The sequence below is a fragment of the Bradyrhizobium sp. PUT101 genome, from assembly GCF_052043945.1.
Lineage (GTDB): Bacteria > Pseudomonadota > Alphaproteobacteria > Rhizobiales > Xanthobacteraceae > Bradyrhizobium.
This window is the reverse complement of sequence record NZ_CP197207.1, coordinates 5,265,837-5,322,358: the sequence shown is the minus strand read 5'-3', so window position 1 is coordinate 5,322,358 and position 56,522 is coordinate 5,265,837. Positions and strand designations below refer to the sequence as shown.

General features: G+C 62.9%; 53 protein-coding genes and 1 tRNA gene (2 of these 54 cut by a window edge). 21 read left to right on the top strand and 33 right to left on the bottom strand.

Annotation, left to right across the window (positions count from 1 at the left end; genetic code table 11):
• Window positions 1-106 carry the end of a transcription elongation factor GreA gene (greA, locus tag ACSHT2_RS25695; protein ID WP_027563740.1) on the top strand. 368 nt of this gene lie to the left of the window's left edge, so only the last 106 of its 474 coding nucleotides appear in the window; the start codon falls outside the window, past its left edge; its stop codon occupies window positions 104-106.
• 277 nt (window positions 107-383) lie between these two features.
• Here the strand turns inward: greA and ACSHT2_RS25690 are convergent, their stop codons facing one another.
• The gene (locus ACSHT2_RS25690) at window positions 384-863 is read right to left on the bottom strand and encodes an Lrp/AsnC family transcriptional regulator (protein ID WP_319339360.1); all 480 of its coding nucleotides are present in this window, start codon (window positions 861-863) and stop codon (window positions 384-386) included.
• 266 nt (window positions 864-1,129) lie between these two features.
• On the opposite strand from ACSHT2_RS25690, the gene trxB reads away from it, so the two are divergent.
• From trxB to ACSHT2_RS25665, 5 genes are all read left to right on the top strand, one after another.
• Entirely contained in the window at window positions 1,130-2,095 is a 966-nt protein-coding gene (gene trxB, locus ACSHT2_RS25685) for a thioredoxin-disulfide reductase (protein WP_440637301.1), read from the top strand.
• Between the two features lie 4 nt (window positions 2,096-2,099).
• On the top strand, window positions 2,100-3,023 hold the full coding sequence (locus ACSHT2_RS25680; RefSeq protein ID WP_028178742.1) for a LysR family transcriptional regulator: 924 nt from the start codon (window positions 2,100-2,102) through the stop codon (window positions 3,021-3,023).
• Between the two features lie 443 nt (window positions 3,024-3,466).
• On the top strand, window positions 3,467-4,375 hold the full coding sequence (locus ACSHT2_RS25675; protein ID WP_440637300.1) for a 4-hydroxy-tetrahydrodipicolinate synthase family protein: 909 nt from the start codon (window positions 3,467-3,469) through the stop codon (window positions 4,373-4,375).
• Window positions 4,376-4,783: 408 nt separating this feature from the next.
• Entirely contained in the window at window positions 4,784-4,933 is a 150-nt protein-coding gene (locus ACSHT2_RS25670; protein ID WP_319339368.1) for a hypothetical protein, read from the top strand.
• Window positions 4,934-5,063: 130 nt separating this feature from the next.
• A complete protein-coding gene (locus ACSHT2_RS25665; RefSeq protein ID WP_440637298.1) occupies window positions 5,064-5,210 on the top strand; it encodes a hypothetical protein in 147 nt (48 codons plus the stop codon).
• A 77-nt stretch (window positions 5,211-5,287) separates the two neighbouring features.
• Here ACSHT2_RS25665 and ACSHT2_RS25660 read toward each other — a convergent pair whose 3' ends face one another.
• Window positions 5,288-5,965, bottom strand: a complete 678-nt coding sequence (locus ACSHT2_RS25660) for a ParA family protein (protein WP_319339415.1) — start codon at window positions 5,963-5,965, stop codon at window positions 5,288-5,290.
• A gap of 376 nt (window positions 5,966-6,341) precedes the next feature.
• The gene (locus ACSHT2_RS25655) at window positions 6,342-6,689 is read right to left on the bottom strand and encodes a hypothetical protein (RefSeq protein WP_440637297.1); all 348 of its coding nucleotides are present in this window, start codon (window positions 6,687-6,689) and stop codon (window positions 6,342-6,344) included.
• A gap of 690 nt (window positions 6,690-7,379) precedes the next feature.
• On the opposite strand from ACSHT2_RS25655, the gene ACSHT2_RS25650 reads away from it, so the two are divergent.
• The 4 genes from ACSHT2_RS25650 (at window position 7,380) to ACSHT2_RS25635 (ending at window position 11,169) form a co-directional block, all read left to right on the top strand.
• Complete coding sequence (locus ACSHT2_RS25650) at window positions 7,380-8,546, top strand: CaiB/BaiF CoA transferase family protein (RefSeq protein ID WP_440637295.1); 1,167 nt, start codon at window positions 7,380-7,382, stop codon at window positions 8,544-8,546.
• 2 nt (window positions 8,547-8,548) lie between these two features.
• The gene (locus tag ACSHT2_RS25645) at window positions 8,549-9,472 is read left to right on the top strand and encodes an HpcH/HpaI aldolase/citrate lyase family protein (protein ID WP_440637293.1); all 924 of its coding nucleotides are present in this window, start codon (window positions 8,549-8,551) and stop codon (window positions 9,470-9,472) included.
• A gap of 6 nt (window positions 9,473-9,478) precedes the next feature.
• The gene (locus ACSHT2_RS25640; RefSeq protein WP_440637292.1) at window positions 9,479-10,417 is read left to right on the top strand and encodes an AEC family transporter; all 939 of its coding nucleotides are present in this window, start codon (window positions 9,479-9,481) and stop codon (window positions 10,415-10,417) included.
• A 347-nt stretch (window positions 10,418-10,764) separates the two neighbouring features.
• Window positions 10,765-11,169, top strand: coding sequence for a nuclear transport factor 2 family protein (locus ACSHT2_RS25635; protein ID WP_440637291.1), 405 nt, complete (start codon window positions 10,765-10,767; stop codon window positions 11,167-11,169).
• A gap of 37 nt (window positions 11,170-11,206) precedes the next feature.
• Here ACSHT2_RS25635 and tenA read toward each other — a convergent pair whose 3' ends face one another.
• Window positions 11,207-11,905: a thiaminase II gene (gene tenA, locus ACSHT2_RS25630; protein ID WP_440637289.1), complete on the bottom strand. Its 699-nt coding sequence runs from the start codon at window positions 11,903-11,905 to the stop codon at window positions 11,207-11,209.
• A 208-nt stretch (window positions 11,906-12,113) separates the two neighbouring features.
• Here tenA and ACSHT2_RS25625 point away from each other — a divergent pair, with 208 nt between their 5' ends.
• The 4 genes from ACSHT2_RS25625 (at window position 12,114) to ACSHT2_RS25610 (ending at window position 14,766) form a co-directional block, all read left to right on the top strand.
• A complete protein-coding gene (locus tag ACSHT2_RS25625) occupies window positions 12,114-12,542 on the top strand; it encodes a transposase (RefSeq protein ID WP_440637287.1) in 429 nt (142 codons plus the stop codon).
• Window positions 12,543-12,617: 75 nt separating this feature from the next.
• Entirely contained in the window at window positions 12,618-12,854 is a 237-nt protein-coding gene (locus ACSHT2_RS25620) for a hypothetical protein (RefSeq protein ID WP_239621355.1), read from the top strand.
• A 126-nt stretch (window positions 12,855-12,980) separates the two neighbouring features.
• A tRNA-His gene (locus ACSHT2_RS25615) sits at window positions 12,981-13,057 on the top strand.
• 83 nt (window positions 13,058-13,140) lie between these two features.
• Window positions 13,141-14,766, top strand: coding sequence for a hypothetical protein (locus ACSHT2_RS25610; protein ID WP_440637285.1), 1,626 nt, complete (start codon window positions 13,141-13,143; stop codon window positions 14,764-14,766).
• Between the two features lie 212 nt (window positions 14,767-14,978).
• Here the strand turns inward: ACSHT2_RS25610 and ACSHT2_RS25605 are convergent, their stop codons facing one another.
• Entirely contained in the window at window positions 14,979-15,629 is a 651-nt protein-coding gene (locus ACSHT2_RS25605; RefSeq protein ID WP_440637284.1) for a hypothetical protein, read from the bottom strand.
• A gap of 202 nt (window positions 15,630-15,831) precedes the next feature.
• Window positions 15,832-17,643 (bottom strand): DEAD/DEAH box helicase family protein, encoded by a 1,812-nt coding sequence (locus ACSHT2_RS25600; protein WP_440637282.1) that lies wholly within the window; start codon window positions 17,641-17,643, stop codon window positions 15,832-15,834.
• Between the two features lie 719 nt (window positions 17,644-18,362).
• Between ACSHT2_RS25600 and ACSHT2_RS25595 the strand changes: the two genes are divergently transcribed.
• Entirely contained in the window at window positions 18,363-19,070 is a 708-nt protein-coding gene (locus ACSHT2_RS25595) for a transposase (RefSeq protein WP_440642929.1), read from the top strand.
• 314 nt (window positions 19,071-19,384) lie between these two features.
• Here the strand turns inward: ACSHT2_RS25595 and ACSHT2_RS25590 are convergent, their stop codons facing one another.
• Entirely contained in the window at window positions 19,385-20,056 is a 672-nt protein-coding gene (locus tag ACSHT2_RS25590; protein WP_440637281.1) for a recombinase family protein, read from the bottom strand.
• 157 nt (window positions 20,057-20,213) lie between these two features.
• On the opposite strand from ACSHT2_RS25590, the gene ACSHT2_RS25585 reads away from it, so the two are divergent.
• Together ACSHT2_RS25585 and ACSHT2_RS25580 are read left to right on the top strand one after the other, a co-directional pair.
• Window positions 20,214-21,857 (top strand): hypothetical protein, encoded by a 1,644-nt coding sequence (locus tag ACSHT2_RS25585; RefSeq protein WP_440637279.1) that lies wholly within the window; start codon window positions 20,214-20,216, stop codon window positions 21,855-21,857.
• Window positions 21,858-22,005: 148 nt separating this feature from the next.
• Window positions 22,006-22,608, top strand: a complete 603-nt coding sequence (locus tag ACSHT2_RS25580; protein ID WP_440637277.1) for a hypothetical protein — start codon at window positions 22,006-22,008, stop codon at window positions 22,606-22,608.
• A 142-nt stretch (window positions 22,609-22,750) separates the two neighbouring features.
• Here ACSHT2_RS25580 and mauJ read toward each other — a convergent pair whose 3' ends face one another.
• The 7 genes from mauJ to ACSHT2_RS25545 all read right to left on the bottom strand — a co-directional run bounded on the left by mauJ (window position 22,751) and on the right by ACSHT2_RS25545 (window position 29,117).
• Complete coding sequence (gene mauJ / locus ACSHT2_RS25575) at window positions 22,751-24,070, bottom strand: methylamine utilization protein MauJ (protein WP_440637275.1); 1,320 nt, start codon at window positions 24,068-24,070, stop codon at window positions 22,751-22,753.
• Between the two features lie 8 nt (window positions 24,071-24,078).
• Window positions 24,079-24,633 (bottom strand): hypothetical protein, encoded by a 555-nt coding sequence (locus ACSHT2_RS25570; protein WP_440637274.1) that lies wholly within the window; start codon window positions 24,631-24,633, stop codon window positions 24,079-24,081.
• 489 nt (window positions 24,634-25,122) lie between these two features.
• Window positions 25,123-25,371, bottom strand: coding sequence for a hypothetical protein (locus ACSHT2_RS25565; protein WP_239621353.1), 249 nt, complete (start codon window positions 25,369-25,371; stop codon window positions 25,123-25,125).
• A 152-nt stretch (window positions 25,372-25,523) separates the two neighbouring features.
• Complete coding sequence (locus tag ACSHT2_RS25560) at window positions 25,524-26,000, bottom strand: hypothetical protein (RefSeq protein WP_239621352.1); 477 nt, start codon at window positions 25,998-26,000, stop codon at window positions 25,524-25,526.
• Between the two features lie 182 nt (window positions 26,001-26,182).
• Window positions 26,183-27,202, bottom strand: coding sequence for a hypothetical protein (locus tag ACSHT2_RS25555; RefSeq protein WP_440637272.1), 1,020 nt, complete (start codon window positions 27,200-27,202; stop codon window positions 26,183-26,185).
• A gap of 17 nt (window positions 27,203-27,219) precedes the next feature.
• Window positions 27,220-27,825 (bottom strand): hypothetical protein, encoded by a 606-nt coding sequence (locus tag ACSHT2_RS25550; protein WP_440637270.1) that lies wholly within the window; start codon window positions 27,823-27,825, stop codon window positions 27,220-27,222.
• A gap of 857 nt (window positions 27,826-28,682) precedes the next feature.
• The gene (locus ACSHT2_RS25545) at window positions 28,683-29,117 is read right to left on the bottom strand and encodes a phasin (RefSeq protein WP_440637269.1); all 435 of its coding nucleotides are present in this window, start codon (window positions 29,115-29,117) and stop codon (window positions 28,683-28,685) included.
• A gap of 605 nt (window positions 29,118-29,722) precedes the next feature.
• On the opposite strand from ACSHT2_RS25545, the gene ACSHT2_RS25540 reads away from it, so the two are divergent.
• Window positions 29,723-33,046, top strand: coding sequence for a PAS domain S-box protein (locus tag ACSHT2_RS25540; RefSeq protein WP_440637267.1), 3,324 nt, complete (start codon window positions 29,723-29,725; stop codon window positions 33,044-33,046).
• Between the two features lie 4 nt (window positions 33,047-33,050).
• Here the strand turns inward: ACSHT2_RS25540 and ACSHT2_RS25535 are convergent, their stop codons facing one another.
• Window positions 33,051-33,611 carry a YybH family protein gene (locus ACSHT2_RS25535; protein ID WP_440637266.1) on the bottom strand — a complete coding sequence of 187 codons (561 nt, stop codon included), beginning with the start codon at window positions 33,609-33,611 and terminating at the stop codon, window positions 33,051-33,053.
• A gap of 92 nt (window positions 33,612-33,703) precedes the next feature.
• Between ACSHT2_RS25535 and ACSHT2_RS25530 the strand changes: the two genes are divergently transcribed.
• Window positions 33,704-34,684: a LysR family transcriptional regulator gene (locus tag ACSHT2_RS25530; RefSeq protein ID WP_440637264.1), complete on the top strand. Its 981-nt coding sequence runs from the start codon at window positions 33,704-33,706 to the stop codon at window positions 34,682-34,684.
• A 60-nt stretch (window positions 34,685-34,744) separates the two neighbouring features.
• Here the strand turns inward: ACSHT2_RS25530 and ACSHT2_RS25525 are convergent, their stop codons facing one another.
• The 11 genes from ACSHT2_RS25525 to ACSHT2_RS25475 form a co-directional block, all read right to left on the bottom strand.
• On the bottom strand, window positions 34,745-35,917 hold the full coding sequence (locus ACSHT2_RS25525) for a thiolase family protein (protein ID WP_440637263.1): 1,173 nt from the start codon (window positions 35,915-35,917) through the stop codon (window positions 34,745-34,747).
• 310 nt (window positions 35,918-36,227) lie between these two features.
• On the bottom strand, window positions 36,228-37,817 hold the full coding sequence (gene serA / locus ACSHT2_RS25520) for a phosphoglycerate dehydrogenase (RefSeq protein WP_440637261.1): 1,590 nt from the start codon (window positions 37,815-37,817) through the stop codon (window positions 36,228-36,230).
• A gap of 127 nt (window positions 37,818-37,944) precedes the next feature.
• Window positions 37,945-39,117 (bottom strand): phosphoserine transaminase, encoded by a 1,173-nt coding sequence (locus tag ACSHT2_RS25515; RefSeq protein WP_440637260.1) that lies wholly within the window; start codon window positions 39,115-39,117, stop codon window positions 37,945-37,947.
• A gap of 79 nt (window positions 39,118-39,196) precedes the next feature.
• Window positions 39,197-39,403, bottom strand: a complete 207-nt coding sequence (locus tag ACSHT2_RS25510) for a hypothetical protein (RefSeq protein WP_028180066.1) — start codon at window positions 39,401-39,403, stop codon at window positions 39,197-39,199.
• A 249-nt stretch (window positions 39,404-39,652) separates the two neighbouring features.
• Window positions 39,653-40,117, bottom strand: a complete 465-nt coding sequence (locus ACSHT2_RS25505) for a GNAT family N-acetyltransferase (RefSeq protein ID WP_440637257.1) — start codon at window positions 40,115-40,117, stop codon at window positions 39,653-39,655.
• Between the two features lie 18 nt (window positions 40,118-40,135).
• The gene (locus tag ACSHT2_RS25500; protein WP_440637256.1) at window positions 40,136-40,726 is read right to left on the bottom strand and encodes a glutathione S-transferase family protein; all 591 of its coding nucleotides are present in this window, start codon (window positions 40,724-40,726) and stop codon (window positions 40,136-40,138) included.
• Between the two features lie 69 nt (window positions 40,727-40,795).
• Complete coding sequence (locus ACSHT2_RS25495) at window positions 40,796-41,683, bottom strand: outer membrane protein (RefSeq protein WP_440637254.1); 888 nt, start codon at window positions 41,681-41,683, stop codon at window positions 40,796-40,798.
• Between the two features lie 167 nt (window positions 41,684-41,850).
• Entirely contained in the window at window positions 41,851-42,681 is an 831-nt protein-coding gene (locus ACSHT2_RS25490; protein ID WP_440637252.1) for an outer membrane protein, read from the bottom strand.
• Window positions 42,682-42,909: 228 nt separating this feature from the next.
• A complete protein-coding gene (locus ACSHT2_RS25485; RefSeq protein WP_440637251.1) occupies window positions 42,910-44,160 on the bottom strand; it encodes an MFS transporter in 1,251 nt (416 codons plus the stop codon).
• Between the two features lie 296 nt (window positions 44,161-44,456).
• On the bottom strand, window positions 44,457-45,800 hold the full coding sequence (gene glmM / locus ACSHT2_RS25480) for a phosphoglucosamine mutase (protein ID WP_440637250.1): 1,344 nt from the start codon (window positions 45,798-45,800) through the stop codon (window positions 44,457-44,459).
• A gap of 223 nt (window positions 45,801-46,023) precedes the next feature.
• On the bottom strand, window positions 46,024-46,191 hold the full coding sequence (locus ACSHT2_RS25475; protein WP_440637249.1) for a hypothetical protein: 168 nt from the start codon (window positions 46,189-46,191) through the stop codon (window positions 46,024-46,026).
• Between the two features lie 127 nt (window positions 46,192-46,318).
• Here ACSHT2_RS25475 and ACSHT2_RS25470 point away from each other — a divergent pair, with 127 nt between their 5' ends.
• A complete protein-coding gene (locus tag ACSHT2_RS25470; protein WP_440637248.1) occupies window positions 46,319-47,455 on the top strand; it encodes an alpha-hydroxy acid oxidase in 1,137 nt (378 codons plus the stop codon).
• 109 nt (window positions 47,456-47,564) lie between these two features.
• On the opposite strand, the gene ACSHT2_RS25465 is transcribed toward ACSHT2_RS25470, so the two are convergent.
• The 7 genes from ACSHT2_RS25465 to ACSHT2_RS25435 all read right to left on the bottom strand — a co-directional run bounded on the left by ACSHT2_RS25465 (window position 47,565) and on the right by ACSHT2_RS25435 (window position 55,735).
• Window positions 47,565-48,191: a hypothetical protein gene (locus ACSHT2_RS25465; protein WP_440637247.1), complete on the bottom strand. Its 627-nt coding sequence runs from the start codon at window positions 48,189-48,191 to the stop codon at window positions 47,565-47,567.
• Window positions 48,192-48,249: 58 nt separating this feature from the next.
• Complete coding sequence (locus ACSHT2_RS25460; RefSeq protein WP_440637246.1) at window positions 48,250-49,089, bottom strand: shikimate dehydrogenase; 840 nt, start codon at window positions 49,087-49,089, stop codon at window positions 48,250-48,252.
• A gap of 117 nt (window positions 49,090-49,206) precedes the next feature.
• Window positions 49,207-50,949, bottom strand: a complete 1,743-nt coding sequence (locus tag ACSHT2_RS25455) for a SulP family inorganic anion transporter (protein WP_440637244.1) — start codon at window positions 50,947-50,949, stop codon at window positions 49,207-49,209.
• Between the two features lie 90 nt (window positions 50,950-51,039).
• The gene (locus ACSHT2_RS25450) at window positions 51,040-51,312 is read right to left on the bottom strand and encodes a helix-turn-helix domain-containing protein (RefSeq protein ID WP_440637243.1); all 273 of its coding nucleotides are present in this window, start codon (window positions 51,310-51,312) and stop codon (window positions 51,040-51,042) included.
• A gap of 310 nt (window positions 51,313-51,622) precedes the next feature.
• Window positions 51,623-53,671: an elongation factor G gene (locus ACSHT2_RS25445; RefSeq protein WP_440637242.1), complete on the bottom strand. Its 2,049-nt coding sequence runs from the start codon at window positions 53,669-53,671 to the stop codon at window positions 51,623-51,625.
• A gap of 206 nt (window positions 53,672-53,877) precedes the next feature.
• Window positions 53,878-54,357 (bottom strand): DUF992 domain-containing protein, encoded by a 480-nt coding sequence (locus ACSHT2_RS25440; RefSeq protein WP_440637241.1) that lies wholly within the window; start codon window positions 54,355-54,357, stop codon window positions 53,878-53,880.
• A 175-nt stretch (window positions 54,358-54,532) separates the two neighbouring features.
• Window positions 54,533-55,735 (bottom strand): pyridoxal phosphate-dependent aminotransferase, encoded by a 1,203-nt coding sequence (locus ACSHT2_RS25435; RefSeq protein WP_028176678.1) that lies wholly within the window; start codon window positions 55,733-55,735, stop codon window positions 54,533-54,535.
• A 603-nt stretch (window positions 55,736-56,338) separates the two neighbouring features.
• Here ACSHT2_RS25435 and ACSHT2_RS25430 point away from each other — a divergent pair.
• A protein-coding gene (locus ACSHT2_RS25430) for a glutathione S-transferase family protein (RefSeq protein ID WP_440637240.1) crosses the window boundary here: on the top strand, window positions 56,339-56,522 show its 5' portion. 467 nt of this gene lie beyond the right edge of the window; only the first 184 of its 651 coding nucleotides appear in the window; it begins with the start codon at window positions 56,339-56,341; the stop codon falls past the right edge of the window.

Here is a 56,522-nt window from a genome sequence, read left to right as displayed (position 1 = left end):
GCCGCTCGCGCGCGCGTTGATCGGAAAGAAGAAAGGCGCCTCGGTCGAGGTCAACACGCCCGGCGGCGCCAAGGCCTATGAGATCACCAAGGTGGAGTGGCGGTAAGCATTTGCCGCCTGCGTGCGACGATGTTTCGAAAAGGCCGCGCCCCGCGCGGCCTTTTTCGTATCTGCGTGTTGCTCGCTAAGACGGAATGTAGAGCAGCAGCATCTCTCGTGTCCCGGACGCGCTCCAGCGCCCTTGGCGTTGCGGCGCAGAACCGGACCCAGAAGGCAGCACGGGTACACGCGTAACACGGGTACACGCGGTAAGATGGGCCCCGGCTCTGCAGCGCACCGCTGAAGGAGCGCTGCGCCGCGTCCGGGGCACGAGACCGCGCGACCTACCTTCTTCCCTTCACATCCAGCGGCACCGCCGCCTCGTATTTCGAATTGTGCAGCACCAGCGAGGTCCGCACGTTGCGGACATGTGGCGCGGCAGTCAGGTGCGTGACGAAATTCTGGAAAGTCGCCATATCGGGGGCGACGCATTTGAGGATGAAATCGACCTCGCCCGACAGCATCCAGCATTCCCGCACCAAGGGCTCGGCGCGGACGAAGTCCTCGAAAGCACGCAAATCCGCCTCGGCCTGGCTGGACAGGTGCACGGCCGCGAACACGGTGACGTCGAAGCCGAGCTTGCGGGCGTCGAGCAGGCCCCGATAGCCGTGGATGTAGCCCTCCTCCTCCAGCGCCCGGACCCGGCGCAGGCAGGGGGGCGGAGAGATGCCGACGCGCTTGGCAAGCTCGACATTCGTGATTCGACCGTCGGCCTGAATCTCGGCGAGAATTTTCAGGTCGATCTCGTCTAGGTTCCGCGACACGTGATTGGAACTCCTGCCCTTTGCAGCGGTATTGGATGGTTTCTCGAAATCGTCATAGCCCAGTCCGCACGGTTAGCGCAATTTTATTGCGCGTGCAGCGCAGTCGACTTTTGTTCCCTGTTGGAAAAATCCGCCGAGAGGGAATGCAATTCTTGCATAGCTCACCAGAAGGCTTAGATTAGCTCTGATATTTCAGCGCCTCCGCGAGAGCTCCCGGCACGTTCCGCGCCCGCGCTGCAGATCCCCCGTGAAAGGCCTCCATCGAAATGTCCGCTCCTGTGCATGCAAAGGTCGTCATTATCGGCTCCGGCCCTGCTGGCTACACGGCGGCGATCTATGCCGCGCGCGCGATGCTCGAGCCGATTCTGATCCAGGGCATCCAGCCCGGCGGCCAGCTCACCATCACCACCGACGTCGAGAACTATCCGGGCTTCGCCGACGTGATCCAGGGCCCCTGGCTGATGGAGCAGATGGAGAAGCAGGCGGTCCATGTCGGCACCCAAATCGTCACCGACCTGGTCACCAGGCTGGAGACTGCGCAGCGGCCGTTCCGCCTCACCTGCGACAGCGGCGACGTCTATCTCGCCGACACCGTGATCCTCGCCACCGGCGCGCAAGCGCGCTGGCTCGGACTGCCGTCCGAGGGGAAGTACCAGGGCGGCGGCGTGTCGGCCTGCGCCACCTGCGACGGCTTCTTCTACCGGGGCAAGGAAGTGATCGTGGTCGGCGGCGGCAACACCGCGGTCGAGGAAGCCCTGTACCTCACCAATCATGCCTCGCAGGTCACCATCGTGCATCGTCGCGATCACTTCCGCGCCGAGCGCATCCTGCAGGAACGCCTGTTCAAGCACCCGAAGATCAAGGTGATCTGGGACTCGGCCGTCGACGAGATCTGCGGCACCGAGAACCCGAACAAGGTCACCCATGTCCGGCTCAAGAACGTCAAGACTGGCGCGCTCACGGACGTGAAGACCGACGGCGTCTTCATCGCCATCGGTCACGCGCCCGCGACCGAGCTCGTCAAGGACCAGATCAAGCTGAAACCGTCGGGCTATGTCGAGGTCGCCCCGAACTCGACCGCCACCTCGGTGCCCGGCCTGTTCGCCGCCGGCGACGTCGCCGACGAAACCTATCGCCAGGCCGTGACGGCCGCCGGCCTCGGCTGCATGGCCGCACTCGAAGCCGAACGTTTCTTGGCCCTTCGCGCCAGCGAGCGCGCGGCAGCGGAATAACATCATGCCTCGAACACGCGACGGATTTACGGATATGGATTGGGATAAGCTGAAGGTGTTTCACGCGGCGGCGGAAGCGGGCAGCTTCACGCATGCGGGCGAGCAGCTCGGCCTGTCGCAATCGGCGGTGTCGCGCCAGGTCTCGGCGCTGGAGCAGGAGCTCTCGGTCTCGCTGTTCCACCGCCACGCCCGCGGCCTGATCCTCACCGAGCAGGGCGACCTGCTCTTCCGCACCGCGCATGACGTGTTCATGCAGTTGCAGGCGGCGCGCGCCAAGCTGACCGACAGCCGCGAGCGGCCCAGCGGCGACCTCAAGATCACCACCACGCCCGGCGTCGGCATCAACTGGCTGATCCCGCGGCTCGGCGAGTTCACTGCGCTCTATCCCGAGATCCGCATCTCGCTGATCGTCACCGACGAGGAGCTCGATCTGTCGATGCGCGAGGCCGATGTCGCGATCCGCACGCGCAAGCCGACACAGCCGGACCTGATCCAGCGCAAGCTGTTCGCGATGGGCTTCCACGCCTATTGCTCGCCGGAATACATCAAGCGCTTCGGCACGCCGCGCACGCTTGAGGAGCTCGACTCCCACCGCATCATCACGCTCAGCGACGGCAGCTTCGCGCCGCATCTTCAGAACCGCAATTGGCTGATCGAAGCCGGGCGCAACGGCTCCGGCCCGCGCGAAGCCTATTTCAAGGTCAACAACATCCTCGGTCTCGTGCGCGCCTGCCAGCAGGGCCTCGGCATCGCCGCGCTGCCGGACTATCTCGTCGAGGAGCAGAACAAACTCGTGCAGTTGTTCGGCGAGTCGGACTCGATCCAGCTCGACACCTACTTCGTCTATCCCGAGGAGTTGAAGACCGTCGCCCGCGTGCAGGTGTTCCGCGACTTCGTGGTGAGCAAGGCGCAGCGCTGGCCGTCCTAATTTCCGCATGACTGACATGCGACCTCGGCTGTTGCTGCACGGCACTCGGCAAGCCCATAATGTTTGCACGCTGAGCCTTCGCGTTGCGCATTTGTCCCCCTCCTCCAGTGGCGCGGGAGTTCAGTAATCCCTCTTGGAAGGTGATTGTGTCGGCCTCACGTGGCCAATACCTAAGCCGGGCCCTTCGGGTCCGGCTTTTTTTCTGTCGCATCCGGCCTTCGCCCTCCGCGTGTATTGACAGTTCCAGGCATACCCCGCATCATTTGCAGATGATCACGAAGTCGTGCGCAGTCGTCTCGAAAAAAGGTCCCCATCCGGGGACCTCGGTTTTTTGCGCGCACTAGGCTGACTTCGTCATCGCTGCAAATCCCGAAAACCCCGCCGCCTGGACGGGGTTTTTTCATGTGCCCTCCGTCTCAGGTTTCCCGAGAAGGAGATGGAACATGACCGGACTTGAAGATCACTTGCACGGACTGTGGCTGCCGCTGGTGACGCCGTTTCACGGCGGCGCGCTCGACGAGAGATCGCTGCGGCGGCTGACGCGGCACTACGGCGCGAGCGCCGTCGACGGCTTCATCCTCGGCGCGACCTCAGGCGAAGGCATGACGCTGCGCGAGGCAGAGCTCGAGCGTCTCGTCGCCGTGGTGCGCGACGAGATGACGGCCAGCGGCCGCACCGTGCCGATCTGCCTCGGGCTCTCGGGCGCGGACACCTCGCGGCTGAAGGAGCGCCTCGACGAGACCGCGGACTGGCCAATCGACGGTTACCTGATCGCCAGCCCCTATTATGTGCGGCCGTCGCAGCGCGGCCTGCTGGCGCATTTCGAGGCGCTCGCCGATCACGCGGCATGGCCGCTCGCGCTCTACAACATCCCCTATCGCACCTCCGTCAACATCACCAACCAGACGCTGCTGCGGCTTGCCGAGCACAGGAACATCGTCGGCCTGAAGGATTGCGGCGCGAGCCGCGAGCAGTCGATCGCGCTGCTGCGCGACCGGCCGAAGGCTTTTCGCGTGCTCACCGGCGAGGATGCCAACTATTTCGAGGCGCTCAGTGACGGCGCCGACGGCGGCATCGTGCTGTCGGCCCATGTCGAGACCGCGACGTTTGCAGCCGTCCATGCCGAGCTGAAGCGCGGCAACCACGATGCGGCGCTGGCGCGCTGGCACGAGGTCGCCGAGCTGACGCGCCTGCTGTTCGCCGAGCCGAGCCCCGCGCCGGCGAAGTACTGGCTGTGGCGCAGCGGCCTGATCGACAGCCCCGAAGTGCGCCTGCCGATGGTGGAGGTGAGCAGCGAGCTCGCGGCGGCGATCGATCGCGAGATCGAGCGACGGACGAAGGTCGCGGCGTAGTTCTGCTGACCCTCCCCCCAGGGGCAGGGTGATCGCATATGAATTATACGGGGACTGTCTGCGGGCTTGCTCCGCCTCTTCCGCTTGCAAGCGGGAGAGGCCGACGCGCTCGCAGAGCGCGGCGGGTGAGGGCTCTCGCCGCACAGGGACGTCCTCAGTTAATCTCAATAGTCCCAGCGCGGAAACACCCTCTCCCCCAACCCTCCCCCGCAAGCGGGGGAAGGAGCCCACTGCCGATGCCGCTGCATTCTGCACATCATATGCGATTGCCCTGCCCCCGGGGGAGGGTAAGAGCACCGCCCCGTGGTTAACCGCTTCTCAATCGCCTTCGCTGTCGCCGCATGGCGCATCCACGGCTCGTTTACGCAGTCGCGCCTATCCTCCAGGACCTACAGAGGGGGAATGACCATGGGACATCGCATCCGGCCTACGGCCGCGCAGCAATTCGCGCCCGCCGATCTCGTGCAGGGAATTCTGGTAGTGTCGTCGTTCGGGTTCTGGGCAGTTATGCTCGGCCTGATGCCGGTGCTGCTGTTTCGCCTCTGGCTGGTCGGCTGACGGAAGCGGGCGCGGGATGGTTAATCCGTGGTAGCACCTGTGTTCAAAATGCACTGGCTGCTGCGATCCGGATCTTAAAACATCCCTGATAGCACTGACGCCCATAAGCGAAGAAATCGCGGGGGCGTTCGTGAATAGTCAGAATGATATGGCGTCGCATTACGACGCCGGACAGCAGGGCTTTACCACCGAGGACATTCTCTGGGCCGTCGGCATCTGGTCGGTGATCCTGACCTTGTCGCCGGTCATCGTGTTCTACATGCTTCTGGTGGCGTAACTCGTCTTCACCGGTGCAGAAACGCAAAACGCGCGGCTTGTCCGCGCGTTCTTCGTCCGGGGAATGAACAATGAAAATTAAGCCGCCTGCTTGTGCATTGCGCCGGACGCCGACGCCGTGCCGCGAATAGCCTTGACCGAACGCTCGATCGCCGCCCACAGCCTTGCGATCTCCTGAGCCGCACGGCTCTCGGCCTGATACTCGCGCGCACCTTCGCCGTGGCTCAGCGCCATCAGCAGGTCCGAACGATTGGTGATCTGGCCGCCCCACACCGGAGCACGGAATTTCGCCAGCGCTTCGCGGGCGATGGTGACGATCGGGCTTTCGGCATCGTCACGGCGCGCCGGCGCACCGTTGAGCACGACCGCGTAGGGCTTGCGCGCGGCGCGGCACATCTGGATGGTTTCCTGCACCGCGTTGACGTCGAACACGCCGGGACGCGCCGGAATGATCACCATCGTCGCGTTGCGGATCGCGTCGTCGACGACGGCCGACAGGTTCGGCGGCGTGTCGATCAACACCCATTCATAGCCGTCGCGCCGGGCAGCGGAGACGATGCCGCTGACGGAGTTCACGGCAGACTTGATCGGCGGCTCGTTGGTGCCACGCAGCTTGTGCCACAGCGTGAGCGAGCCCTGCGGATCCGCGTCCACGAGCATGACCTGCTTGCTCGCCTTGATCTGCGCGGCGAGATGTGCAGCCAGGGTACTCTTGCCCGAGCCGCCCTTACGCGATGCAAAAACAATAACGTTCATATCTTCGGCCTCCAGATTGACCCCAGGCCGCGAAAATGAATCAGCGCGCTGATTCGGGAAAGAAAAATTTATCGAGGGTTGCGTTACAGCCACGAAATAACAAGACGTGTTGGCTTTTGAGTCACACTGCATCGCAGGAAACAGACGCGGCCCCCTGCGAAACAGCGCTTGCGCGGGCATTTGTGCGTTTTTTGAGCAACAAGCGGGACGACGCAACCTTGCCGCGCAAACCTGCGGGCGACTCTTTTCCGTCGCGCACCGGCCGTAATTGCAGCAAACCTGCGCAGCGTTGCGCGAACAAAACGAGTCCGGTGGCTGGCGCAGAGCTGATGCCGGGCATGACGCAGGCATCAAGCAATGGGGCGCTCCGCCCCGCTCAGAATGACTCGGCCTTTTTCTTCTTGGTCGCCTTCGGCGCCGGATTGGCGCTCGTCTTGGTGGTGCGAGGCGCGATATTGGTCGGCTTGCCGGCGCGGACCTCGCCCGGCTCCGGGCGGAAGAACACCCGGCATTGCGGCGAGAGCTGCGCCTTCTTCTTGACCATGCAGGCGGTGATGGCGTCGACGTTCGGAACGAACTCGCTGCACAGCCGCATTGCATCGGGCGAGCAGGCCTGCTGCTCCTCCTGGGTGTAGGCGAAACCGGCGCGCGGCAGGGCCAGGATGGCCAGGGCAAGGCCGAGGGTTGCGGCGGCCGATGACTTGTTCAAGCGAAATGCCGGCATCGATTTCCCCACGTCATGAGTCAGGGGGAATAGTGGGTGAACGGCGGTGCGTTGGCAACGAGGGCAGATGCGAATGCCGCGACGTGTGCGGTCTCGGCAACAGGGCGCCGACTGAGGCGAAACGTTGGCAGCGCGGGCTCGCTCAACCTCCCCGCCTGCGGGAGAGGTCGCACTGAGGGCGCGGGTGAGAGCTTTCTCCGCGTCGGGGTCCTCGATTGCGGCGCCCCTCCCCGGCAAGCGCAGGGCTTTCGCATATGAGTTCTTGGCGGGGCCCGAGCGCGCGCCTCGTCCTTCGAGACGACCGCTTCGCGGTCTCCTCAGGATGAGGCTAAGGGACAGCGGTGCCCGCTGAAACTGCTGCCGCGCACTCCGTCCTCATCCTGAGGGCCCGCCAAAGGCGGGCGTCTCGAAGGATGGCCGCAGGGCTGTCAAACGCGATAGCCCTGCTCGCGAGCGAGAGAGGGAGCGCACCAGTTCCCGTGGCAGCGACAACCCACAAAACTGCGAAAACAACCCCATGCACAGTAGCCAAGTGACGGCAATCCCTCGGCATTTCCATTCTTAGGATTTGGCGAAGTCAAATTTGACTTGTCGGGCAAAACAGGGGCATGATGGCATCATCAAAAAAGATGCGCGTGGGGTGGTCGGCCTGTCTCCTGCGCTGATGTTGGCGGGAGTGGAGGCGATCGCATGGATGGGAATGAGGCGGAACTTCCGCTCTCGGGGGTTACGGTTGTCTCGCTCGAGCAGGCGATTGCGGCGCCGCTGGCCAGCCGGCACCTGGCGGATTGGGGCGCGCGGGTCATCAAGATCGAGCGGCCGGGCGGCGGCGATTTCTGCCGGGACTACGATCATGTGATGAACGGCATGTCGAGCCAGTTCGTCTGGACCAATCGTTCCAAGGAGAGCCTTGCTATCGACATCAAGAGCCCTCAGGGGCGCAAGGTGCTCGACGCCCTGCTGCCGCGGGCCGATGTGTTCATCCAGAACCTCGCGCCCGGCGCGGCGGAGCGGCTCGGCCTCGATGCGGCGTCGCTCGTGAGAAAATTTCCGCGCCTCATTGCCTGCGACGTGTCGGGCTATGGCGTCGGCGGCCCCTACAGCACCAAGAAGGCCTATGATCTCCTGGTGCAGTGCGAGGCCGGCGTGCTCGCAATCAACGGCACCGAGGCGGAGCCCGCCAAGGTGGGGCTATCGGTGGTCGACATCGCCACCGGCATGTACATCCTCAACGGCGTGCTGATGGCGCTCTACGCCCGCGAGCGGACCGGCAAGGGCACCGCCTTTCGGGCTTCGCTGTTCGATTCCATCACGGACTGGATGAGCTATCCCGCGTTCTACACCGAGAGCACGGGCCGGCCGCTGCCGCGCACCGGCGCGAAGCATGCGACGATCGCGCCGTACGGCCCGTTTCGCGTGGGCGACGGCAACACCATCTTCTTCGGCATCCAGAACGATCGGGAATGGCGGTCGCTGTGCAGCATCGTCCTCGGCGATGCCGGCTTTGCCGACGACCTGCGCTTCCGCAGCAATCCGCTGCGCATGCAGAACCGCGACGACCTGCAGGCGCATATCGAGCAGCGCTTTGCATCGATGACGAGCGAAGAGGTGCTTCGGCTGCTGGATGAGGCCTCGATCGCCAACGCGCATCTGAACTCGGTCGAGGCCTTCCTGAAGCACGAGCAGCTCCACGCACGCGCGCGGGTGCAGAGCGTGGGATCGCCGAGCGGGCCGGTGATGAGCTTCCTGCCGGCGCTCACCATTCCGGGCGTGAGCCCGCGGATGGATCCGGTGCCCGATGTCGGCGAGCACAACGAGTCCATCCTCGCTGAACTCGGCTTGGCCAAGGAGACGTGACGATGGCCTCGCTGCGACCGAGCCGGGCCTATCTGGCTGTCCCCGCGCATCGCTCCCGCCTCGTCGCCAAGGCCGCGGCTTCAAGCGCGGATGCGGTGTTCATGGATCTCGAGGACGCGGTGCCGCCCTCCGAGAAGGGTGTTGCGCTGGAGGAAGCCGTCCGCGCGCTGTCCTCGCTCGACTGGGGCAACAAGCGCGTCGCGGTCAGGCTCAACGCCGTCGACAGCCCCTTCATCGCCGAGGAGATCCGCGCGCTGGCGGCGCTACCGCGGCTGGATGCGGCGATCGTTCCGAAGGCGGAGCGCCCCAGCGACATCACCGCCATCGCCGAGCAGCTGCGCGCCGCCGCGCCGGATCGCGCTGCGCCGGTTGCGCTCGAACTGCTGATCGAGACCGCGCTCGGCCTCGTCAATGTCGATACGCTCGCCGCCACGCACGACAGCGTGGCCGCGCTTCATCTCGGCGTCGGCGACTTCGCGGCTTCGCTCGGCGCCCGCACCTCCGACATCGGCATTTCGCCGGACGGCTACCGCCATGTCGGCTCCGCGCAGAGCGGCTACGCCTCCGCGCCGCTCGACCTGTTCGCCTATCCCATGATGCGCCTGCTGGTCGCCGCGCGCGCCTTCGGCCTGCGCGCCATCGACGGCCCCTGCGGCGCCTTCCGCGATGCCAGGCTGACTGAGGCCAGCGCGCAGAAGGCCGCCGCGATGGGCTTTGACGGCAAGCAGGTCATCCACCCCGACCAGATCGAACCGACGCTGCGCGCGTTCACGCCGTCGGCCGAAGAGCTGGCCCAGGCGCGGCGGGTGGTCGAGGCGATGGAGCAGGCCGAGGCGCAGGGCCAGGGCGCGGTGACGCTCGACGGCAAGATGATCGACTATGCCAATGTGCGCATGGCGCGCCGGATCATCGAGCTGGGGTCGTAGCGGCGCATGGCGACCTTGTTGATCGTCGCGCCGGTGTTCGCGCTGATCGCGGCCGGCTATGCTTCGGTGCTGTTTCGTTTCGTCTCGGAGAGCGCGCACAAGGGCATCAGCGAATTCGCCTTCAGCATCGCGATCCCTGCCCTGCTGTTTCGCACCATCGTCGTCTCGGAATTCCCCGACGTCAGCCCCTGGCGGATGTGGGGCGCCTATTACGGCGCGCTCGCCATCACCTGGATCGCGGCGCTCGTGATCTCGGCGCTGCTGCGCCGGCGGCGCGGCAGCAGCGAGGACGGCGTCGTGTTCGCGATCGGCTCGGTCTACGGCAACATCGTGATGCTCGGCATTCCGCTCGTGCTCTCGGCGCTCGGCAACGAGGCGGCGGGGCCGATGGCGCTGATCCTGTCGGTGAACACGCCGCTGCTCTGGCTCTGCGGCACGCTGCAGATGGAGTTCGTCAGCCGCAAGCACAGCGGCTCGCTGCTCTCGATCATCTGGCCCGTGCTCGCCGATCTCGCGCGCAACCCCTTGATGCTGGCGATCGGCTTCGGCGTGATCTGGCGCTTCACCGGCCTCGGCCTCACTCCCGTCGTCGACCGCACCATCGAACTGCTCGCGCAGGCGGGATCGCCGACGGCGCTGATCGCACTCGGCATCAACCTGTTCCGCTTCGAGGTGAAGGGCGAGAAGCCGAGCATTCTGATGATGTGTGCGCTGAAGCTCGCGGCAATGCCGGCCGCTGCGTTCGTACTGGCAAGACTCCTAGACCTGCCTCCAATCGCCGCCGGCGTCATCGTGCTGTTCGCGGCGATGCCGACCGGCGCGAATGCGTACATCTTCGCGGTGCAGTATCAGCGGCTGGTGAACCCGGTGTCGGGCGCGGTGGCGCTGGGCACGCTGCTGGCGGCGGTGACGTTGCCGGTGGTGGTGTGGATGGTGGCGAGGTGAGGCGTCCGGAATTTTACGTCGACGCCGAACGGCCTCGCCAAGGCCAACAACCGATCAGCGCAGGCCCAGAAACGAGAGCACCGCACCAATCACGACGACCAGCCCGATGATATAGATAATACCGTTCATAGCTCAGTTCCCTCAGCGTTGTCTGTCCTGCCGCAGCTACAAACACCTGGGGTCCTGAAAAGGTTCGCCGGTGCTGGCCGCGGTTTTCTTGCGGTATCGGGGAACGAAAACGAACGATGCTGCTTCGGGGTGCTGGAGGACGCACCATCTCCCGTTAATTTTGCCATTGCACGCAAAGGTGGCTAGACTGATCTGATACGTGTTGCAGGGAGGGTAACATGGCACAACGCGAAGACATGCTCGCATTGATCAGGAGCGCCTACGCCGCGCGCGACAACGATGACGCCGACGGCTTGGTGTCAGCTTTTCATCCCGACGGCCTGTTCAGCTTGAAGGGCGACAAGAATGCGCTCGATCTGACAGGGAGTATGCAGGGTCATCCGACTCTGCGCGGCGGCTTCAGTCAATTGATCAAAGACTTCGGATTCGAAGGCCGCGAAATCCTGGCGGAGCTGGTCGATGGAGATCGGGTCGCGATCCATTCCCGCGTCAACGTCAAATACCATCCAACTGGGAAGACGTTCAGCACTGAGATCCTGGACCTGTTCAGAATTCAGGATGGCAAGATCGTCGAGCTGATCGAGTTTGCGGATACGGCGCAGGTCAAGGCGATGATTGGGTGAGGGGGCGGGCCTGCGTAAGGTTCGTGCATTGTCACCGTCATTCTGATGACTGCCGAAAGGGCTGTTCGACACCCTGGCCCGCGCGCCAGGCCATCTCCCAGAAGTCTGCCTCGAGGCGGGTGGCTTCCTTGAAGATCGCAATCAGCTCGGCCTCGCGGGCCGGCGTGGCGTAGAGATCGGCGAGATGCTCCATATGCGCCCGCGCCTTGGCAGCGACCTCCTGGTACGGTGCGCCGGCATACTCGGCGATCCAGACGCGATAGGCGTTCGTCGCAGCGTCCGCTTGGGGTCGCGCGGCGAGCCGCGTTGCGATCTCCGCGTACCCGATCACGCAAGGCGCAAGCGCCACCTTGAGCGCCAGCAGATCGCCGCGCATTCCCGCATCTAACACGTAGCGCGTATAGGCCAGCATCTCGGCCGCCGGAGGGGCTTGTTCAAGGTCGCTCGGGGACAGGCCCCATTCGGCACAGAGCTTCACGTGCAGATTCATCTCGACATCAAGGATGGCCGAAAGGCCGGCCGCGGCTTCACGCATGTCGGCAAGCCTGGGCGACTTGTAGACCGCGAGCGCGTAGGCGCGCGCAAACTCGATGAGGAACAAATAGTCCTGAACGAGGTAGTGACGAAACGCCGCTTGGGGGAGCGAGCCGTCCGCCAATCCGTTCGTGAAGGGATGCTCCGTATAGGCCCGCCACTCAACGGATGCTTCTGTCTTGAGACGCTCGAAGAAACTCACGATGTTTTTCGCCTAGCTTGCTTGTCCATGAACGTCCGTGGCTCGCTACCGATAGCGCATTGCGAACCGAGGAGCTACGGTGACCGCGCACAAAGCTAAACGTTAATTACGGTGACAGTGCACAAAATTGGCTGGTTGATTACGGTGACAGTGCTGGACTGCACCCCTGAAGTGAGACACGATAATTATAGTGACAGGCATTTCGAGGATGACCTGTGTCAGGACGGGGAAAGAAGCGTCAGTTTCCGACGGCTACAAATTGAAGGCGATCAAGCGTGTTGAGCGAGGCGAAGGCGTCCTCCCTGTGGCCCGCGAGCTCGGAATCTCCCGCAAGATTCTCCATGACTGGATCAAGGCCTGGAACGCCGAAGGGCCGGATGGTTTGAACCGGAAGCCCAGCCCCAAACCTGGCCCCCGCAAGCTCAAGCCACTACCGACGTACGACGACAAGCGCTCCGCCCTCGCGCTCGCCAAAGCCCGCATCGCCGAGCTTGAGCGGCTGGTGGGCCGCCAGCAGATGGACCTCGATTTTTTTCGGCAAGCCTTGCGCGCATTGGAGCGACCGGCAGCGCAAGGCAAACCCGCATCATCGAAATCATCAAAGCCATCACGCATTACGGTGACAGTGCCAAAATAGGCCCTGACCAGCGCTTCAGATAGCGCGCCCAGATTAGTGCACTGTCACCGTAATTATTGGTTTGATCCTACGACCTTGGAGGCGAGGCTGGTCGCGGCTGTTGATGCGTTGCCGAACGCCTTCGCGCTCTCGGCAGCGGAGAGGCAGGAGACGCTGGCCGGCATCGAAGCTGAGCTGCTGCAAAGTGAAAGGGAAGAGGAAAGCCTGATCACACTCAGTGAGGCGGCGGACTCGACGATCATGCGCCGCGTCAATGCCGATGCACCGCTCCGATGCCTGCCATCAAATCCGATTTCGTCGCACCGCCGGTGATTTCCGCAGGTTTTTCGCCCCATTGCGGCCTTGCCAAACCGGGCCGTTGCACCTAGTTTCCGCCCCGTCCAGCCCCCTCGGCACCGGCCCTCTCGAAGGGCGTCCCAAGGCGCGGCTCGCCAGGATGCAGTTGTAGCTCAGTTGGTTAGAGCGCCTGTCTGTGGAACAGGAGGTCGGTGGTTCGAGCCCACCCAACTGTACCAAGGTACGAAATTCCACTGCAATCCCGGCATCTTACTGATAGACCTCGCGTATTTGCGCTGCCAAAATACAAAAGGCTGCACAAATGGCATTGCGAATGGTCGCGCTAAATCGCCTTCCAGACAATCGTTGGTTCGCGCGGAAGGTCATCCCAGTGGATGTCCGAGAGGAGTACCATCGCCTCTACGGCACTAAGCGCGAGGCTCACCTGAAGCTCCCCGCTGATACGCCACGGCATGAGGCGAAGGCGCGGCTCGGCGAATGGGCTGCTGACGTCGAAACGCGCATTGCCACGCTGCGCTCTCAACAGAGGGGCGAGGGCCAGCCGCTCACCAAGCTCAACGCCATTGCCCTCGCGGGTCGCTGGTACAACTGGTTTGTGAAGCAGCACGAGGATCACCCGGGTAAACCGAGGTTCTGGCGCGACTTCAGCGATCACATCGCGTGGAACGTGCTCCGCCCTGAGGCACCCGACAGTTACGAGGAAAACACCAAAGCTGACCGTCGATGGGATTGGATCAAGGAGCCAGACATTCGTGAAGCTGTTAGGCCGCAAATCGCGGAGTTAGCGCGAGTAGCAACGTTCCTCGCGAGCGATGGGAAGGTGCTGAACCCGGCTGCATACAGGCTTTTCGTGGATGCTGTGAGCGATAACCTCTTGCCTGCAATCGCGTTGCTGGAGAGGCGCGCAAACGGCGACTATTCCCACGACGATACTCCTGACACTTTCCCACCGTTCACAGGTGGCCCGGCGAAAGCCTCGGGCATTGGCTGTTGGGAGCTTTTCGAAGCGTTTGTTCATTCGACTAAAATCAAGCCGAACACGATCAGTCGATGGCGCGCCGTGTTTCTTGAAATGCAACGAGAGTTTGCGGAGGTCGGGGCCGATGGGATCACCGAAGACGCAGCGCGGAGTTGGATGCACGGACTGATCAATGGAAGACGCACTGCTAAGACCGTGCGCGAGATTTGGCTTTCGGCATCACGACGCGTGTTTGGCTGGGCGCGCGAGCACAAACGCATTCGTGCCAATCCGTTCAAGGAGGTTAAAGTAGACGTACCTCGCAAGGTGCAGACGAGGGAAGAGGGGAGGAGTTTCACCGCCGCAGAGGCGGTCACGATCCTGAATGCCAGTCTCAAATACCAACGGCCGACCACCGCCACCGAGCGGACGCGACGCTGGGTGCCTTGGATCTGTGCCTATTCCGGTGCAAGGGCGGGGGAGATAACGCAGTTGCGTGGCAAAGATATTGAGGAGCGCAGCGGAATACAGGTGATGATCCTCACGTCTGAGGCTGGAACGATGAAAACCGGTGAGACGCGCGTTGTACCGCTCCACGAGCACCTTATTGCTCAAGGTTTTATCGAATTCGTAAGGCAGATGGGAAAAGGCGCACTCTTCTACAATGACAAGACCCCGCAACGTGTCAGCAACGATCCTCTTAAGCCGGCACGAAGCCGTGCTGAAACTGCGCGTGCAAAGCTGGGGGAATGGGTACGGGAGTTGGGTGTGAATGATCCGGGCATCAGCCCCAATCACGCGTGGCGCCACACATTCAAGCGCATTGCTGACGAGAGCGCCATCCGTGAAAAGATGAACGACGCGATCACAGGACACACGCAAGCTAGCGAGGGCCGGAAGTACGGACCGCCCCTTATCGCGGCGATGGCTGACGCGCTCGCGAAATTCCCACGATATAAGCTGGATTGACTTTAGCCGACCTACCGTCCGTGCTCACCCGTCGAGACCTACTAAGCGCACGCGTGGCACCAAGGTAACCCGATGACGGCGCAAGGCTTCTCTGGGCTCGCGAGAAAGCGCGTCGGCTAATGCACGAGGAGCGGACGAGCCCGGAGCTGTTCGGCAGGTCGCAGTTTGACCCGAAGCGGCAGTGCGTCATCTGTCAACGAAGTGCGGACCTTTCAGCTGCCCTGTTCCAACCTCAATTTGGCTGGGTCCAAGGGTAGCCAGCGAGTATCCTTGAAGTCCTCCAGCGATTTACCCCCTAGTACATCCTTGCGAACTGGGTGGAGCAGATAGAATGTTGCTCGCTTTGGCCCAAGTGGGAGAACCAAGAACACATTCTCCATGGTCAAATGCATTGTCCCTAGGATCGTTTGGGCTAGAGCTATGGTTGTTTGGTCAGGGCGAAACTGCCAGTGCGTCGCGTATACGACTAGATCAACAGCGGTGGTTCCCGGGCGGCCATAGTGACGTGATTTGTTCTCCACAAGGGAAGCAAGAGCTTTCGCGCACTCAAGGCAATTTACCCACGCGCCCTCGCGCTCGAACGGGTTGCCCTTTCCGTCGAAGTACACGAATTCGGTCAGATCAATATTGATGTCACCTCCGGGTGTCTGGATACGAAAATCGAAGTTGTTTTCCTCGTTCTGGATGACCTTGTTTATGGTTGCGCCTCGCTTCCGAAACTCCTCTACGAAGCAATCCATGACAAACTGCTCCTGAGCTGACTTCTCCTCTGGCCATGCAATTTTCTTCCATTCGGCCGAGGGGCCTTCAGCTGTCTGTCTAACAACGAATGGCCCAACTTGGCCCGCCGGCTTTTTAGGCATTACGACACCTCCGATGTCTTGGTTTTTCATCTAGATCGGTACGAAACAAAGCTCGCACCAAGGGTCCTCTGCTAGCCCGCAGCGGCATCTCGGCCAACCAGTCCCTATGTCCGAACTTTTGTTCTAAACGGACGTTGCCACGATACACGGAAAAGGCCGCACCCGAGCGTCCGAATGGAAACCTTGGTGCGGCCAGTATCTGTTACGCGGCTTTCACGAGGAAGCTCTTGGAGCCACGGCCAACACCTGGAATGTACTTCACGCCCAACTCCATAAGCGCCTGTGTTGTCGGGTGTTCTGTGTTGTTCAAGGTTTCGCGCAGCTTCTTCACACTGCTGAGCTGCAGTGCATGTTGGATGACCGAAAGGGAAACGACGCCTGCGGCCGCCTTCCGCATGTAGTCGATCAGCCGGACGTGAGAGCTTCCTGCCCGAGGTCTCTTCTCCTTCGCGGGATCGAGCGAGAAATCCCAAGGGCTCACGACAATACCCGGCATGTCCGCCTTGATGTCGTCAAGGATGGCATCTCCCGTACCGTCATGCGGCAGCACGATGAAGATGTCAGCGGCTGGACAACGCCCTTCAGCGTCGATGACGTGACGGCAGCAGATACGGTTCATGGCTTGTATGACCGAGACAGACAACTGCCGTTGCTCCATCTCCTTGCGGACATTCTTGTACTGCTTCCATTCGGGCGACTTGAGCCACTGATTGTCCTGAGCGCCCTGCAAGGCACAGAACATGTTAGTGGCCCACGTTTGGGGCCGGTACGGCAGGCCGAGGATGAGCGCCGTGTCGAAGTCCTGCCACGTGTTGCGACCGTCAACGGCGCCCCAGTGCCCGACCGAGAACTGCTTGAAGTTAGCCTTTTCGGCCCATCGTTTCGTAATGACCTCTTCGACATCCTTGTGGACGCACATGAACACAGAGCGCTCTGGGCTTACCGCTGCCTCGATTGACTGACGAACACGGGACAGTCGCTCCTTGATCCGTTCAATCATGGCGTTCTTCCCAAGACCAGAGCCCCGCGCAACGTGGAGGGTCACGCTGCTATAGTCCCTTGCGCGCCCCGGAATGGTTGGTCGAACGTGTCCTTCCTCGAAGAGGTCCCACAGGAAGTTCGCACGTGCGGTGGCATCGAGGACCACAGGTCCCGGCGCGTTCAGAGGCACCGCCAGCGCCGCCGAGTTGATCGAATGCCACTCACCTGACTTGGAGTAGTAAGCGAACTGATCCAAGCAGGACTGAACGGCATTGATCGTTTCCTCAACACGCTTGGCCAAGCGGGTTCTGTCTGCGGTGCTGGTGTGGTTGTACACCATGCGGTCATACGGCAGACCCAGCATTGCCGAGATGAGAGGTGCGAAGTCTACGCACGCGGGCGCGCTGCCTTCTCCCCAGATCAGCGACATAGCGCCGTCGAGGTCCTCAAGGTCAATATATGCGAGGAGCACCTTATGCACCTCTTCGAGAACGGCGAATTGCTCAGGCAGTTCAGCGCGCACCGCAGGCGGAATGAGGCCAATGACGAAAGCCAAGTTCTCAGTCGTGGCGCTGCTCTCGTCCACGACATTGGCAAGCGCCTCGTCAATGATAGTGAGTAGCCGCTTTCCGCCTCTCCAAGACACAAGTCGGTCCCAAGGCCGCCAGTCTTGGCCCTTGAGGTTCCGCTTGGCATTCAGGAACGCTTGGTGGGTGATGATCACCACGTCGCTCTCATGCAGCTCTTCGGGCTTCGCGTAGTTGTCCGAGTGATGCACGACAGCTACTGAGCGTCCCGCCAGTCCATTGATTGTGTTCTGAATGCTGTTCGCATCTTCCCTCAGTCGCGTGACGATGAGCATGCCGACAGGCTTAAGGGTGTCCGCAGTCTCCCGATTGAGGTCCGCTTGCATAGCGGCGTACACGCAAGTGCCTTGGGTTTTACCAGTGCCGGTTGGAGGCTGCAGAATGCGCCATGGAGACTGAACACCGCTGGCTGCTTCAACGATGGAGGTCTCGAAGTTCTCACCCATGATCCTCCAGAGCGTCTGAAGGTCTGACGAGGAGTGTTGACCAAGGCCGCCTTCGGAGCGAGATTTAGTCCAGTGCGAGTTCATGCGCTGGCTGAAATCCTGCGGGCACACGAGTGCATGTTTTGCTTTCGGTAGCGTAGTGACGTGCATAATGTTGGTGTTCCTTGTAGGACACGACAAGCCGCGCGGTGAACTCCGAGGAGCACCGTGAGGAGGCTTGTGACAGTGGGTTTATGAAAATGGTTGGTCTGGATAGACCAGCCGAAGGAGCCCCTGAAGGCTCTAAGGGAGGTAGTGGAGGCTCAGGGGTTGGTTGGGGTAGTGTTCTCGTAAATCACCCCCCAGAAGCTCTAAGAGAAGATGGTCATTAGAGGTCTCAGGGGGATAATTCCTGATCACCGATCAGTTTATGACAGGATAGGGACTTCCGCTCCGACGTCGCAAAAGCGGCTCAAGGGCATTCCTCCGGCGCCACAGGGAGCCCCCACCAATCGGGCTGGCTGCTTGGCTCACTAACGAGCCATCAATTATCAAACCCCATCAGTGAACTTCTCTTGAGCCTCAGGCGCCGCTGCCAGTGCTGAGGTATCCTTGGTGTTCGCGCCAAGGCTTTACCGACGGTTTGATGTTGAGTTAGCGAGGCACGGAAGGCCCGCTTTCGTGCAGAAGGGCGTGGTGGCGGCTTCTAAGTGTCTGAAGCAGATGCAATTCAAAGCGGCATGAGGGGTTCTTGTATGCAGCTAACGAAACGCATAGATCAGAGGCGTCCCGGAGCTTCCTTGCCTTCTCCCTTCGAACACGATGGTGCCGCCCGTCAGCTTCTGGAGGCATTGCGATGGCCCGATGGTCCCCACTGCCCTCGCTGTGACGCCCGAGAACCTACTGTGTTCATAATCGGTGGTGAGAAGCGCACCCATCGGGAGGGGCTCTACCAGTGCAAGCGGTGTCGTCGCAATTTCAGCGTCACCGTGGGAACACCCCTGCAGCGCCTGAGAGTTCCTTTGAGCACTTGGGTGCGTGCGGCTCGTGAGTTCAGTGCCGACGACACCAATCGACCAGACAACGCAAGGCGCGGGGATAACCTGGTGCCCTTGGGCGAGCTGGCGCCTAAAATCGGCGTTTCCTACAAGACCGTGTTGCGGATGCGCGACATCCTCAAGCGATCCGCGAGCAAGTACAGGGGACACAGGAGCGGCTTTGGTGCGTGGCCCCGGAGCCTGATGAGGCACAAAAGAGGCACTCCAGAGAAGACGATTAGGTCTTCTGGAGAACTCATCAAATTCGTATCGGCCGGTCCAAAGGCAAAGGGGATGCTCGATCGTACCGAGCAGGTTCTACGGCTCCTCCTTGCCGCTCGGCCCAAAGCAGTCCGACGCAAGCGCCGCCTTTCTACTGGGAGTGGGCGTGATAGGCCGCTAACGCCTTGATGATGCAAAGAAAGCCCACAAGATGCGCGGGTGTTCGTATGCAGCTAACGAAACGGAGCCTTTTGTCTCCCGATATGAGGCTCATTGAGGTCGAAGGTGAAAGCGCGGCACCACACCATCTGACCCTCAGCGGGACCCGAGGGAAGCGCAGTGCATCGGTCAGTCTGATAGCGCTTGGCGCTTTAGCCTCATATTTTGAAGGCGGGGGGGCGGGGTCGATCAGGAGTGGGACCCGGTGGCCAGATGGGACCCGTGAAATTCGGCGGGGGGTCGGCCAAGTCAGCCTGTTCGCGGGATCTACGCGCTCGGGAGTTCTAAGCGCGTTCGAGGATGTTAGCTACCGATTGCGCATACCATTGGCCACCGCGGGCCGTCGGTATCCCTCGGGCATTCAGCGCCTCTGCAATCTGTCGCAGCGTGTTCGCACCGGCCTTCTGCGCTTCACGGATGAAGGGAAGCACGTTGGTCGCATAGCGGTCCGCCTCGGCCTTCACGGCCTCCACTGCACTCCTGCGGGCCACATGGAGCTTAGGGTTGCCTAGCGTGACCCCGCGAGCCTTGGCCGCCGAAAGGGCCTGCCGTGTGCGAGTGGCAATCAACGCGCGTTCCTTCTCCGCCAGCGCCGCGAACAGGTGCAGCACGAACGGGTCAACGTCAGGTCCAAGCTCAGCAACTACGAAGGGCACCCTGTGAGCCATCAGGCCGGAGATAAAGTGAACGTCGCGGCTGAGCCGGTCGAGCTTCGCGACCCCAACGTGGCACTTGAGCTTCCGTGCGGCGGCCAGCGCGGCCTTGAGCTGCGGCCTGCGGTCCAGTGCATCGGAGCCCTTGCCCGTCTCGACCTCTACAAACTCGCGAGCTACCTCGTATCCCTCGGACGCCGCGAAATGGGCGAGGGCGTGCCGTTGCGCCTCGATGCCTAAGCCTGAGCGGCCTTGGCCGGACGTGCTGACCCGGATGTAGCTGACGAGCGGAGTGGCGGTCAATGTGGAGGTCCTCCAGAGCAGGGCAGTAAAGAACCTTATCGTCCATTTAGGTTATAGACAACGGCCGTTTGGGAATCCCTGCGATTCCGTTTTGCATGGCTTGCGCTCGGATGCTGAAATGAGCGGCCCGATTCGCGGGGGCTGTTGAGGTGGCGGGATGCAACCCGAAATCGAAGAAGAAGCGCTTAGAGCACGGCTCCAAAATCTCAGAGACGAGATGGAGGCGGGCCGTGTCTTCTTTGCATCTCACCTCTCGGTGACCGATAGCCTCAAGGCTGTGAGGAGTGGCCCCGATGGAAGGATTGACCTCGCAACGGTAGACAGCCGTGTTCGCGCGTTGGCCAATGCGGTCAGCTTTTCCACAAACCGGAGGCAGGCGAAGGAAGCGGTCTCACTGCGAGACCTACAACAGAGCTATTTCACGTTCATCGAGCGCAATTTTGGTGAGATGTACACCGAAATGAAAAAGCGCGGTGCAGATCCCTCTCGCGTTAGCGCGGCCATCTCAACTGATACGGAGAACGTGAAAGAGTTCATGGCGGGCATGCCTGAGTTCTTGAGCGTAATCGATGACCTCTGGAAGGAGACTTGGGATAGTGCGCACTATCACGTTCAAGACCTCACCGGCCTAAAAGCTGTATTTGGGGGCGAGACATTCCCCTCTCCGCGAAAGAACATCGTGTCTTGTGCGGGCGTCTATGCCGACACTATCGTTCTGCCAGACCCGTTCTTGAGAACGCGGTTTACCCAACAGCAGGACGATGCCACGGCGGTGCGCTGGTTTGTAAAGTCAGCCCTGTCACTGTTGCATTATCGCGAGGCAGCGCTGGCCGATGTCGAATGTCCTTTGGTCGTTATCGCTCCCGATGCAAGCTACGTCGATGACGATGAGCAGGAGGTCATGATACGTGCCGCCGAACCGAGTGTTTTGAAGCATCTCGCGGCGCTTTTTGGAACGCAGTTCGGCAGCATTGAAGAGGCGTCCGAGTTCTTGAGTACCCTCGCTGCGCCCGAGCAGGTAACTGCTAAGTTAGCGGACAAGAAAAGGCTGCTATTCCACGAGGGCGACAATGATCCCCTTGAACAGCAGATTCAAGACTACATGGACGGCTACTTTAGTTCCCAACTCGAAGGGGGTGCAGGCACTGCAGTACTCTTCTCAGCGATGGGCCGGATGCGACAAGCAACGGACCTGCTCAGGCGTGCCTCGTCACTCGGGGGAGCGCCACTGATCGATGCGCCGACGTCGTGGAAATACTTCACCTGGAAACTGGGTTACGAAGCGGGCAGTGACCCGGAGAAGCCCGACCTCCATCTGCACATGACACAAGCGATGCAGAACGCGGCTCGATACGAAATGCGGTGGCTGGGGAATGTCCCCGTTGAAGCGTTGATAGAGATGCGAAAGCAGAACGTGCTGCCTGAGCTGCGTCAGATGCTCAGCACAGGCGTTGAGGCGCTGATGGAGCTGCGCCCTGATAATTTCCATCGGACGGGGGATCAGGTAATCAAGAACATCCAAGATGCCTTTGATGGGCACCGCAAACAACTAGACGCATTGCGGGGAAAGAAATGGCGGTTTGCTGGGGTGGAGCTTGGCGCTTGCGTTGTGAAGGGCGCAGTTCAGATCGCATCCGCCTGCGGAGTGCCCGGCGTGAGCCTTATAGGCGCCGCACTCGATCAGGCTTTGGACGTGCCGAAAGCAAGGGACATCCCAAGGCGGTTCAAAGCGCTCAGGGAGGAGCACAAAAAGGCACACTCATCGGCAGTCGGCCTTCTGTTCGATGCCAGCCGCGCTTAGTTACCTGCTATCATCTTGCTGACGCCGGTTTCTTTCGCGCTCTTGCTGCTCGCGTTCTCGCTGCCGACGCTCCTGTTCTTGCTGCCGCTCCCGCTCTTCCCTGATTTGCTGTTGCTTACGCATACCTTCTTCACGTTCGTTAGGTGACATGAATACCGCCCAAGCTAAACAGGACCTGAAAAACAAGCGCAGGCTTCTTGTTGAAGGGCTTTCAAAGCTCGCGCCTGCGGACCGGAAGGATTATCTGGAAAAGCTCGAAAAGCAAGCTGAGACATATCTTCAGGAGCAGCTGAAGGCCGCTCTAGCCATCACCCAGCGTGCTGTAACGTTGGCAGCTATTCTAGGCGCCGTGATTGCCGCAACAGCGGGACTGGTAGGCACGCTTGCGGCGCGGCAACTGGATTTGGGCGCCCATTATTACGTGCTCGCTCCAATGCTGCTGTGCTTGATTATCGCCCTCTCCCGGATATTTCGGGCCACGATGCCAGATAGGTTCTACTACGCCGGTACAAACCCGGTTCACTGGACCGATGATGTCGTGCAGCGGCGAAACCTTGAGGAGGCCCGCATTGAACAACTCGCCCTGTATTCTGAAAGCATCACTGACAACACCGCCAGCATGAAAGAGGCCCAAGGCTTCCTTAGGTCGGGATATACGTGGATTGGGCTCGCCCTTGGCGCCGTCCTGTGCGGCGAGTTTGTCATTGCTCTCAGTCTCATCGCCAAGCACGGGTTGCCCTCGCTTCCTTAGTCAGGTCGCGAACCAGCGCTGCTCGATTTTTGAGAAATAGATACAGCGGCGGCGCCATGTAGATCGACACGCACTTTGGAAGCCGAGACCCCTAATTGCATAGCTTCACGAAAGCAGGCGCCACCGAGATATGATTGGCGACCTATGGAGCGCCCAATTGCCTTCGCATCGCTGCCTGATTTCTTAGCGCCTCAATTCCTTGGTCCGCTGCTTTTTGATCCAGGAACATGTTGAGAGGAAGGAACGCGTCCTTGCGAGAGAACAGCTCTCCATTCTCGACGCTGTAAATCTCTAACCTTCCATTTCCAAAGTAGTCGGTTTGAAACCGGTGAAGTTCAGCCAATGCTTCGAGGTGGTCCGGGCTTCCATCATCCGGCGCGATGCCGACCCCGTGGCTCCAATCAAAGTTCATGCGCTCGTTCTGAAAGTCCGCGTGCAATTCTAAGCTCACTCGCCCATCGGGGGATGAAAAGCGCATGTGGAATATATGGGAATGCTGGCCGATTTCATTGATGATCATGCCAGTCAAAGGCGCATAGGGAGCCTTACCTCGAATCTGGATATTGATCAGGGGGATGTCGACCAACCTTTCGTCTGTGATGGGCTGGCCGCTTTGAAGGCATGCAACGGTGTCAGGGCCAAGCGTTTCCTTGAGGCCAGCCAGTTCATAGAGATGATTTTGCCAGACCGTATGCGTGGTCTCTACGCCTAATTCTTGCTCGATAGCCATTTCAGCGAGCGCCGCCATGATAGGAAGCTCCTGCCAGAGACGACGCGCGTGGGAGGGATTGTCCGGGTCAATTATCGGTTCTTCCCGGGCGTGGGCCATCGCGCCCCGTCCGGATTCAAACAAGTGGGCTCCGACGTCTGCCACGCCCTTCGCACGTAGTGCGGCTAATGCTTCCTTGCCACGATGGTCGTCAATCTTGTCAACGCTCGTCGCAATCCATTCTTTGCGTCGCCGACCGTTTGGGAATGCGGCCTCTAAGACCCGATAAAACGAAAGAAAGCCGTAACCCGGGTGATTTAGCCCGCGCCCCTCCCGCATTAGTGCGAGCGCCAGCATAGCGCGTTCTGCGGTTGGCTCCGGGAAGTACGAAGTCTCAAATTCCTGGCACAGCGAAAAGCCTCTTTCCTTATCGCGCCACATTGGCGACGGCAGGCTTCCCCCGGTCAGTTCGTCGACCAAGAAGCCTTTTCGCTCAACCCAGCTCAGCGTGCTAATGAACCGCATCAGCACAAGCTCGCACTCCTCCGCGCTCTTCCCGTCTGGAACTCGCAACGCAACCGCAGGGAAATAATTCTTCATCACCGGAAGAATCCATACGGTTAGGCCGCGATAGCGTACCTGCTGAGACTTCATCGGCCAGTAGCTGTTGGTCTGGATGTTGGCAACCACCCAATACCCTCGCTCTGCGAGTTCCCCCACGATGACATCGTTTAGATCAGGAATTTCGGCCACTCAGCCTCTCAAAAGAAAAATTTAACGGCCAGACCCAGAAAGCCAACGAGCAGACCAACACCTGCGTACACACCACGCCACTTGGTAAAGTGCTCTTCGACGCGCCTCACTAACGATAGCTTCGCTATTGCTTGTTCGTTGGATAAGAGAGCTAGGTGCGCAGCCTTCAACCGCAGAACTTCCGCATTGGCCGCACTATGCGTTGCCGTGGAGTTGTAAGCCGGAGCACTGGAGGGATCGCCTCGACCGCGCAACGCACAATCCGTGCGCACGGCCATCTGCATGATCCGCGCAGCATATCCATTGAGCGCGCGTTCGAGGGCGTTCAGAGCCGATAACTTCAGAAGCGGCGGATACGCGACACACTCTGTTTCCCACTGGCGGAAGCCTTTATGGACGTGGTTCAAAAGATGCTTGCTGACCGAGGACCAGTAAATCTCTTGGATCTGGCCTTGAAAAACGACGCCGCCAACGCGGATGCGCCCACCATGGAAGTCTTCGACGTCAACCAAACGATCAGGCATGTTGATGTTATGCCAAATGAAGAACCAGTCGTTTGACATGCGAATTTCGTCTTGGCCCAGCTCGTGGACCAACGAAATCTCGAATGGGGTCGTCTGGTGCATAGCCCAAAGGTCTCTGCAACGAAAAGGTGAGAGGGAGAATCAAGCGCAACTCCGAGAATATCAGGTTCTGTCCGGTCGGACGTGCGTCGACCTTGGCCGGCAACGCTGATTGCCGCCTTTGGCATCCGGGGTAGGGTCCGAACACGTTGCATCCTATGCAGAGTGCGCCTTGAACAAATACAAAACTCGAGTACAAAAGAGCGTCACAGCGGCGCAAATAATCTTTAGTTATCAGTAGGTAACACGAGCACCAGTGGTCCCCACCCAACTGTACCAGCTTGAAATCTCAGCAAGAAACGCCACATCTAGAGTGTCATTCTGACCTGCTCGGCTTTGCCTTAGCAAATGTGTGCCGGCAAAACCGGCTCGCGCGGAGCCGGGCCGGCAGGGGGTGCCTGCCGACCCGTCGATGTCGCTCCCGAAGAGTTAGACGATGGGCACCGGGTAGGCCTTCGCGAAGCGGCGCCCGTGAACGATATGGTTTACGGTGCCGACGTTCAGGCCGATAGCAATGGCCGCGGTAGTCTGCGACCAGCCCATCACCCGCACCGCCCAGAGGACGTTGCAGGCTTTCTGGAAGTTGCAGGGGTGGTGGTTGTTAGAATGCATCTGTGAAGTCCTTTCACCATAGGGTGTTTTCGAGGACTCCCGGCCTTGAAAAGGCTTGGCCGACATGCGAATCTATTCGGTGCAAGTGCCGCATATCGAGCTTTCTCCGGCCAGGAGATAGTTTTTGCGGTCCTACTGAGCGGCTCAGGTGTTGCAAGCGCCTGAGCCGTTTCACTTTCCGAGGTGGACCACGTCCCCGGAAAGCTTCTCTTCGTCGATCATGCGCCCTCCTTGAAGATGTCGCGCTCTGCCGGCAGCGGCTTGTCCTTGATCCACCATCCGACGCCCTTAATGGAAACCAAGCGGCCGCTCTGACCCAGGACGGCGCTCAAGGTGGAGCGCGGTTCCTTGGACTTGAAGGTGATGCCCTTCTTGTCGAGCTCATTGAAGATGGTGCCGAGGGGGACAGGCCGGCCCGCGCTCTGGATCATTCCTTCGGCAATAGAAATTGAGGCCTTTGTGATGCTCACGCTCGGATCGATGGGGCGTTCCCAAGGAAGCGCCTGCCGCTGTGGTGCAGTCGCCGCCGGCGCCGCAACCGCGGGCGACGTCGTCGCTTCGACGACCTGCAAGTTGTATTTCGCCGTCAGCCGCTCAAGCTGTTCCAAATCCTTATCAATCTCGGCAGCCTGGCGCTGGGCTTGCTCAAGAATCTGGGCCTTGCGCTCGGCCAGCACCTTCCTTGGGTCAGCCATAGGTACTCTCCGTATAGACTCGCTATCCCAAGTATATAGGGGCGCTCCCAAGTTCCCGTCAAGGATCATAGGGCTCGTTCCCCTTATATTCACAGGCCCAAGATGAGGCTTTGGCTGGCCTCGGTTGCTCCGCGCCCTATTGGGAGCGTCAACCTCGTCGCTATGGAGGACCAAAAAAAGCATCAGCCTTCGCTCTCTCCCTTTGCCTCCAACAAGTCGGCTTCCTGTTCGTCGATGGGGTACTTGGACAGCGCGTATCTTTGCTTAAGCGCAAGATCGGCTAGCATCGTCTTGTATTCGGGGGCCAAGTCTAGAAATTGGGCTTTCGCCCATTCGCTCCGCTGCACAATGAAAACGCTGGCTACGAAATCGCAGCGAGCCCAAAGATACTCAAAAAAGGCTGCCTTCAGCTTATCGAGAGATTCGTGCTGGCGGTCGTCGCATTGTGCTTTGATGTGGTCGAATGCGTTCTCGATGTCGCCGGATACTCGTTGAACGGCTTCTTCCATGCCCTCATCGTCCTTCACCGAGGCATACTTGGGACTCAATAGGACGTCGCCATATTGCTTCTCGAATTGTGACGTCAGCCACAGCGCGTCTTCGACGCACTCAAGAGGATCGTCTTCGTTCTCATCAGGCAAACCAAGAACGTCTGTTTCATGAATAAATTTGTGACGCGCATCGAAGACGCGCTCTAGGCGGTCAAGCTTCGCTGCATACTCCTTGTTCAGGACGGTGTCGCCGTTTGTTCCAATATTCACAAAGTCCCAAGGGAAATCATGCGGCTTGCCAAGAAGCACTGAAAAGAAGTGGCTTGCCCTTTCTCGATAGGCCGCCAGCGTCGAGACGGAAATGTTTGCAGCGACGATATCCGCCAGACCGAACGTTTTGCTGGTCGCTGATACTAAAGTGTCGGTGTCCACCTGAATGTCTTTATAGAGCGCTCGTAGCATGTCCGGGAAATCATCAAATGCTTCCGCCGCGGCTGCATAAAAGTACTTGATGTGGCTTTCGAGGCAGGTGCATATCCCGACGAGAAGGTACTTGCGGTACGACGCCGGCGCGTTCGCATAGTCTTCTTTGAGTCGCCAAAGACGTTCTTCCGCAACCCCGGCCGCATCGTGATAGCTAGCGCCACCTCTCCGTTTCGCAAATTCAGCTATCCGTTGTTGTGAGGCGAGGCGCTTCGGTGCTTTTGACATCAACAGGTCTTGCTCTCTCAAGTAGACGGTTCTTTAGCTTCGGTTGAGGCCGTCGCGCTCGTCGGAGGTGTCGGCGGTGGGGGTGGAGCGGCAACTACTGGAAAGGGCTCCACAATATCCTTGGCGCCGATATCCAATGCTCGCTCTAGCAGAGCGTTGAATGCCGCTTCTGTGAGTCCTGGCGTCTTCTTTTGTTGATGCATCCGAATGATGTGGTGCGGATTCCAAATCAACACGTGGCTGATGTCACCCGATTTGCCGGGCTTAATGTCTATGAAGTTCAGCTCCTTGAGCAGCAGCATGCGCGTTCGCCAAGTGTAGACAGCGCGCTGGCCGGTAAACCCAGCAGCATGGGCCATCTCATGGGGTTTCGATAGATTCACCATCGAGTTGTCCCACGTGTCGCACCAGAGGGCGAGATAAGTCGAAGAAAGCGGTTTTCCGTTGCTCAGGTCGTCCATGATCCTGAGGATGAGAGGCATTGTCTTTGGGATCGTGGCAAAGCCCTTGTTGGCTTTGCGATGCCAGAGCCAGGGGTCCGCCCCCGGCCACAATGCTTCGCGCTGGGCGAGCTGCTTCGCGACGATAGCCTTGCCTGCGGCAACTGTGGACGGGATGGCCATTCGAAAGACTTTCAGATTGAGGAGGGAAGCGGGACCGGGGTGGAGACCGGCCCCTAAGTGAGGTTCCCTCGGCATCGAGTTTGGACCCCGATGCTTGAAGGCAAACTTACAGTAAATATCAATAAAATCAATGACTTAGATATTTACTGGTTGGAGGCGAGTTGCAGTCGATTGCATTTCATATACTCGAAAATTCACGAGCCAGCGTAACTCAAGGTATCGAGTTTAGTCAAACATTTCGAGCGGCTCCCGAAAAAGGAAGCCTTTTCAGAGCCTTAGGGAGGCGTGCCCTATACTCAATGTGCTACTGTGCTGTATCGTGCTAAATTGTGCTCGATGTGCTCGCAGCGAACCAGGCACCCGCCTGGCCCTGCGAAACTGGAAACTTCAAGCGAGCCGCCGCTGGAAAGCCGGACAGGGGAAGCGGCTGGCTCGCTTGCCCCTGCCGCGCCCGGAAGTGAGAAGAGGCCGCAGGGAGTCGGGGGTTCTTTCATGAACATGGTCACTCCACCGACTTAACCATGGTCAGAGCGGGCCGATCCGCTCCGAGAGACGACCTCCCGAGACGACGGCTTATCGGGAGGGTATTCGCTTAAGCCGCCTTCACCCGCTGGACCTTGCTCCTCTCCGTGCCGGCGAACTGGACGCCGAGCACCGCTCGAGCGCCGTCTCTGCCGGCTTAAGGGGCATTCCAGGGCGGAGAGAGCCGTCACCCTCGCCCCGCGAGGCTTCGCATCGCCTGGCGCCGGAGTCTCCCGCATCCGCCTTCAGGGCTTCAGCGGGACGAGCGCGGAAGCGGCAAAGAAAAACCCGGGCGTTTCGGCCCGGGTTTCGTTGGTTTAATCCTGCCTCACCGCTCAGGCGGCGGGCGGCATGTACTTCGAGGCGGAGGCCTTGATCGGCTCGGCGGTCTCGGCGGCGACGCGCTGGCTGAGCTCGACCAGCTCCTTGGCCTGCGACTGCAGGGTCTCGAACTGCTTGCGGGTGTGACCGGTCCACAGCTCCAGCGCTTCGGCCGGCGACTTCAAGCCGAACAGCTGCTGGGCGAAGTCCAGCTGGGCGCTGGTGTTGGCCTTCATGAACTCGACCAGCTTGGCGGTGTACTCGCTCGCGCCCTTGCTGGCGCAGGTGAAGACGGCCTCGACGGTGCCGTTGTGGGTCTCGGCGGCGTCCTTGAACTTGGCGTAGCTCTCGCGGGCCTGCGACACGCCCTTTTCGGCGAACGCACGCATCTGCTCGGGAACCTCGAACGGAATGATCGAGGCAGAAAACGGATCAGTCGCACCTGTCATGGTTGTCCCTCACGCTAATGAAAAAATCGAGTGAGCCTTCTGGCGCGCCCGCCGGCCCCGATTTTGGGCCCTCGCATTCAGCGGGTACGAAGACTGGAAACGCGAAACGAATGAGATGGCTCGCCCAGCGTCCAGCACCATATGTGCCTATCATGTCAACATTGTGCATCGCAACGCGCCAGGAGGGTGCGCTGCGAAATTTAATCTCGGGGAGGGCGAGGTTCCGGTATGGGGGAACCGGGGGTTGAGGTGGGGTGGGCCCGCACCGCCGTCATTCCGGGGCCTGAGCGCAGCGAGGGAGCCCGAAATCCATCGGGCCGCAGAGTCGGGGGATGAACGGATTCCGGGTTCGCGCTGCGCGCGCCCCGGAATGACGAGCTGGTGGGCGATTGGCGCCTCGCCTTGCACCGGTAGGCCACCCCGCGAATCCCTTGGATGCAGCATCGCTGCGGCTTGCGGGGTTGGCACCATTAAGGTTATCGCCGCTTAGGGGCGCCCTTCCGGGCTTGCGGCCGTGGACCTGCCCGCGCCTCTCGGGCGATAACTCTTTCTTAAGGCTGCCATTCCGGCAGCCGCCACCTGATGCGCGAGCGACAGCCGGCCTTATGACGCGTTCGGATTTCCAGTTGCGAGGTGTGGGCGATCCGCGGCTGGCCGTGCATGCGACCTCGCCGCTGGCCACCTGGCTGTGGTCGGTCGACGGCTCGCGCGTGCTGTGGGCCAATCCGGTCGGTGCCAAGCTGTTCGGCGCGGCGAACAGCGCGGGCCTTGCGGACAAGGTGTTCGGCCCGGCAGATCTCCATCGCCGCCAGGTGGCGCGGCTCGCCGGGCAGCTGCCGGCGAACGGCACCGTGCGGCTCGAGCGGCTGCGCGGCTTCGGCGCCCGGCTCGGCACGCTGATGACCTGCGCCTGCGCGCGGCTCGACTTCGCCGATGGCGGCCATGCCGTGCTCGTCACCGCAATGGATGCCAACTCGCGCCCGATGCCGCTGGTCGAGCGGCTGCATCGCCTGGTCGCGGGCGCGGGGGTGCCGATGGCGGCGTTCGCGCCGGACGGATTGTTCGTCGGGGCGAGCGAGGCCGCCTGCTCCCTGCTCGGCTTCCGCGATCTCTTTAAGGCCGGCCTCGACCGGGCGCGCAGCGATGCGCTGGCAACCGGCCGCGCCGCGACGCCGATCGGGATCGGCCAGATGGTGCTGCAACGGGTCGGCACGGGTGCGGATGTCGGCCTGGTCGCGCTGATCGAGCCTGCCGCCAAGACAGAGGCGGCGCCCGAGGTCGCGCCCGTCGAGCCGCCGGCCGCAGCGCCAAAGGACGCACGGCCTGCGCTGCCGAGCGAGGCACCGACCGCGTTCGCGCTGTTCGACGCCTTCATCGACCCGGCCGAAACAGCCGCGCCGGCCGCGGCCAAAATTCCGATTGAAAACACTCCGGTTGAAAACCCGCCGGAAGCCATTGTGTCGCCGCAGGTTGCGCTGATCACTGAAGGCATGGTCGAGCCGCCGTCGGGCCAAGAGTCCCCGGGCCAGCAAGAGCCGCCCGCACCGCGACAGCATCCGCTGCGCTTCCTGTGGCAGATGGATGCAGAGGGTCGCTTTGTGCTTCTCTCCGATGAATTCATCCGACTGATCGGCGCGCACACGGCCGCCGGCTTCGGCCGCCCCTGGCGCGAGATCGCCGAAAAATTCTCGCTCGATCCGGAGGGGCGCGTCGCACAGGCGCTTGAAAGCCACGACACCTGGGCCGGCATCACCGTGAACTGGCCGGCCGATGGCGGCGAGCGTCTGGCGGTCGAGCTCGCGGGCCTGCCGGTCTACGACCGGATGCGCAACTTTGCCGGCTTCAAGGGCTTCGGCGTCTGCCGCGATCTCGACGGCCTCAACCGGCTCGAGGCGCTCCGCCGCTTCGAGCTGCTCGCCGCGCCGCCGGCGCAGCAGGGCCCGTCCGCTGACGCCGTCGAGCCCGATCCGGAGCCGGAGGCCAAAGCCGAGACCAAGCTCGAAGGCGAGCCCGAAGAGAAGCCGGAAGCAACGGCAGCGCCTCCGCCAATCGAGCCACCCGAGCCCGGGTCGACACCCGAGCCTGAACTGCCAGAGCCCACAAGCGACGCGAATTCACACCCAACCGATCTGGAAACGCCCGTGGAAACGCCTCCCAATGTCGTGCCGTTCCGACCGCACGGCGACACGCGCTCCCCGACGCTGACGCCTGTCGAGAACAGCGCGTTCAACGAGCTCGCGCGGCAATTGTCCGAACGGCTCGAACGCGAGCGCGAGACCATCACGGCCGATGCGGACGATCCGGCGGCGGAGATTGCAGCCGAACCACCGGAGCCCGAGGCGCCGCAGGCCGCGGCCGAATGGCTGACCGAGCCCGCGCCGCCGGCACGCGGCATCAGCGCGCGCGACCGCACCCTGCTCGATCTGTTGCCGACGGGAATCCTGATCTACCGGCTCGACCGCCTGCTCTACGCCAATCCTTCCTTCCTCGCGCGCATGGGCTATGCCAGCCTCGGCGCGCTGGAGAATGCCGGCGGGCTCGATGCGCTCTATGTCGAGCCGGGCGTGTCGGCAGCCAGCAGCACCTCGCAGGGCGGCACGCCTGTCACCATCAGCGCGACGGTCGCGAACGGCGAAGCGCCGCTTGCGACGACCGAGGCGCATCTGCACACGATCGACTGGGACGGCGAGAGCGCGCATGCGCTGATCTGCGCGCTGCCGCAGGCGATGCCCGTCGTCGCAACGCCCGTCATCGCAGAGACCATGGTCGCGGAGACCATTGTCGCCGAGGCCTTCTACGAACCCGAGTCCGCGGCGGGCGAAGCCGAGGCCGAGGATCTCGCCGCCATCCTCGACACCACGGCGGAGGGCATCGTCATGTTCGATGCCGAAGGCAACATCCACGCCTGCAACCGCAGTGCCGAGGCGCTGTTCGGCTATGACGGCGAAGCGCTGCTCGAGCAGAACCTCTCGACGCTGTTCGCGCCCGAGAGCCAGCAGATCGTCGCCGATTATCTCGAAAGCCTGAAGAGCCAGGACATTGCGAGCCTGCTCGACCACGGCCGCGAGGTGCTGGGACGCGAGAAGAAGGGCGGCGTCATTCCGCTCGCGATGATCATGGGCCGCACCCGGCCCGACGGCCCGAACTTCTTCGCCGTGTTCCGCGACCTCTCGCAGAGCAAGAAGGGCGAGAGCGAATTGACACAGGCCCGCCGCCTCGTCGACGGCGCGGCCAATGCCAAGGCAGACATGCTGGCGCGGATCAGCCACGAGATCCGCACGCCGCTCAACGCCATCATCGGCTTCGCCGAGGTGATGATCTCCGAACGCTTCGGCGCGCTCGGCAACGAGCGCTATGGCGAATACATGAAGGACATCCGCGCCTCCGGCGAGCGCGTCATCGCCATCATCGACGACCTGCTCGAGCTGTCGCGGATCGAGACCGGCAAGCTCGACCTCACCTTCGACAACCTCAACCTCAACGACCTCGTCGAAGCCTGCGTCGCGGTGATGCAGCCGCAGGCCAACCGCGAGCGCATCATCATCCGCACCTCGCTCGCCCATGCGCTGCCGCAGGTCAACGTGGATGCGCGCGCGATGCGGCAGATCACCATGAACCTGATCTCGAACTCGATCCGGCTCGCCAGCGCCGGCGGCCAGGTCATCGTCTCGACCGCGCTGACCGACCGCGGCGAGATCGCCTTGCGCATCCGCGACACCGGCCACGGCCTCACCGAGCGCGAGGTCGCCGCCGCGATGGAGCCGTTCCGCACCCCGCCGCCCGGCGATGCCGCGGACAGCTCGGCGCTGAACCTGTCGCTGACCAAAGCGCTGGTCGAAGCCAACCGCGCCCGCTTCAACATCAAGAGCGCGGGCCATTCCGGCGCGCTGATCGAGGTGGTGTTCGCGCCGGCGCTGGCGCAGGCCTGAGGGCTCACTGGCTTGCGGGCAGACCGCGCGCAAGCGCTGCCGCCTGCTGCAGGCTGATGCCGTTGGCCAGCGGGTCGGCATGGCGATGCGCCAGGTGCCACTCGGTGCCCACGCGCCTGTAGACGAGCGTCACGCGCAAGGCCCATTCCTGCGCCGGCAGCCCTCCGACCTCGACGCTGTCCCGCTCGATCAGCGCCAGAACGACCATGTCCTGCGAGCCATAGGTCTGGACGACCTCCTGCCTGTGCGAGCCGTTCCTGAAGAACCGGCCCATCCGCTCCCACCTTTCGGGCGTGTACTCCGCGGCCTTCGACGGCACCCCGCCGAACGGCGACATCAGCACGAAGTCGTCGGTGATGGAGATCATCTGCCGGTAGGCCCCGACGTCGCCGCGCATCAGCGCCGCGTTCGCCTGCTGGGTGTGGGCAATCAGTTTTGCGATCACGTCGTCGGCCGTGGCCGCCTCTGCGACGACGAGCGGCATGCACGCCATCCCCGCGAGGGTGTGACGCCTGGACATCGCCGCCGGCGCAGCTGCGCGATGCGGATCTTGATCGTTCTTCATGCGAGGGCTCCGGTGCTGATGGTTCATGCGGTTGCACGAGACGCTGGATGCCGCTTTGACCGTGATGAAGCCAGTGATAAGATCTCAGGACCATGCTGAATCCGGCTCAGCTCGCCCGTGTCGACGTCACTCTCCTCGTGGTGTTCAGCACCGTGCTGGAGGAGCGCCAGGTCTTGCGCGCGGCGGACAGGCTCAATCTCACGCCGTCCGCGGTGAGCCACGGACTGCGGCGGCTGCGGCGCATCTTCCATGATCCCTTGTTCCTGAAGACGCCGAACGGCGTGAAGCCGACGGAGCGTGCGCTCGCCCTTGCCGGTCCCGTCACCGAGCTCCTGTCGCGCCTCGACGCGATCGTGTCGGCAGCCGCACCGTTTGACGCAAGAACGGCGACGCGCTCGTTCACGATCGGCGCACCGGATGCGCTTGCCGCGGTATTTCTCGCTTCTCTCCTCAAGATCCTGGCCCGGGAAGGACCGGGGATCGACATCCGATTGCTGCAATTGATGCCGCAACGTCAGGGCAGGTCGTCGAGCCAGGCCTGGCAGGACACGCTCTCGGAGCTCGATTCGCACCGGCTCGACCTCGCCGTGCTGCCGGTCGGCCCGCTGCCGTCACGCTACGCCGAACGATTGCTGTTCGAGGAAGACTTCGTCGTCGCCATGCGCAAGGGGCACCGCATGGCCCGCAAGGTCACGCTCGCGGCCTATCTGGCGGCACCGCAGTTGCTGGTCTCAGCCATTGGGGATGCGCTCGGCATCGTCGACATCAGGCTTGCCGAACGCAGCCATACCCGCCGCGTGGCGCTGACCGTGCCCAACTTCATGATGGCGCTGGCGCAGCTCGCCGAGAGCGATTTCATTGCGACCTTGCCGCGTCATCTGGTCGAACGCCATGCCGCGCGATTCGACCTGGTGACGCGTCCCGTGCCGTTTCCGTGGACGCCCGACCCGGTGCGTGTCGTCGCCTCGCAAGCCGCGATGGCGGATGCCGGTGTAGCCTGGCTGTTCGAGACGGTGGCGCGCTGCATAGGTCCGGTGGCGCGTTCAGCGCCCAAGCGTCGCGTCTCGGCCTGAGGCCAGATAACAAAAGGGCACGGCGCGCGCCGTGCCATTTCGCATTTCTATCGCCTGGTCTCAGCTGTAGATCTCGAACAGGCCGGCGCCGCCCTGGCCGCCGCCGATGCACATCGTCACCACGCCCCACTTGGCCTTGCGGCGGGCGCCTTCCTGCAGCAGGTGGCCGGTGAGACGGGCGCCGGTCATGCCGAAGGGATGGCCGATCGCGATCGAGCCGCCGTTGACGTTGTACTTGGCGGGATCGATGCCGAGCTTGTCGCGGCAATACAGGCACTGGCTGGCGAAGGCCTCGTTGAGCTCCCACAGATCGATGTCGTCGATCTTGAGGCCGGTGCGCTTGAGCAGCTTCGGAATCGCGAACACCGGGCCGATGCCCATCTCGTCGGGCTCGCACCCGGCGGTCGCCCAGGCGACGAAGCGGCCGAGCGGCTTCAGGCCGCGCTTCTCCGCGTCCTTGGCTTCCATCAGCACCACGGCGGCGGCGCCGTCCGAGAGCTGGCTGGCATTACCGGCGGTGACGTACTTGCCGGGACCCCTCACCGGCTCGAGCTTGGCGAGACCCTCCAGCGTGGTCTCGGGCCGGTTGCACTCGTCGCGATCGACGACGTAGTCGACGATGCTCTCCGCCTTGGTCTGCTTGTCGACGACCTTCATCTTCGTCTTCATCGGGACGATCTCGTCCTTGTACCTGCCCGCCTGCTGCGCCGAAGCCATGCGGCGCTGCGATTCCAGCGAGAACTCGTCCTGATATTCGCGGCTGAGCTTGTAGCGCTCGGCGACGATGTCGGCGGTGTCGATCATGGCCATGAAGATGTCGGGGGCGACCTTGAGCAGCTCCGGGTCGATCGATTCCTTCGGCGTGGCGCCGCCGGGAATCGAGATGCTCTCGACGCCGCCGGCGACGATGCAGTCGGCGCCGTCCGAGCGGATCGAGTTGGCGGCCATCGCGATGGTCTGAAGCCCGGAGGAGCAGAAGCGGTTCACCGAGACGCCGGCGGTGGTCTTCGGCAGGCCGGCGAGCAGCGCGGCCTGGCGGCCGATGTTCGGCGCGCCATGGGCGCAATTGCCGAGATAGCAGTCCTCGACATAATCCTTCTCCACGCCGGCGCGGCTCACGGCGTGCTGGATAGCGTGGGCCGCCAGCGACATCGGCGGCGTGATGTTGAACCCGCCGCGGCCGGATTTTGCGAGGCCCGTGCGCGCATAGGAAACGATGACGGCTTCACGCATTGTTTTCTCCCTTTCGAACGATTGGTACGGAGCGTAGTTACGAGGCGTTCTGGCGCCATTGGTACACAAAGTTGGGCGAGCGCGGAAAATAAAAACGCCGCCTCCGGGTGACGGAGGCGGCGTTGTTCCGCCGGTCGGAATATCGATACGAGCCTCGCTCTATCCACACGTCATGCCCGGGCTTGTCCCGGCCATCCACGTTCTTCGTGCCGAGCGGCAATACGTGGATGGCCGGGACATAGGCGAGCGGAAGCGACGCCGTCCTTTCGGACGGCTATGCCCGGCCATGACGCAAGAGGAGAGAGCGCAATCAGAACGTGAGCGCCTTGGCCTGCTTGACCTGCGGCAGGGCCTGCACCTTCGCGAGCAGGTCCGCGGGCACCGCGCCGTCGACCTCGACCAGCGCAATGGCATCGCTGCCCGGCGCGACGCGGCCGAGATGGAAGGTCGCGATATTGAGCTTGGCGTCGCCCAAAAGGCTCGCGAACTTGCCGATGAAGCCCGGCTTGTCCTCGTTGGTGACGTAGATCATCGACTTGCCGAACTCGGCGTCGACACGGATGCCCTTGATGTCGACGAGGCGCGGCTTGCCGTCGGCATAGACGGTGCCCGAGACCGACCGCTCCTGCCGCTCGGTGGTGACGGTGACGGTGATCAGGCTCTCATAGTCGCTCTGGGCGGCGCGCACGATCTCGTCCACCACCATGCCGCGCTCCTTGGCGATGACGGGCGCGGACACCACGTTGATCTCGCCCAGCATCGGCCGCAGCAGGCCGGACAGCACGGCGGAGGTGATCGCCTTGATCTTCATCTCGGCGACGTGGCCCTCATAGGTGATCTCGACCTTGAGGATGCCGGTCTCGGTGAGCTGGCCGGCGAAGGAGCCGAGCTTCTCGGCAAGCGCGATGAACGGCTTCAGCTTCGGCGCTTCTTCGGCCGTGATCGAGGGGAAGTTGACGGCGTTCGAGATCGCGCCGGTGAGCAGGTAATCCGACATCTGCTCGGCGACCTGGAGCGCGACGTTCTCCTGGGCTTCGGTGGTGGAAGCGCCGAGATGCGGCGTGCAGATCACGTTGGGATGGCCGAACAGCACGTTCTTGGTCGCGGGCTCCTCGATGAACACGTCGAAGGCGGCGCCCGCGATCTGCTTGGAGTTGAGCGCATCGAGCACCGCCTGCTCGTCGACCAGGCCGCCGCGGGCGCAGTTGATCAGGCGCACGCCCTTCTTCATCCTGGCGATCGCGGCTGCGTCGATGATGTTCCTGGTCTTGTCGGTGAGCGGGGTGTGCAGCGTGATGAAATCGGAGCGCTTCAGGAGATCGTCGAGCTCGACCTTCTCGACACCGATGTCCTTGGCGCGCTCCGGCGACAGGAACGGATCGAACGCGATCACCTTCATGCGCAGGCCGAGCGCGCGGTCGGCGACGATCGAGCCGATATTGCCGCAGCCGACGACGCCGAGCACCTTGCCGGTGATCTCGACGCCCATGAAGCGGTTCTTCTCCCACTTGCCGGCCTGGGTCGAGGCGTCAGCCTGCGGGATCTCGCGGGCCAGCGCCAGCATCAGGGTGATGGCGTGCTCGGCGGTCGTGATCGAATTGCCGAACGGCGTGTTCATCACGATGATGCCCTTGGCCGTGGCGGCGGGAATCTCGACATTGTCGACGCCGATGCCGGCGCGGCCAATCACCTTCAGCTTCGCCGCCTTCTCGAGAATCTTGGCAGTTGCCTTGGTCGCCGAGCGGATCGCAAGGCCGTCGTAATTGCCGATGATCTCGGCCAGCTTGTCCTTGTCCTTGCCGAGGTTCGGCTGGAAGTCGACCTCGATGCCGCGATCCTTGAAGATCTGTACGGCGGCGGGCGAGAGCGCGTCGGAAATGAGAACTTTGGGTTTGGTCATGGGATGTGTCCGTGGTGCGGGCTGCATTTACGGAACGTCATCCGCGGGCTTGACCCGCGGATCCATCTCTCTTGATTGATGGATGGCCGGGTCTAGCCCGGCCATGACGAGACTGAGTTGAAGTGCGTTACGCCGCCTTGGGCAGAGCGGCCTTGGTCTCGGCGAACGCCCAGTCGATCCACTGCGTCAGCAGCTCGACGTCCCTGGCCTCGACGGTGGCGCCGCACCAGATGCGCAGGCCGGCCGGCGCATCGCGGTAATAGGCAAAGTCGAAGCCGGCGCCTTCCTTCTCGACCAGCGCGACCAGCTTCTTGCTGAAGTCGGCCTGCGCGTCCGCCGAAAGCGAAGTGATCGCGGGATCAGTGAACTTGAGGCACACCGAAGTGTTGGAGCGGATCGAAGCGTCCTTGGCGAGGAAGTCGATCCAGGGCGTCTTCGCCTTCCAGTCAGCGAGCACCTTGGTGTTGGCGTCCGCACGCGCGATCAGCGCCTTGAGGCCGCCGATCGACTTGGCCCAGTTCAGCGCGTCGAGATAATCCTCGACGCAGAGCATCGACGGCGTGTTGATGGTCTCGCCGACGAAGATGCCTTCGTTGATCTTGCCGCCCTTGGTCATGCGGAAGATCTTCGGCAGCGGCCAGGCCGGCTTGTAGGTCTCGAGCCGCTCCACCGCGCGAGGCGACAGGATCAGCATGCCATGCGCGGCTTCGCCGCCGAGCGCCTTCTGCCAGGAGAAGGTGACGACGTCGAGCTTCGGCCAATCAAGAGCTTGCGCGAATGCGGCGGACGTCGCGTCGCAGATGGTCAGGCCTTCGCGGGTCGCGCTGATCCAGTCGGCGTTCGGCACGCGCACGCCTGAGGTGGTGCCGTTCCAGGTGAAGACGACGTCGCTCTTGGGATCGACCTTCGACAGATCGGGGATCTCGCCGTAAGCCGCGTTCAGCTTGGTGACGTCCTTGAGCTTCAATTCTTTGACGATGTCGCTGACCCAGCCCTCGCCGAAGGATTCCCAGGCAAGCGTGGTGACGGGCCGCGCACCGAGCAACGACCACAGCGCCATCTCGACCGCGCCGGTATCGGAGGCCGGCACGATACCGATGCGGTAGTCGGCGGGCACCTCGAGCACTTCGCGTGTCAGGTCGATGGCGAGCTTGAGCTTGGTCTTGCCGATCTTCGCGCGGTGCGAGCGGCCGAGCGCAGCGTCCTTGAGATTTTGGGCGTTCCAGCCGGGGCGCTTGGCGCAGGGACCGGAGGAAAAATGCGGCACGGTCGGCCGCGAAGCGGGCTTCGCTACAGTCATGATCTACCCTTCCAGATAGTAAGCCTCCCGTTGGGGGGAGGTGTCCCGCCGCGGCTGATACGGGAAACGGGAAGGCCAGTCAAGGAAGTTCCGGGGCCTCACGGGCGAGTGATGGCGCCTCGGGTGCGATCTCCGGCGATTGGACGACGGCGAGCGCATTCAGCAAGTCCGTGGCATCGCTGATCAGTTGCGCGGCCCTGCGGCGGCTGCCGACCTTCAAAATGCATTTGTCATGGGCCTGCACGACGTAGTCGTTGCCGACCTTGATCATTGAATAGCTTGTCATCGAAATCCCCGAACCGACCGAGCTCGGTGCCAAAAGCTGCCGTAGCACCGTTCGTTCCCGATTCAACGTGAACGACGGACAGGTAGTTTACCGCACATTAAGATGAACGAATGCGCGATCCGAATTTGCTGATCGTGCAAGGCTCGCCGCCAGAGCCCCATTCCGATACAATTGGAACGGGACTCTGGATTCTTTTATTGACGCGTTCTCTTGACGCGAACCGGTATCCACGAAAATGCTTCCGCTGCCTCAAAAGCGGACAGTCATGCCCACATGGCTCGCGGCAAATCCGAGCCGCTTGTAGAAGCGTTGCGCGTCGACGCGCGTCTGATGCGTCAGCAGTTCGACGAGATTGCAGTCGCGCGCCTTCGCTTCCGCGACCGCCCATTGCACCAATTGCTCGCCGATGCCGCGGCTGCGACAATCGGAAGCAACGCGAACGTCCTCGAGCAGGCCGCGCAGGCCGCCTTGGGAACTCAGGCCCGGCAGGATCGCGAGTTGCAGGCAGCCGACCACCCTGCCCGCGCTCTCGGCAACGACGAGCGTGAGATTCGGATCGCGCTCGACCCGCGCGAATGCGTCGTAATAGGAGGCGGGCAGCGGATCCTCCACGCGCTCGCGCGCGCGGCCGAGATGATCGTCGGCGAGCATCGCAACGATCGCGGCAACGTCCTCGCGGCGCGCGGGACGGATCGAGAGGGCTTCGGCATTCATGTCAGACAACTCCGCACCTCAGCGCGCCGGCGCAAGGCCGAGAAACGCTTCGACTTCGCCGATCCAGCGGCGGACGGACGCATGGCGGCCGAGATCGAAGCCCCCTTCATGCGCAACACGCGTATAGGCGAGCAGCGACACGTCGGCGAGCGAAACCTCATCGCCGGCGAAGAAGCGGCTGGAGGAGAGATGCTGCTCCATGCGGTCGAGCGCCGCATAGCCGCGTTTGACCTTCTCAGGATCGAGCTCGGATGCATCCTTGCCCAGATAGACGAGGAGGAAACGGCACACCGCGATATAGGGCTCGTGGCTGTACTGCTCCCAGAACAGCCATTCGTCCATCTTGGCCGCAGCAAAGGCGTCGCGCGGAATGAGCGTACTGTCGCGGGCGAGGTAGCGGATGATGGCGTTGGACTGTGCGAGCGTGCGGCCGTCGTCGAATTCGACGGTCGGCACCTGGCCGGCGCCGTTCATCCTGAGGAATTGCGGCGTGCGCGTCTCGCCCTTGCGCGTGTCGATCTCGATCCACTCGTAGGGCACTGCGAGCTTGTCGCAGACCCACTTCACTTTCAGACAGTTTCCGGAATTGCTATCGCCGTAGATCTTCATCGCTGCCGCCCCGTCTTCGGGCGACAGAGCATCAGGACAGAGGGAATCTGTCAACAGGAGGCGGGCGGCTCAGAACTTGTAGCCGAGGCCGACGCGCGCGTTGTTCAGCGTGACCTGCGTGTTCATGACGGGCGAGAATTGCACATACTCGTATTCGACGCGCGCGAACAAGCCGGCCCACAGGCAATATTCCAACCCGATGCCGGCGGTCCAGCCAGGGACAAAGGCGTTGGTCTTGTGCTGGCCCTGCGTCTGCGATTGCGTCGGGACGGCGCTCGTCGTTCCCGGCACGACCGTCGTGTTGCCGAACGCATCCGTGACGGTCGTATCCTGGCGGAACGTGACGTTGCTCGTCACCGTGCGCGAGACGTCCATGCGGCCGACGACGGCACCGGCAAAGACATAAGGCATGAAGTCGCCACCGTCCCAGCCCACACGCCCGCGCAGCGTGACCACGTCCTTGACCTGCGCCGTGGCAGCGCCGGTCAACGACACGCCCCAATGATTGGTGGCGCCTGCAGGCACCACGTCGCCGGGCGGGTTGATGATGTCGAGCGAGTTGAAGCCGCTCGACGACGCCTTGAGGTTGTTGAAATAGGTGTAGGTGCCTTCGAGACCGAGAATGGCATCGTACCACTGCCAGTTGCGACCGACGAAGCCGCCGAAATTCGTGCCTTGCGCAGTGTTCTTGGACAGAAGCGACCACGACGAGGTCGGCCCCTGAAGCACGCTGTCGCGGAAGATGTAGCTGGTCAAGCCGACCACGCTCTGGCCGAAATCGGACGAGTCGGTCGTGTAGCCGAAGTGACCACCGACATAAACGCCATCCCAGTTGTGGCTCGTCTTCGACAGGCCGTCGGTGAAGCCGCCGCGCAGGACGGGCAGATCCGGCATGTCGGCCGCGTGCGCGGCAGACACCGTCCCCAACATCGCCGCTGCCAACAAAAGCCTACGCATCGCAACGCTCCATCGACTCTAACTTTCGCTCGTGATCATGCCTCGTTAACCTTAACCAATGGTTGCGGTAGGCAATTTCGTCAGTGCGAGCCGTGAAAAATGCGCAAAGCAAAACGGCGCGGGATGATCCCGCGCCGTTAAGAGACGTTAAGCGATGAGGCTGACGATCAGCCCTTGGTGACGAGCGGCGGCGGCATGTAGGCCGGCGGGCTGTTGAGATCCCAGCGCACGCCGAGCTTGATGTCGTGCGAGGTGATGTCCTTGATCTTGATCGAGGTCGGGCCGGAGGCGCTATTGTCGAACAAGCGGTAGTTGCCGGGCGCGGCGTCGCCGAGGTTCATGTAGCTGTAGGCGAGCTCGACGGTGAAGCCGGGATTGACCTTGTAGGCGAGACCGGCATGGGCGGCCCAGGCGAAGTTCCACTTGCCGCTATCGGCGAAGTAAGCGACGCTGTTGTTGAGCCCCGGGCTGTATGAAACGCCGTCGTCACGGAAGCCGCTGATCTTGTTGTAGGCGCCGCCAACACCGGCACCGATGAACGGCGTAATGCACCACCAGGTGCCGAGGTCGACGTAGGCGTTGGCCATGACGACCCACTCGGACTTGCTGCCGCTGTAGTTGTTGGAGCCGACGAAGCCTGGCCCGATGACGTTATCAGCACCATGCAAGGTGGCCTTGCCCCGGTACTGGCCGATCACGTCCGCACGAAACCAATTGTTGAAGCGATAGCCGACGCCGAGACCGAACAGCGGCGACGAGTCGAAGCCGAGTCCCTCCGTCGTCTTTTGATACCCAGCCGGCAAGGCGGCGTCGATGCTCTTGGCGCGCTGGTTGGTCATGCCGATGTCGCCACGCAGATACCAGCCGCCGAAGTCGGCGGGCGGGGCCGGCGGCGCGTACATGGGAGGGGGCGCGGCGATCGGCATATCGGCGGCGAATGCCATCGACGAGATCAGGGTTGCCGCACTTGCGGCAAGCAGAGACTTAACGCTACGCATTGCTTCGTCCTTTTGGCCGGTGAGGCAAAGACGGGCGCCCCACGTTCTGGAAACTCACGAGCCGGACGATGGCAGCAAATGTTTAAGCGCCACTTAACCCTAATTTTTAAGGTTGATTTTTTCTCACCGCGCACGCGGATGCGGCGGCAGCGTTGCAAAAATGCAGCGCAGGTCGCGCCCGCATTTGCTAACGATGTATGAAGCTGCAATGCAGCGAGTCAGAATGCGTTAACGCACGTGCCGCGGCAGCTTGGGCAGGAATACCGCGAGCAGCCCGATCGCCGGCAGCCAGGCGCAGACCTGGTAGACGAACTCGATCGAAGTGTGGTCGGCGAGCTCGCCGAGCACGGCGGCCCCGAGACCGCCGATGCCGAAGGCGACGCCGAAGAACACGCCGGAGATCATGCCGAAGCGGTGCGGCACCAGCTCCTGGGCGAACACGATGATCGACGATGTCGTCGAGGAGATGATCAGACCGATGGCGACGCTGAGCACGGCGCTGGCAACGAGTCCGGCATAGGGCAGTGCTAGCGTGAACGGCAGCGCGCCCAGGATCGAGATCCAGATCACGATCTTGCGGCCGAAGCGGTCCCCTAACGGACCGCCGACAAACGCACCCACAGCGTTCGCGGCGAGGAAGATGAAGAGATAGATCTGGGCTGCCTGCGTCGACACGCCGAAACGATCGATCAGGTAGAAGATGTAGTAGCTCGACAGGCTCGAGACGTAGAGCTGTTTTGAGAACAACAGTGCGACCAGCACGAGCAGCGCCACCGCGACGCGGCGCGAGCTCGGCGCGTCGGGATGGGCCTGAACCGTGGCCGTCTTCTTCGCCTTGATCTGCGGCGCATACCAGCGGCCGATGCGCCAGAGGACGAGGATCGCGAGGAACGCGATCGAGGAGAACCAGGCGATGCTGCCCTGACCGAACGGCACCACGATCAGCGCGGCAAGCACCGGCCCCATCGAGGTGCCGAAACTGCCGCCGAGCTGGAACACCGACTGCGCAAAACCGTAGCGGCCGCCGGACGCGAGTCGCGCGATGCGCGCCGACTCGGGGTGAAACACCGCCGAGCCGAGACCGACCAGGGCGGCAGCGACGAGGATGACGAGATATTGATGCGCGGCGCTGAGCAGCAGCAGGCCGAAGAAGGTCGAGGCCATGCCGATCGCCAGCGAATAGGGCTGCGCCTTCTTGTCGGTGTAGTGCCCGACGACCGGCTGGAGCAGCGAGGCCGTGAACTGGAAGGCCAGGGTGATCATGCCGATCTGCGCGAAGTCGAGCGCGTAGGTGTCCTTCAGGATCGGATAGACCGAGGCGATCAGCGACTGCATGGTGTCGTTGAGGAAGTGCGAGAAGCTGATGCCGGCGAGCACGATGTAAGCCGGCCCTGCCGCCTTGGCGGCGGCGGGCGTCACGTCGGCGACGACGACGGGCTCGGTCAGCGTTTCCTCTGAGACGACGACAGGCTTGTTCAAGTCAGCAATCCCGGCGCGGCAGATTGCCGCGACGCGCTGATTACGATGATGGCGGCCGCCGAACCACCGCCAATCGTCGATGGCTGGGATGCGCGGCGTGGTCGGTGTTCACCTCTCCCGACGGGAGAGGTCGGATCGCATCGCAAGATACGATCCGGGTGAGGTGTTACGGTCTCACTGAGTGCTGCGGCCCCTCACCCGGATTGCACTGGACGATGCTTCGCATCGTCAGGCGCAATCCGACCTCTCCCCGCTGGGGAGAGGTGAACGACCGCATGCGGAAAAACAGTTATCCTTCACGCCGCAGCCTGGCCGAGCGCCAGGACGATGGTGTCGACGACGTCCTCGATCAGGATGCGGTCCTCGCCTTCGCCCATGACGCGGATCACGGGCTCGGTGCCGGAGGAACGGATCAGCAGACGGCCGTGGCCGTTGAGGCGCTTCTCGCCGTCGGAGATCGCCGATTTGACGTCGGAATCGTCGAGCGGCTTGCCGCCCTTGTGACGGACGTTCTTGAGGATCTGCGGCAGCGGATCGAAGCGGTGGCAGACTTCCGAGACCGGCCGGCGCAGCTTCTGCACCACGGCCAGCACCTGCAAGGCAGCCACGAAACCGTCACCGGTGGTGGCGTAGTCGGACAGGATGATGTGGCCGGACTGCTCGCCGCCGAGATTGTAGCCGCCGTTCAGCATCTGCTCGAGCACGTAGCGATCGCCGACCGGGGTGCGCACGAGATCGAGCCCCTGCCCTTTCAGGAAGCGCTCGAGCCCGAGATTGGACATCACGGTGGCGACGATGCCTGGGCGCGACAGGCGTCCGTCCTCTTTCCAGCTCTGCGCGATCACCGCGAGCAGCTGGTCGCCGTCGACGATGTGGCCGCGCTCGTCGACCAGGATGACGCGATCGGCGTCGCCGTCCAGCGCGATGCCGATATCGGCGCGCATCTCGCGCACTTTCTTCGACAGCGCTTCCGGCGATGTCGAGCCGCATTCCTTGTTGATGTTGAAGCCGTCGGGCTCGACGCCGATCGCCACCACGTCGGCGCCCAGCTCCCACAGCGCTTCCGGCACCACCTTGTAGGCGGCACCGTTGGCGCAATCGATCACGACGCGCAGGCCATCGAGCGACAGGTCGCGCGGCAGCGTGCGCTTGGCGAATTCGATGTAGCGGTCGTGCACGCCATCGATACGGCGGGCGCGGCCCAGGCTCGCGCTTTGTGCGAGCCGCCTGTCGAGAGATTCGTCGAGCAGCTGCTCGATCTGCCTCTCGACGTCGTCGGAAAGCTTGAAGCCCTGCGGGCCGAACAGCTTGATGCCGTTGTCCTCGAACAGATTGTGCGAGGCCGAGATCATCACGCCGAGATCGGCGCGCATCGACTTGGTCAGCATGGCGACCGCCGGCGTCGGCATCGGGCCGACCAGCAGCACGTCCATGCCGACCGAGGTGAAACCTGCGACCATCGCGTATTCGATCATGTAGCCGGACAGACGGGTGTCCTTGCCGATCACGACCCTGTGGCGATGGTCACCGCGCTGAAACGCAAGGCCTGCGGCCTGGCCGACCTTGAGCGCGAGCTCCGGCGTGATCAGTCCGTTGGCGCGGCCCCGAATCCCGTCCGTCCCGAAATATTTGCGGCTCATATCGTCCCCCAAAGGCAACAACCAGGGGATCCCCTCTACAACCACGGGGTGCCCGAAAGGGCCCCGCATCCCTGATTTGCTGAGGGTCTTATAATGCTATCGCGGCTAACTTGGCTTCAAAAAATGTGATGAATCATTACGGAACCGGGGGCGGACCGGCGCAATAAGATCTTGTTAACACTATATTTCCAGCCGGCACGCGGCGCCGGGGCGGAACCCGCCCCTACTTGGTGCGCTTCACATGGCCGTCCGCGCGGCTCGGCGCCGGCTGGGTGACATTGACGGGATCGGAGCCCGGAAAGGTCTCTTCCAATCCCTCTTCCAGCGCCTCCTCGAGATCGCGCTTCTCCTTGATCTCTTCCGGCGAAGGTCCAGCGTGCGGCCTCGTCATTGCGCCCTCCTGCAAAACGTTCTGCAAACGATTTGGCTATGCATCCAACCATGCTAGATGACCCCGAAATCTTCCGATGCAAGACTTCCGAGTAAGACTTCCGAGTAGGACGGGCCGGGGAAAAGACATGAAGCATATCACCTGTATCGACGATCTTCGCACGCTGCATAAGCGCCGCGTGCCGAAGGCGTTCTTCGATTATTGCGACCGCGGCTCCTATGCCGAGGAAACGCTGCGCGCCAACCGCGAGGACATGCAGGCGATCAAGTTCCGCCAACGTATCCTGGTCGACGTGTCCAAGCGCGACACCTCGACCACGATCCTGGGCGAGCCCTCGACCATGCCGCTGATGCTCGCGCCGGTCGGCCTTCTCGGCATGCAGCACGGCGACGGGGAGATCCACGCCTGCCGCGCCGCGCAGGCGGCCGGCATCCCGTTCACGCAATCGACGATGTCGATCTGCTCGATCGAGGACATCGCCGCCAATGTCGAAAAGCCGTTCTGGTTCCAGCTCTACGTGATGAGAGACCGCGGCTTCATCAAGGATTTGATCCAGCGCGCGATGGCGGCCAAGTGCAGCGCGCTGGTGCTGACCGTAGACCTGCAGGTCATCGGCCAGCGCCATGCCGACATCAAGAACGGCATGACGGTGCCCCCGGAGTGGTCGCTGTCGAAGCTGCTCGACTTCGCCAGCAAGCCGGCCTGGGTCTCCGGCGTGCTGCAAGGCAAGCGTCGCACCTTCGGCAACATCGCAGGTCACGTGAAGAACACCGAGGATCTCAACCGGCTCGCCGAATGGACCGCATCGCAGTTCGACACGTCCTTGAACTGGAAGGACGTCGAGTGGGTCCGCAGCATCTGGCCGGGCAAGCTCATCATCAAGGGCATTCTCGACGTCGAGGACGCCGAGGAAGCCGCCAAGACCGGTGCGCAGGCGCTCGTAGTCTCGAACCACGGCGGCCGACAGCTCGATGGCGCGCCGTCCTCGATCGAGGTGCTGCCGGAGATTGCCGACGCGGTCGGTGACAGGATGGAGATCATGTTCGACGGCGGCATCCGCTCCGGCCAGGACGTGATGCGCGCGCTCGCGCTGGGCGCAAAATCCTGCATGATCGGCCGCGCCTATGCCTATGGCCTGGGTGCCGGCGGCCAGGCCGGCGTCGCCAAGGCGATCGACATCATCCAGAAGGAGCTGCTCACGACCATGGGCCTGTGCGGCGTCAACCGGATCGACGAGATCGACGATCATATCATTGCGGTGTGAGGCGTCTGCCGGGACGCCGCAACCATGTCCACTGTCGTCCCGGATCCGCGCTGACGCTTGTCCGGAACGACGGCGGCATTTAAGGCGGCAGTTGCGGCTCTCGCATCCCTCACATCGGCGGCGTCAGGCCGTCGCGGCCGACGCTGACGCGGTTGGTCTCGAACGAACCGTCGGGCAATTGCTTCATGAAGGCGATGACCTTGGCACCCGGCTTCAACTCGGATTTGTCGCTCGGCACGAAGGTCACCACCGGCGTGTTGTCGGCGACGAACACCTTCTTCTCGCCGTCCTTGTACTTGACCAGCAGCGTATGACCGTCATTGCCGACGACGCTTTCGGCCACGGTCGCATTGGTCATGCTGGAGTTCGGCTTGAGGTCCCAGGGCCGGGAGCCCTCGCCGGTGCCGCGCATGCTCTCCGGAAACACGTGGACCTCGACCGCGTTCTGGCCGCCGTGCGGTCCCGGCACGGTGGTCGCACCGATGAACGAACCCGGCTTGATGTCGGCCAGCGAAATCCTGGTGATCCCCGACACGTTCACGTCGGAGGCGATGTGAAGCTTGACGTCTTCGCCGCTGCGCGACTTGACCTGCATGGTGTCGCCATTGACGCTTTCGATCGTGCCGCGCACGCGCGTCGGCACCGGCGCCCGCTGGGCAAAGGCGCAGTAAGTCGAGACGGCCACCATCGCGACGGCGATCAGCGGACGTGTGAAAGTTGCACGTTGAACAGACATGACGGTCTCCGATTGCCCCCACGGGATAGAGAACTCCGGAAGACCGCGCGCTATTCTCTCAAGTCTTCGTGAGATCGGCCTCGACCAATGCGCGCAGCTCGGCCGTGACCTCGGGCCGGCGGCCGAACCACAGCTCGAAGCCGCGCACCGCCTGATGCAGCAGCATGCCGAGCCCGTCGGCGGTCTTCAGGCCGCGCGCCGTTGCTGCGGCCAGCAGCGGCGTCACCAGGGGAACATAGACGAGGTCGGCAACGACCGCCGCTTGCGGCAGGCGCGCGACATCAACATCGAGCGAAGGCTGGCCGTGCATGCCGAGCGAGGTCGTGTTCACGAGAAGTTTTACGCGCGGCAGCACGTCGCTGATCGCGTCCCAGGGCAGCGGATGCACGCTCGGCCCGAGCTGCTTCGCCAGCGTCTCGGCCCGTGCGACGGTGCGATTGGCGACATGCACGCACTTGATGCCGCGTTCCAGCAGGCCGAACACGACCGCGCGCGCGGCGCCTCCGGCGCCCAGCACCAGCGCCTCCTCGGCCGCTTCCCAGCCGGGCGCGCCGGCGTCGAGATTGTTGATGAAACCCTCGACATCGGTATTGGTCGAACGCAGCTCGCCGTCGGCAAACCAGAGCGTGTTCGCAGCGCCGACCGCCTTTGCGCGGGCGTCAGGCGTCGACAGCGCCAGCACGCCTTCCTTGTGCGGGATGGTGACGTTGGCCCCGACGAAGCCGCGGAGCGACAGCCGCAGCACGAAATCGCGCAGATTCTCGGGCGGCACCGCCTCGATGACGTAGCCGCCTTCGATGCCGAGCGTGCGCAGCCAGTAATGATGGATCAGCGGCGAGCGCGAATGCGCGGCCGGCCATCCGATCAGACAGGCTGCAGGAGCCTTGGTCAGGGTCATCCGTCCCTCAGGAAGTGTGGGAGGCGATCCATTTCGCGTCCCGCAGGCCCTGTCAAGACGCCGGCTCGCGAGGTCGCGGCAGGGTCGGTCAGATCGGCCGGCGCGATAGCAGCGCCGTCAGCTCGCGGCAGCCTCGTCGGCGGCCCGGCTCTTGATGTCGGCGATGGCGCGCTCGAGGCTCGTGCGATAGCGCGCGCGCGGCGGCGTCACGCCATGGGTGAGCAGCGCGCGGCGGACCGTGGGCGAGGCCCCCGTGATGAACAGCCTGATGCCCTGGCGGTGCGCCTTGGCGGCGACGCGGCCGAGCACGTTGGCCGCGGTCGAATCCAGGAACGGCACCGCGGCGAAATCGACCACGAAGGCCTTGCGCTTGTCGGCGATCCCGTCGAGCACGCCGCCGATCGCCGAGGCCGCGCCGAAGAAGAACGCACCGCTGATCCGATAGACCAGCACGTCGGGATCGACCGCGAGAGCGGAATCGTAGGGAACGCGATCGCCATTGCCGTCATCGGGGCGATCGGCCGCCACCAGCGGCGTGCGCTCCTCGATGCCCGTCATCTCCGCCATGCGATGGATGAACAGCACCGCGCCGAGCGCGAAGCCGACCAGGATGCCCTCGGTGAGATCGCGGAAGACCGTGAGCAGGAAGGTCGCGAGCAGCACGACGGCATCGCCCCATGACGAACGCAGGAGCGTGGCGAATTCGTGCTTCTCCGCCATGGTCCAGGCCACCACGACCAGCACCGAGGCGAGCGCGGCCAGCGGAATGTAGCTCGCCAGCGGCGCCGCGATCAGCATGAACAATAGCAGGAACACCGAATGCAGCATGCCCGCGAGCGGGCCGCGCGCGCCGGCGCGGATGTTGGTGGCGGTGCGTGCGATCAGGCCGGTGACGCAGATGCCGCCGAACAGCGCCGAGCCGACATTGGCCGCTCCCTGCGCCACCAGTTCGCAATTGGAGCGGTGACGGCGGCCGGTCATGCCGTCGGCGACCACCGCCGACAGCAGCGATTCGATGGCGGCCAGCAGCGCGAAGGCGATCGCATCCGGCAGCACCGCTCTTGCCTTCTCCAGCGAGAACGCCGGCAGCGCGGGCGAGGGCAATTCGCGCGGAATACCGCCGAAGCGCGAGCCGATGGTCTCGATCGGGAGCGACAGCAGCGCGCTCGCGATCGCCGCAAACACGACCGCGATCAGAATGCCGGGCCAGGACGGCCGCCAGCGGCGCAAGCCGGCGATGATGGCGATGCTGACGATGGCGACAGCGACGGCGGACGGATTCACGGTGTTGAGGCCGCCGGCGAGCGCCATGAGCTTCGGCACGAACTCGCTGGGCTCTTTCCCTGCGAGCGTGATGCCCGAGAGATCGCGGAGCTGGCTGGCGAAGATGATCACGGCGATGCCGGCGGTGAAGCCGACCGTCACCGGATAGGGAATGAACTTGATATAGGTGCCGACCCGCAACAGCCCTGCGGCGATCAGGAACAGGCCCGCCATCATGGTGGCGAGGATGACGCCATCGACGCCCTGACGCTCCGCGGTCGCTGCGACCAAAACGATGAACGCGCCGGCCGGTCCGCCGATCTGGAACCGGCTGCCGCCGAGCAGGGAGGCGATGAAGCCGCCGACGACGGCGGTATAGAGACCGCGGTCCGGCGTCACGCCCGAGGCGATCGCGATCGCCATCGACAGCGGCAGCGCGACGATCGCAACCGTCAGGCCGGCGAAGACGTCGGCACGGAAATCCGCGACGCCGTAGCCTTCGCGCCAGACGGTGACGAGTTTTGGCAAATACAGTTCGGCGAAGGTCGGCTGACGCAGCTGGTGCAGCTTGGCCGCTCGATCCGTTGTGATGCTCATGCACAATGCTCCGAAGCATCGTGCGTCCCGTGTTGCCGAGGTGCGACGATGCGCTTACCCATTCTGATCCCGAGCACGATCAACGCCCGATCATGCTCCGACGCGGCGCGGCGGCCCCGATTCCTTCAGGCGAACGCCACGCCCGCCGCCGTCGCTGCGAGCCTGCTCGCCGATCAGCTCGATGCCGGCCCGGTCGAACGCCTCGACCACCTTGATCAGGGTCTCGACCACGCCACGAACGTTGCCGGTAGAGGCCTCCATCCGCTGGATGGTCGGCAGCGAAACGCCGGCAAGCTCGGCCAGGGTTTTCTGGTCAATGCCGAGCAGCGCCCGGGCTGCGCGCATCTGGAACGACGTGATCACCTTGGCCTCACTTATCAGCGCCTATATCTGATATCTAAAACATATACAATGATGTATAATACATCACTCAAGTCCGAGTGCAAGAGTCTGCCCGTGTGTCTCCTCCGTCACTGCGAGGAGCTCTCGCGACGGAGCAATCGGACCGCCTTCTTCGAGACTGGGTTGCTTCGCGGCACGCGCAGCAATGACGAGGGAAGAGCGTTCACCCGGACGGAACGCCGCACTCGTGGACACAGCCCCTCACACCCCCTCCCCGTCAGGGTGTTCAGGGCGGGGAGAGGGTGTGAGGGAGGGGCACCTCCCCTGCGGATCACGCCGCGTGCTGATGCGCGGCGATGATCTGGTCGGCGGCGCGGCCGGTGACCTCGGCCATGTGGTCGAACTGCCGGGTGAAGCTGCCGGCGCCGGCAGTAGCCGAGCGCAGCTCGACAATCAGTTCCCCGATTTCGGCTTCGGGCATCATGGCGCGGACACAGTCCCAGCCGCTCCAGCCCTCGCGGGTGTCGAAGCCGAGAATCTGGCCGCGCCGCGCCGACAGGATCGCGTTGATCTTGGCAGTGGCGTCGGTCGGGCAGACGATCTCGACCATGTGGATCGGCTCCAGCAAGACCGGCTGGCATTGCGGCAGGCCTTCGTTCAACCCGGCCCGCGCGGCCGTACGGAAGGCGAGATCGGAGGAGTCGACGCTGTGATAGGAGCCGTCGGTCAGCGTCACCTCCACGTCGGTGACGGGGAAGCCGAGCGGGCCGCGCGCCAATCCGTCGACGACGCCTTCCTCCACCGCCGGGATATAGTTGCGCGGTACCGCGCCGCCCACGACCTTCTCGGCGAACCTGAAGCCGTCGCCGCGCGGCAGCGGCCTGATGTCGAGCACGACGTCGCCGAACTGACCGTGGCCGCCGGACTGCTTCTTGTGCCGCCCGCGCTGGGTGATCGGCTTGCGGATGGTTTCCTGGTAGCCGATCCCCGGCGGATGCGAGGTGACCTTGACGCCGAAGCGATCGCGCAGCCGCTCGCCGGCAACGCGCAGGTGCATCTCGCCCTGCCCCCACAGCACGGTGTCATGGGTCGTGGCGTTCTGCACGACGACGAGTGACGGATCCTCCTCATGCAGCCGCGCCATCGACTGGCCGAGCTTGACGTCGTCCTTGCGATCGACGGCCGCGATCGAGATCGCGAGCACCGGCGGCGTCGGCTCGATCGTGATCAAGGCCGCGGGCGGCGTCTTGCCGTTCGACACCGTGTCGCCAGTCTTGATCGCATCGAGCTTGGCGAGCGCCACCGTGTCGCCGGCTTCGGCCGAGGCACGCTTGGTGTCGTAGGCGCCGTTGACGGCGAGGATGCCGGAGATGCGCCCCAAGCCCCCGGAGGCGGATTGCAGCGTCGCTCCGTCGTCGAGATGGCCGGCAAGCAGGCGCGTCAGCGACAGCTTTCCGCCATGCTGCGAATGCAGTGTCTTGAAGACGTAGCCGAGCGCGTCCCTGGTCTCGGGAACGCCGAGACGTTTCGCCGTCTGCGCGATGCCGGGCGCCTCGTGGCGCAGCGCCTTCATCAGGCGCAGCACGCCGTTCTCGCGCGCAGCCGAACCCAGCAGCACCGGGCAGATAAACCCTTCGCGCAATTCGCGGGCGAGATCGTCGAACACGGCATCGCGCGGCGGCTGGATGTCCTCGAGCAGTTGCTCCATCAGCGCATCATCGTGATCGGCGAGCTTCTCCAGCATCGAGAAGCGGGCTTCCTTCTCGCGATCGAGATCGCCGCCTTCGAGCGCCATCACCTCGGAGGCCTTGTGCTCGCGATAGATGAAGGCGCGTTCCAGCGCGAGATCGACGAAGCCTTCGATCAGCTCGCCGTTCCAGATCGGGATCTGGCGCAGCACCAGCGGCACGCGCGAGGCGGGCTGCAGCATTGCCAGCGTCTCGCGGATACGCTGGCTGGCGCGATCGATCTTGTTCAGGAACAGGAAACGCGGGATCTTCAGCTCCTCCAGCTCGCGCAGGATGATCTGAAGCTGCGGCAGCTTCTTCTCGTCGGCCTCACAGACCACGATTGCGGCGTCGACCGCGGGAAGCGCGGCGCGCATGTCGTGGGCAAACTCGACGGAACCGGGACAATCGAGGAAGGTGTAGCTGTCGCCCATGAAGCTCGTGGTCGCGGCAGTCAGCCCGACGGTCATCTTGTGATGACGGGCCTCTGGTGTGGCATCGCCGACGGAAGTTCCGGCATCGACGCTGCCAGCCCGCGGGATTGCGCCCGTTCGCGCCAGGATTGCTTCGAGAAGTGTGGTTTTACCGCTTTGGAAAGGGCCCACCAGCGCGATGCACCGTGGACCTCGGGGACTTCTGACGTCTTGTCCCATTCGCCGCCTCCTTGGTGTGGAGCTCGGCCCGTGATTGGGTCGGCAAACGCCGATGCTCTGCCCCTCCCCGAGATTTGGCAAGCATCAAACGTCGCTGCGGTGCGTCGTCATCAAGTCTTGATGACTGTAGAGATCAGATGTGGCCTCGAGCCCAATGTTCCACCTCTCTCGGTGAGAGGTGAAGGCAGCAGCACCGTCGTCAGGCATTATCGCCCCGGACGAAGTTCCAGGCTTTCCAGGCCGGCGGCGATGTTGAGGCCGACCTGGCCCTGCACGCTGAGCGGCTGGAGCGCGATCGAGTTGTTGGAGCCGCCGACCAACACGTTGCCTCCAAGTCCGACACCGACCGAAGCGCTGCCCTGCGCGCCCGCGTAATTGCCGGAGAGGTCGCCGGGGCCGAGCCGGTCGACCGGCGCGAACACGCCCCAGGCCAAGGCCGTCTCCTGGGTGATGCCGATGTCGAGGCCGACTTTGCGGATGGTCGCGACGTAGCGGTCGTCGGGCAAGCCGTCGGCGCGCAGCACGCAGCCGAGATGGGTCACCGATCCCACGATGAAGCCGACACTGGCGCCGCCGCGGCACTCGAGCACGCCGACCCGCGCCATGCGCTGCTGCGCGCCACTGTTCGCGACGGAGGCAAGGAGGCTGGTGGCGGCGAGCCCTGCGAGGAGGAACGAACGGCGCATGAAATATCTCCGGCGATGATATGATGCGAGCAGAGAGAGCGCCCCACCCGTGTTGCGTGATGGTCTATGCCACAACAGCCTTGGTGGTGCCAGATCGCGCACGAGGATAAGCGTGCAAACAACTAAAAAGGCCCGCCAGAGGCGGGCCTTTTCGATGTCTTGTCGCGGCCGAGCCTCAGCGCAGATTGCCGCAGAAGCGCTGGATGCGTTTGCAGGCGTCTTCGAGGTCCGAGGTCTTGGTCGCGTAGGAGATGCGGAACGCAGGTCCCAGGCCGAAGGCCGAACCCTGCACCACGGCGACGCCTTCGGTCTCCAGGAGCTCCGTGACGAACTGCTCGTCGTTGGAGATCACATTGCCCGACGGCGCTTTCTTGCCGATGGTGCCGGCGCAGGACGGATAGACGTAGAACGCGCCTTCGGGGCGCGGGCACTCGATGCCGCTCGCCTGGTTGAGCATGGAGACGACGAGGTCACGCCGCTCCTTGAAGACCTTGTTGTTGGCGGGAATGAACTCCTGCGGACCGTTCAGCGCCTCGACCGATGCCCACTGCGCGATCGAGCACGGGTTCGAGGTCGATTGCGACTGAATCGTTGCCATCGCCTTGATGAGATGCGCCGGACCGCCGGCATAGCCGATACGCCAGCCGGTCATGCAATAGGCCTTGGAGACGCCGTTCACGGTGAGCGTGCGGTCGTAGAGACCAGGCTCGACCTGCGCGACGGTGGTGAACTGGAAGTCGTCATAGACGAGATGCTCGTACATGTCGTCGGTCATCACCCAGACATGGGGATGCTTCACCAGCACGTCGGTGAGTGCTTTCAGTTCCGAACGCGTGTAGGCAGCCCCCGTCGGGTTCGACGGCGAGCACAGGATGACCCATTTGGTCTTCGGCGTGATCGCACGCTCGAGCGCTTCTGCCTGGAGCTTGAAGCCGGTCGCCGCCGTGCAGACCACCGGCACCGGCTCGCCGCCGGCGAGCGCGACCATCTCGGGATAGCTGACCCAATAGGGCGCGGGAATGATCACCTCGTCGCCCGGATTGATGGTCGCCATCAGCGCGTTGTAGAGCACCTGCTTGCCGCCGGTGCCGACGATGATCTGGTTCGGCTTATAGGCGACGCCGTTCTCGCGCTGAAACTTGGCGATGATGGCTTCCTTCAGCTCGGGGATGCCGTCCACCGCGGTGTACTTGGTCTTGCCGGCCTCGATGGCGTGGATCGCCGCCAGCTTGATGTTGGCGGGCGTGTCGAAATCGGGCTCGCCGGCGCCGAGGCCGATGACGTTGCGGCCAGCCGCTTTCAGCGCGCGTGCTTTATCCGTGACCGCGATGGTCGCGGACGGCTTCACACGGTCGAGCGCAGCGGCAAGGAAGGACATCATCATCTCCTGGCGAGCGTCGTGAAGCCTTTCGCCTCACGACTCCAATTGTGGGAATGAGCCACCCTAAAACGTGCGCCGCTGCGCCGCAAGAAACTTCGGCCCGATCTCGGAAAAGTTTACGGATTCACGCGGTTGGAGGGCATGATTCACCGCAATATTCCGGAACTTTGCCGCCGAAACCCCTCATATCCGGCAAGGCTTGTCCTCGGAGCAATTTTCGGCAGCTCGCGATCGAACAGACGGTCGTCATGCCCGGGCTTGTCCCGGGCATCCACGTTCTTCATGCCGTGTGGCAAGAGGTGGATGGCCGGGTCAAGCCCAGCCATGACGATGCAGAAGCATAGGCGCCTCGCCCGATCATCTCTAGCGCGCTCCACCTGCTTCACGATCGCGCCGCGCAATCCCACCACATGTTGACGCAAGCGTGAGCTGAATTGCATGGTCGCGCGGAAATGATCTTCCACAACATTGCGGTGCGGCAAGGTTTTCGAGTTTTTCTATTGGCCGGCTCTTGCGGCGGATTCGCATCGGCATCATTGTTTAGCCGCCTCGCGGGGCAACGAGCGCCGCGTCTTTCCGTCCTCGGATTCGAACTGCAGAATGTACAAGCTCTATTCGATGCAACGATCGGGCAACAGCTACAAGGTCCGCCTTGCGCTGGCCCTGCTCAACCTGCCTTACGAAGCGCTGGAGGTGGACATTCTGCGCGGCGAGAGCCGCACGCCGGACTTTCTGAGCAAGAACCCGTCGGGACAGGTGCCGCTGCTCGAGGTCGGCGAGGGCC

What these genes read in the sequence shown, in the direction of transcription:
- trxB (WP_440637301.1), top strand. Translation starts at nt 1,130, where the DNA reads ATGTCCGCTCCTGTGCATGCAAAGGTCGTCATTATCGGCTCCGGCCCT.
- ACSHT2_RS25680 (WP_028178742.1), top strand. Translation starts at nt 2,100, where the DNA reads ATGCCTCGAACACGCGACGGATTTACGGATATGGATTGGGATAAGCTG.
- ACSHT2_RS25675 (WP_440637300.1), top strand. Translation starts at nt 3,467, where the DNA reads ATGACCGGACTTGAAGATCACTTGCACGGACTGTGGCTGCCGCTGGTG.
- ACSHT2_RS25670 (WP_319339368.1), top strand. Translation starts at nt 4,784, where the DNA reads ATGGGACATCGCATCCGGCCTACGGCCGCGCAGCAATTCGCGCCCGCC.
- ACSHT2_RS25660 (WP_319339415.1), bottom strand. Translation starts at nt 5,965, where the DNA reads ATGAACGTTATTGTTTTTGCATCGCGTAAGGGCGGCTCGGGCAAGAGT.
- ACSHT2_RS25655 (WP_440637297.1), bottom strand. Translation starts at nt 6,689, where the DNA reads ATGCCGGCATTTCGCTTGAACAAGTCATCGGCCGCCGCAACCCTCGGC.
- ACSHT2_RS25650 (WP_440637295.1), top strand. Translation starts at nt 7,380, where the DNA reads ATGGATGGGAATGAGGCGGAACTTCCGCTCTCGGGGGTTACGGTTGTC.
- ACSHT2_RS25645 (WP_440637293.1), top strand. Translation starts at nt 8,549, where the DNA reads ATGGCCTCGCTGCGACCGAGCCGGGCCTATCTGGCTGTCCCCGCGCAT.
- ACSHT2_RS25640 (WP_440637292.1), top strand. Translation starts at nt 9,479, where the DNA reads ATGGCGACCTTGTTGATCGTCGCGCCGGTGTTCGCGCTGATCGCGGCC.
- ACSHT2_RS25635 (WP_440637291.1), top strand. Translation starts at nt 10,765, where the DNA reads ATGGCACAACGCGAAGACATGCTCGCATTGATCAGGAGCGCCTACGCC.
- ACSHT2_RS25625 (WP_440637287.1), top strand. Translation starts at nt 12,114, where the DNA reads ATGACCTGTGTCAGGACGGGGAAAGAAGCGTCAGTTTCCGACGGCTAC.
- ACSHT2_RS25610 (WP_440637285.1), top strand. Translation starts at nt 13,141, where the DNA reads ATGGCATTGCGAATGGTCGCGCTAAATCGCCTTCCAGACAATCGTTGG.
- ACSHT2_RS25605 (WP_440637284.1), bottom strand. Translation starts at nt 15,629, where the DNA reads ATGCCTAAAAAGCCGGCGGGCCAAGTTGGGCCATTCGTTGTTAGACAG.
- ACSHT2_RS25600 (WP_440637282.1), bottom strand. Translation starts at nt 17,643, where the DNA reads ATGGGTGAGAACTTCGAGACCTCCATCGTTGAAGCAGCCAGCGGTGTT.
- ACSHT2_RS25595 (WP_440642929.1), top strand. Translation starts at nt 18,363, where the DNA reads ATGAGGGGTTCTTGTATGCAGCTAACGAAACGCATAGATCAGAGGCGT.
- ACSHT2_RS25585 (WP_440637279.1), top strand. Translation starts at nt 20,214, where the DNA reads ATGCAACCCGAAATCGAAGAAGAAGCGCTTAGAGCACGGCTCCAAAAT.
- ACSHT2_RS25580 (WP_440637277.1), top strand. Translation starts at nt 22,006, where the DNA reads ATGAATACCGCCCAAGCTAAACAGGACCTGAAAAACAAGCGCAGGCTT.
- ACSHT2_RS25570 (WP_440637274.1), bottom strand. Translation starts at nt 24,633, where the DNA reads ATGTCAAACGACTGGTTCTTCATTTGGCATAACATCAACATGCCTGAT.
- ACSHT2_RS25565 (WP_239621353.1), bottom strand. Translation starts at nt 25,371, where the DNA reads ATGTCGGCCAAGCCTTTTCAAGGCCGGGAGTCCTCGAAAACACCCTAT.
- ACSHT2_RS25560 (WP_239621352.1), bottom strand. Translation starts at nt 26,000, where the DNA reads ATGGCTGACCCAAGGAAGGTGCTGGCCGAGCGCAAGGCCCAGATTCTT.
- ACSHT2_RS25555 (WP_440637272.1), bottom strand. Translation starts at nt 27,202, where the DNA reads ATGTCAAAAGCACCGAAGCGCCTCGCCTCACAACAACGGATAGCTGAA.
- ACSHT2_RS25550 (WP_440637270.1), bottom strand. Translation starts at nt 27,825, where the DNA reads ATGGCCATCCCGTCCACAGTTGCCGCAGGCAAGGCTATCGTCGCGAAG.
- ACSHT2_RS25545 (WP_440637269.1), bottom strand. Translation starts at nt 29,117, where the DNA reads ATGACAGGTGCGACTGATCCGTTTTCTGCCTCGATCATTCCGTTCGAG.
- ACSHT2_RS25540 (WP_440637267.1), top strand. Translation starts at nt 29,723, where the DNA reads ATGACGCGTTCGGATTTCCAGTTGCGAGGTGTGGGCGATCCGCGGCTG.
- ACSHT2_RS25535 (WP_440637266.1), bottom strand. Translation starts at nt 33,611, where the DNA reads ATGAAGAACGATCAAGATCCGCATCGCGCAGCTGCGCCGGCGGCGATG.
- ACSHT2_RS25530 (WP_440637264.1), top strand. Translation starts at nt 33,704, where the DNA reads ATGCTGAATCCGGCTCAGCTCGCCCGTGTCGACGTCACTCTCCTCGTG.
- ACSHT2_RS25525 (WP_440637263.1), bottom strand. Translation starts at nt 35,917, where the DNA reads ATGCGTGAAGCCGTCATCGTTTCCTATGCGCGCACGGGCCTCGCAAAA.
- serA (WP_440637261.1), bottom strand. Translation starts at nt 37,817, where the DNA reads ATGACCAAACCCAAAGTTCTCATTTCCGACGCGCTCTCGCCCGCCGCC.
- ACSHT2_RS25515 (WP_440637260.1), bottom strand. Translation starts at nt 39,117, where the DNA reads ATGACTGTAGCGAAGCCCGCTTCGCGGCCGACCGTGCCGCATTTTTCC.
- ACSHT2_RS25510 (WP_028180066.1), bottom strand. Translation starts at nt 39,403, where the DNA reads ATGACAAGCTATTCAATGATCAAGGTCGGCAACGACTACGTCGTGCAG.
- ACSHT2_RS25505 (WP_440637257.1), bottom strand. Translation starts at nt 40,117, where the DNA reads ATGAATGCCGAAGCCCTCTCGATCCGTCCCGCGCGCCGCGAGGACGTT.
- ACSHT2_RS25500 (WP_440637256.1), bottom strand. Translation starts at nt 40,726, where the DNA reads ATGAAGATCTACGGCGATAGCAATTCCGGAAACTGTCTGAAAGTGAAG.
- ACSHT2_RS25495 (WP_440637254.1), bottom strand. Translation starts at nt 41,683, where the DNA reads ATGCGTAGGCTTTTGTTGGCAGCGGCGATGTTGGGGACGGTGTCTGCC.
- ACSHT2_RS25490 (WP_440637252.1), bottom strand. Translation starts at nt 42,681, where the DNA reads ATGCGTAGCGTTAAGTCTCTGCTTGCCGCAAGTGCGGCAACCCTGATC.
- glmM (WP_440637250.1), bottom strand. Translation starts at nt 45,800, where the DNA reads ATGAGCCGCAAATATTTCGGGACGGACGGGATTCGGGGCCGCGCCAAC.
- ACSHT2_RS25475 (WP_440637249.1), bottom strand. Translation starts at nt 46,191, where the DNA reads ATGACGAGGCCGCACGCTGGACCTTCGCCGGAAGAGATCAAGGAGAAG.
- ACSHT2_RS25470 (WP_440637248.1), top strand. Translation starts at nt 46,319, where the DNA reads ATGAAGCATATCACCTGTATCGACGATCTTCGCACGCTGCATAAGCGC.
- ACSHT2_RS25465 (WP_440637247.1), bottom strand. Translation starts at nt 48,191, where the DNA reads ATGTCTGTTCAACGTGCAACTTTCACACGTCCGCTGATCGCCGTCGCG.
- ACSHT2_RS25460 (WP_440637246.1), bottom strand. Translation starts at nt 49,089, where the DNA reads ATGACCCTGACCAAGGCTCCTGCAGCCTGTCTGATCGGATGGCCGGCC.
- ACSHT2_RS25455 (WP_440637244.1), bottom strand. Translation starts at nt 50,949, where the DNA reads ATGAGCATCACAACGGATCGAGCGGCCAAGCTGCACCAGCTGCGTCAG.
- ACSHT2_RS25445 (WP_440637242.1), bottom strand. Translation starts at nt 53,671, where the DNA reads ATGGGACAAGACGTCAGAAGTCCCCGAGGTCCACGGTGCATCGCGCTG.
- ACSHT2_RS25440 (WP_440637241.1), bottom strand. Translation starts at nt 54,357, where the DNA reads ATGCGCCGTTCGTTCCTCCTCGCAGGGCTCGCCGCCACCAGCCTCCTT.
- ACSHT2_RS25435 (WP_028176678.1), bottom strand. Translation starts at nt 55,735, where the DNA reads ATGTCCTTCCTTGCCGCTGCGCTCGACCGTGTGAAGCCGTCCGCGACC.